Below are 57,671 nucleotides of genomic sequence, written 5' to 3'. Positions count from 1 at the left end.
CCAACGCCGCCGTGCAAAAATATCTCAACGGCAAGAAGGTCCCGCAGCTGCTCGCCTCCACCGGGGCGGCGCGCTTCAACGATCCGCAGAACTATCCCTGGACCATCGCCTATAATCCCAACTACATCTCCGAAGGGCGGATCTACGCGAAATACATTCTCAAGGAACACCCGAACGCCAAGATCGGCGTGCTCTACCAGAACGACGACATGGGCCGCGACTATCTCGCCGGCCTCAAGAGCGGGCTCGGCGACAAGGCCGCCGGCATGATCGTCGGCGAGGTCTCCTACGAGGTCACCGACCCGACGGTGGACTCGCAGGTGGTGAAGCTGAAGTCGATGGGCGCCGATCTGTTCTATGACGCGTCCACGCCAAAGTTCGCGGCGCAGGCGATCAAGAAGCTTGCCGACCTCGGCTGGACGCCGGTGCACATCCTCGACATCAATGCGAGCCCGATCTCGGCGACATTGAAGCCGGCCGGCCTCGATATCTCCAAGGGCATCATCTCGACGCAGTACGGCAAGGAGCCCGGCGATCCCCAGTGGAAGGACGATCCCGGCGTGAAAGCCTTCTTCGCCTTCATGGACAAGTATTTTCCGGAGGGTGACAAGCTCAACACGGTCAATACCTACGGGTATTCGGTGGCCGAGCTGCTGGTGCAGGTCTTGAAGCAATGCGGTGACGACCTGACGCGCGAGAACGTCATGAAGCAGGTCGCCAACATCAAGGATTTCACCCCGAGCTTCGCGCTACCCGGCATCAAGATCAACACCGGGCCGAACGACTACCGGGTCAACAAGCAGATGCAGATGATGAAGTTCAACGGCGAACGCTGGGAGCTGTTCGGACCCATCATCGAGGACTCGGGTCCGGCAGGTTAGTTAACGGCGTAGGGTGGTTTACGCCCCGCATGGCTAACCCACCCTACGAACTGCCAGCGCCCCCCGCCTTGCGTTGCAACAACGGTTCCTTCACACTCGCGCCTAGCGATGGCGTCGGGTGCGCGGCAGTGCCGTCCGGCAAGACCATCTGCAAATAACAAACCGAGGAAATTGCGAATGAGGAACGGACTTTTGCATCTGGTCACGGCGACGGCGCTCACCCTTGCGCTCACGGCCTCTGCGGCCAATGCCCAGAAGAAATATGATCCCGGCGCCAGCGACACCGAAATCAAGATCGGCCAGACCAATCCGTTCAGCGGACCGGCCTCGGCCTATGCCACGATCGGCAAGACGCAGGCCGCCTATATGAAGATGATAAATGATCAGGGCGGCGTGAACGGCCGCAAGATCAACCTGATCCAGTACGACGACGCCTATTCGCCGCCGAAGGCGGTCGAGCAGGTGCGCAAGCTCGTCGAGAGCGACGAGGTGCTGCTCACGTTCCAGCTTCTCGGCACCCCCTCGAACGCGGCGGTGCAGAAATATCTCAACTCCAAGAAGGTGCCACAACTTTTCGCGGCCACCGGCGCCTCCAAGTTCACCGACCCGAAGAACTTCCCGTGGACGATGGGCTTCAATCCGAACTACTTCGTCGAGGGCCGCATCTACGGCCAATACATCATCAAGAACCATCCGAACGCCAAGATCGGCATCCTCTATCAGAACGACGATCTCGGTAAGGACTATCTGAACGGCATCAAGGCCGGCCTCGGCGACAAGGCGGCTGGCATGATCGTCGCGGAAACGTCCTACGAGGTTTCCGATCCCACGGTCGATTCGCAGATCCTCAAGATCAAGGACGCCGGTGCCGACCTGTTCTTCAGCGCGACGACGCCGAAACAGGCCGCGCAGGCGATCAAGAAGATCGCCGAGCTCGGCTGGCACCCGGTGCAGATCCTCGACATCAACGCCACTTCGGTCGGTGCGGTGATGAAGCCCGCAGGGCTCGAGGCGTCCAAGGGGGTGATCAGCGTCAACTACGGCAAGGATCCGCTGGACCCGACCTGGAAGGACGACCCCGGCATGAAGAAGTATTTCGAGTTCATGGCGAAGTACTATCCCGAAGGCGACAAGGACTCGAGCTTCAACAGCTACGGATACTCAACCTCGCAATTGATGATCTACGTGCTTCAGAAGTGCGGTGACAACCTGACCCGCGAGAACGTCATGAAGGTTGCCACCAGCCTGAAGGACGTGCAGCTCGACCTCTCGCTGCCGGGCATCGTTGCCAACACATCGCCGACCGACTATCGCGTCAACAAGCAGCTTCAGATGATGAAGTTCAACGGCGAGCGTTGGGAGCTGTTTGGCCCGATCCTCGAGGACGCGGGCCCGGCGGGCTAGTGATCGAACTTTGGAATGCGATCGGCGGCCCAAGGGCCGCCGATTTTCTTTGCGAGCGTCTATTCCGGTATCTCGCCAAAATTCTTCCCCACCGGCAGCACCGCGTGGCGGATCAGGCGCGAATCCTCCACCGCCGCCTGCCGGTGCTTCACCGCTTCGCGATAGACGGGGTCCCGGATCATCTCGACGAAGGCGGCGACGCTCGGGTATTCCGCGATGAAGCAATGATCCCAGCGTTCGTCCTGCGGGCCGATCAGCATCAGCTCGAACCGGCCTTGCCAGACGATGCGGCCGCCGAGGCGCTCGAACACCGGGCCGCTCTCGCGGCCATAGGCCGCATAGGCCTCAGCGCCGCTGGCCTTGCGGCCGTCGGGGTAGGCGGCCTCTTTGCGTAAGCGCACCAGATTGAGCATGTGGATCGGACCGGGGCGGTCGTTGTCCCGGAATTGCGCGAAGATCTCCTTGGTCGGATCGATGTGGCCCATAGGCGTTTCCTCTTCTTATGCGTTCGATCCTACTGCCCGCGCGCTGGAAGCGGAACTGCGGCGGGCGAATGCCGCACCTCCTAATCACGCGTTAACCTCAGGGTAACCGGGCCTTAAACAGCGACCGCTAGCGTGCGGCGGGGCGGGGTGACCGGGCGTTTTGCGTATGGGGTCGGCAAAGAAAAAGGGTGGGCGGAAGGAGCCGTTGTTCGGCTTGCCCGCGGCGCTCGCCGATCTGCGCCTGACGGCGGCGGATCGCATTCCCGGTGGCGGCGACCACAAGCCGAAGAAATCGGCCAGCAAGCGCAAGGCCGAACCCTCCGACGACGAGCCCCCGCGCGAGCGCAAGGCCCCGGCCAAGAGCAGCGGCGCCAAGCGCCGGTCGCGATCATCCATCAGCGCCGGCCTCGGCCGCCTCGTCTATTGGGGCGCCGTACTCAGCCTGTGGGGCGTCATCGCCGTGATCGGCGTCGTGATCTGGGTCGGCGCCCATCTGCCACCGATCCAGTCGCTGGAGATTCCAAAACGCCCGCCAACGATCCAGATCGTGGGCATCGACGGCACTCTGCTGGCGCAGCGCGGCGAGATGGCCGGCGCCAACGTGTCGCTGAAGGATCTGCCGCCGTACTTGCCGAAGGCATTCATCGCGATCGAGGACCGCCGCTTCTATTCGCATTTCGGCATCGATCCCGTCGGCATCCTGCGCGCGCTCGTCACCAATCTGCTCCATCACGGCGTGTCGCAGGGCGGCTCGACGCTGACGCAGCAGCTCGCCAAGAACCTGTTCCTGACCCAGGAACGCACCATGGCGCGCAAGCTGCAGGAGGCGGAGCTCGCGATCTGGCTGGAGCGCAAGCATTCCAAGAACGAGATCCTGGAGCTCTATCTCAACCGGGTCTATTTCGGCTCCGGCGCCTACGGCGTCGAGGCCGCCGCGCAGAAATATTTCGGCAAGCCGGCCAAGAACGTGACGATCGCGGAAGCCGCGATGCTGGCGGGCCTGGTCAAATCGCCCTCGCGGCTTGCGCCCAACCGCAATCCGGAAGGCGCGGAAGCGCGCGCGCAGGTCGTGCTCGCGGCGATGGCGGATGCCAAGTTCATCACCGAAGCCCAGGCGCAGGCCTCGATCGGCCATCCCTCCTACAATGTGAAGCCGGTCGGCGCCGGCACCGTGAACTACGTCGCCGACTGGATCGGCGAGGTGCTGGATGACCTCGTCGGCCAGATCGACGACAGCATCAAGGTCGAGACCACGATCGATCCGAAGCTCCAGGCGCTGGCGGAAGCCGCCATCATCGACGAGCTCGCGGCCAAGAGCGTGAAGTTCAATGTCAGCCAGGGCGCGCTGGTGGCGATGACGCCTGACGGCGCGGTGCGCGCAATGGTCGGCGGTCGGAACTATTCCGAGAGCCAGTACAACCGCGCGGTGACCGCAAAACGCCAGCCGGGCTCGTCCTTCAAGCCGTTCGTCTATCTGACGGCGATGGAGCAGGGACTGACGCCCGACACCATCCGCCAGGACGCGCCGATCGAGGTCAAGGGCTGGAAGCCCGAGAACTACACCCATGAGTATTTCGGCCCGGTGACGCTGACGCAGGCGCTGGCGATGTCGCTCAACACCGTCGCCATCCGCCTCGGCCTCGAGGTCGGACCGAAGAACGTGGTGCGCACCGCGCACCGGCTCGGCATCTCCTCCAAACTCGAGCCCAACGCCTCGATCGCGCTTGGCACCTCGGAAGTCTCCGTTGTCGAGCTGGTCGGCGCCTATGCGCCGTTCGCCAATGGCGGTTTCGCGGCCACGCCGCATGTGGTGACGCGGATCAAGACGCTCGACGGCAAGCTGCTCTACATGCGCCAGCCCGACGAGCACAACCAGGTGGTCGAGCCGCGCTATGTCGGCATGATGAACAGCATGATGCGGGAGACGTTGATCTCGGGCACCGCGAAGAAGGCCGATATCCCCGGCTGGCAGGCGGCCGGCAAGACCGGCACCAGCCAGGATTATCGCGACGCCTGGTTCATCGGCTACACGTCGAACCTCGTCACCGGCGTCTGGCTCGGCAACGACGACAACTCGCCGACCAAGAAGGCGACCGGCGGCGGCCTGCCCGTGGAGGTCTGGACCCGCTTCATGCGGGCCGCGCACGAGGGCGTGCAGGTTGCGGCCCTGCCGAACCTGCAAGGCAATTGGGGGCCGTCGAACCTGGTGCAGATCTCATCGCAGATATCGCCGCCGACCCAGGCGGCACCCGGAGCTTCACCTGCGCCGGTCAGCAATGGCGGCTATCGCGCCCCGCCGCCGACGCGCGCCAATGTGCGGCCGGAGCCGGCTGCAGGGCTTGACGGCTGGCTGATGGACCGGCTGTTTGGCGGAAATCGGTAGCCGCAAAACCAAGACCGCGAAACAACCCCATGCACAGTAGCCGGCGTGTCGCGGCGTGATGCGAGGTGGATCGGTCGAAGGGGCTGATGCGATGGGGCAAAAATGCGATCGCCCGCTCCAGTGCGCAAATGCGCACAAGGCGGGCGATGACACATTCCAAGATGCTAGTTGCGCAGCCTAATCCTCGACCCCGTACCGGTGCAGGTCGTTGCCGCAGGTGTCGAGCCACTTCTTGGCGCGCTCCATGGACGGGCAGATCTTGCCGCAGACGCGCCAGAACTTCGCCGAATGGTTCATCTCGACGAGATGAGCCACTTCATGCGCGGCGAGATAGTCCAGCACATAGGGCGGCGCGAGGATCAGGCGCCAGGAGAATGACAGCGAGCCGGCCGAGGTGCAGGAGCCCCAGCGGCTGGACTGATCGCGGATCGACAGCCGCTTCACCTTGACGCCGAGCTCGGCGGCGTGGATCTCCGCCGAACGCTGCAGATCCTTGCGCGCCTCGCGCTTGAGGAAGTCGTTGACGCGGCGATCGACATGCTCGTGGCCACCGGCGACACAGAGAATGCGTTCACCGCTATCGCGAATTTCTGCCCACACCGTGCCGCGGCTGCCTGCGCGATGCACGATGCGATGGGGAACGCCGCGGAGCGGTATCACTGTGCCAGGCTGGAACGGCGCAGCCTTCGGCAGACGACCGAGACGTGCCGCGATCCACGCACCATGACGCTGCGCGAAGTCCTTGGCTTCGGCGAGCGTGCCGCGCGGAGGCATCGTGAGGATGGCTTCACGATCACTCGGATGGATTCGAAGCGTGTAGCGACGCGCCCGCCGGTGTCTGCGCAGCCGGATCGCAAAGAATTGCGATCCATGGCTGATGACAAGGGTCTTCGGTTCGTGGGGCCGCCGATAAAGGAGTGCGCGTGTGGCCATGTCTGTCAGTCCGGGGAGCAGGAGATCGCCCGGATTCTGCCATAACCGCCGCCAGGGAAAGCGCTCGGCGCAAAAACAAATCATTTGCCCAATATACAGGGGTCTGACGTCCGGGAGACCCTACAGACTGGGGTTGGAACCCGCTTTTTTCGCCCCCGTTGGACGCATGCGACACCCCCAAGGGGTGAGGGCAGACTCACTCCTATAACGCTACCTAAATACCTCGAATCTGACGGGAACCAGGCCCTCCCGGAAGGTCTGGGAGAGCCCGAAATTTCGACGGGAAAGCCGAAATCCGGGATTATTCGGCTGCAAGCGCCTGCAACGAGCTCGGATTCGCAGCCGAGACCATGAAATCGTGGATACGCGGCACGATTTCCGACTTGAAGCGCGAGCCGTTGAACACGCCGTAATGTCCAACGCCCTTCTGGACGTAATGAACGCGGCGATGATCCGGGATCGAGCTGCACAATGCGTGTGTTGCTTCGGTCTGGCCGAGACCCGAAATGTCGTCGTTCTCGCCTTCGACCGTCATCAACGCAACGCGCGTCACCTTGGAGGGATCGACGCGCGTTCCACGATGGGTCATCTCGCCCTTCGGCAGCGAATGTTTCACGAACACGGTGTCGACCGTTTGCAGGTAATACTCGGCCGAGAGGTCCATCACCGCGAGATATTCGTCATAGAACTCGCGATGCTTGTCGACGAGGTCACCGTCGCCCTTCACCAGATGGGCGAAGAGCTGCTTGTGGGCGTCCATGTGGCGGTCGAGGTTCATGCTGATGAACCCGTTGAGCTGGAGAAAGCCCGGATAGACGTCGCGCATCATGCCCGGATGCGGGAATGGCACCTTGGTGATGACGTGGTTGCGGAACCAGTCGATGCCGCGCTCCTGTGCCAGATTGTTCACGGCGGTCGGATTGCGGCGCGTGTCGATCGGACCGCCCATCAGCGTCATCGAAGTGGGCACGAATGGATCGCGCCGCGCTTCCATGATCGAGACCGCGGCGACGACAGGCACGGAAGGCTGGCACACCGCCATCACATGGGTGTTGCCACCCAGCACATGCAGCATCTCGATGACGTAGTCGATGTAATCGTCGAGGTCGAAGCGGCCTTCGCTGAGCGGCACCATGCGCGCGTCGGCCCAATCGGTGATGTAGACCTCATGCGCCGGCAGCAAGGCCTCGACCGTGCCGCGCAGCAGCGTCGCGTAGTGGCCGGACATCGGCGCCACGATCAGCACACGCGGCTGCGGGCTGCGCAGCGGGCGCGCGAATTTGCGATCGAAGTAAAGCAGGCTGCAGAACGGCTTTTCCCAGACCGAGCGGACCTCGACAGGGACGCGGATGCCGTTGACCTCGGTGTCGTTGAGGCCCCATTCCGGCTTGCCGTAGCGGCGCGTGGTGCGCTCGAACAATTCGCAGGCCGCGGCGACCGACTTGCCGACTTCGGTACGCGCCCAGGGATTCAGCGGATTCTGAAACAGCAGCTTTGTCGCATCGGTGACTGCGCGCGCCGGATTGAGAGAGGCGTGGGCCATCTCGTACATCCAGTACATCGGCGTGGTCAGGACCGGGCTGCCTTCTGCCGCCAGGGGCGGCGCGCCGCCAAACTCACCAATAGGCATGATCAAATTCCTCTTCGCATCGCAGCATACTGCCGAATGCGTAATATTGCGTCAATGCATGGTTCCGTACATCTACGTGGCCAGACCGGCCAAACCAGCCTGAATCCACGAGAAAGTGACGTTATTCGCCGCCCGAGAGCAGCGAGCCGTGCTTTCTGGCGCTGCGCAAAAGGGCAAGGAATGCCCCAAAAGAAGCCAGCAGGAGCCCAGCGTTGATGGCTAACGCTTCCAGCATCAAATCGGTTCGGAAGGTGCTCTCGATCAGGAGTGCGCGCATCCCCTCGAACACGTAAGTCGGCGGCAGCGACCAGGCGATGGCTTGCAGCCAGTGCGGCAAGACACTGACCGGATAATAGACGCAGGCGAGCGGCATGATCCCGAACATCAAGGTCCAGACGATGCTCTCGGCGCCAAGGCCGTTCCGCAGCACCAGCCCCGACACAAAGATGCCGACCGACCAGCTGGTGAAGATCAGGTTGCAGAAGAAGGCGATCAGCGGCAGGCCGAGGCTGTAGACATTGAAGTGAAAGAACGCGATCGCGAGCAGCGTCATCGGGATGACGCCAATCGCAAGCCGGATCAGGCTCATCGCCATCAGCGAGAGCAGAAACTCGATCGGCTTCAGCGGGCTCATCATGAGGTTGCCGAGGTTGCGCGCCCACATCTCCTCCAGAAAGGAGATGGAGAAACCGAGCTGGCCGCGGAACAGGATGTCCCAGAGAATGACAGCGCCGATCAGCGTGCCGCCGGCGCGCGCAAAGAAATTGGCGTTCTGGGCGATGTAGAGCTGAAGAAAGCCCCAGGTGATGATCTGGAGCGCCGGCCAGTACAACAGCTCGAGCAGCCGCGGCCAGGACGACATCAACAAATACCAGTAGCGCAGGATCATCGCGCCGATGCGTTGCACGGAGATGCCGCGGTGGAGGGCGAGCTCGCTCATCGCGCTGCCTCCTGCGCACCATTGACCCGGCCGCGCGCGACGTCCAGGAACACCTCTTCCAGCGTGGTGCGGTTGTAGCGGGCCATGATGGCGTCGGGCGTATCGTCGTCCTCGACGCGGCCGCGCTTCATGATGATGACGCGGTCGCAGAGCCGCTCGACCTCGAGCATGTTGTGCGACGCAAGCAGGATGGTGGCGTTGTTGTCCTTCCGATAGCGCTCCAGATGGCTCCGCACCCAGTCGGCCGTATCAGGGTCGAGCGAGGCGGTCGGCTCGTCCAGCAGCAACAACTCGGGCTGGTTGATCAGCGCCTTCGCCAGCGCAACACGGGTCTTCTGCCCGGCCGAGAGCTTGCCGTTGGCGCGGTCGATGAAATCGTTGAGATCGAGATCGTCGGCCAGTTTTGCGATGCGGTCAGCAAGGTGCCTGACTGCATAGAGCTTGCCGAAAATCGTGAGGTTCTGCCGCACCGTCAGCCGCATCGGCATGTCGACATAGGGGCTTTCGAAATTCATCCGCCCCAGCACCTCGGCACTCTCTTCCGGCATTCGATGACCGAGCACGCGGACACGGCCGGAGGTCGGCAGCACCAGCCCCATGATCATGGCGATGGTGGTGGTCTTGCCGGCGCCGTTGCCGCCGAGCAGCCCGGTGATGCTGCCGCGGGGAAGCGAAAAGGAGATACCGTCGACCGCGCGGGTCTGCTTGTAGACCTTGACGAGACGATCGACCTCGATGGCCGCGGACGAAATGCCCTCCGCGACAGTCGGCCAGCTTGAAGCCTTGGAGTTCTCAGTCATGCTGGAGGCGTTCTCCGCCATTGCGCGGTGGAGCGCAAGACTTGTAACTCGAAGGCTTGTAACGCATTGGACTTGTAACTCGTTGGAATCGTGGGCCAGCGTGTTTGTGATAGGACACGCGCACCGCTAGATTGGCCTGTCATGACCGAGACCGCCGCTTCCGACTTCCGCCCGTCGCAACGACATATCCGCCTGGACACCATCCTGCGGCTGCGCTGGCTTGCGGTGCTGGGCCAGTTAGCTGCGATCTTCATCGTGGCGCAGGGGCTCGAGTTCGATGTCGCCATTGTTCCCTGCGTCAGCATCATCGGCCTGTCGGCCATGCTCAATCTGGTACTCCAGACTGCGGTCAATCCGATGCAGCGGCTGGAGCCGATCCACGCAGCCGCGCTGCTGGCGCTCAACATCGTGGAACTGGCCGGGCTGTTGTTCTTCACCGGCGGATTGCAGAACCCGTTCTCGTTCCTGTTCCTCGCGCCTGTCCTGATTTCGGCCACCGCCTTGCCGGCCCGGCTGACCTTTGGCCTCGGCATCCTCGCCGTCGCCTGCGCCTCGATCCTGTTCTTCGTTCATTTCCCGCTGCCGTGGGACTCGGAAGATCCGGTGGTGCTGCCGCCGATTTATCTCGTCGGCGTCTGGCTTTCGATCGTGCTCGCGATCGGCGTCACCAGCCTCTACTCGTTTCAGGTGACCGAGGAAGCGCGCAAGCTGGCGGACGCGCTCGCCGCGACCGAGCTGGTGCTGACGCGCGAGCAGCATCTGACCCAGCTCGACGGATTGGCCGCCGCCGCAGCGCACGAGCTCGGCACGCCGCTGGCGACCATCTTCCTGATCTCGCGCGAGTTGCAGAAGACGGTGAAGGATCCAGTGTTTGCCGCCGACCTGAAGACCCTGCGCGAGCAGACGCAGCGTTGCCGCGACATCCTGAGCAAGATCACCCAGCTCTCCTCCACCGGCGCGCCGTTCGACCGCATGAAACTGTCCGAGCTGATCGAGGAAGTGGTGGCGCCGCATCGCGATTTCGGCGTCGACATCAAGGTGCGGATTGCCGTGGCCGCAACAGCCGAGCCGGTCGGATCGCGCAATCCGGCGGTGCTCTACGGCGTCGGCAACATCATCGAGAACGCGGTCGATTTCGCCAACTCCGCGGTGGAAGTGAATGCCTGGTGGAACAACGACACGATCGAGATCGTGATCTCCGACGACGGCCCGGGCATTCCGCCCGATCTCATGAACCGCATCGGCGAACCCTATCTGTCGCGGCGGCGCGCCCAGGATTCCGGCGGCGGCCTCGGGCTTGGCGTGTTCATCGCCCGCACGCTGCTCGAACGCACCGGCGCCAAGGTCTCGTTTACCAACCGGACCTTTCCGGAACACGGCGCGGTGGTGCAGATTGCGTGGCCGCGCGAGCGTTTTGAGGCTATCGAGAGCTTCGAGGAAACAATAGGATAGGCCGCGACCTTGCGTCGCATGCGAGGCCCGATCGACTATTGGCGGCCTTGGCACCGCCTGATTGCGACGCCATATGTAGATGTGCAGGAGAGAGGACAAAACCTTGAACGCCATCGCCGAACTGAATGAACAGACCGACCGCTCGCTTCTCATCGTTGAGGACGACAAGCCGTTCCTGGAGCGCCTGTCGCGCGCCATGGAGACACGCGGCTTTGCGGTGACGTCATGTGACACGGTCTCGGATGGTCTTGCACAAATCGGCAAGTCCGCTCCGGCCTTCGCTGTGGTTGATCTCAGGCTCGGGGACGGCAACGGTCTCGACGTCGTCTCCGCGCTGAAGAAGAAGCGTCCCGAAGCCCGCGCCATCGTATTGACCGGCTATGGCAACATCGCCACCGCCGTCACCGCGGTGAAGATGGGCGCGATCGATTATCTCTCGAAGCCCGCGGATGCCGACGACGTCGTCGCCGCGCTGCTCTCGACCAGCGCTGAAAAATCCGAGCTGCCGGCGAACCCGATGTCGGCAGACCGCGTGCGCTGGGAGCACATCCAGCGCATCTACGAGATGTGCAATCGCAACGTCTCGGAAACGGCGCGCCGCCTCAACATGCACCGCCGCACCTTGCAGCGGATCCTGGCCAAGCGCGCGCCGAGGTAATGTTGCCGTAGGGTGGGCAAAGGCGCACAGCGCCGTGCCCACCGCTCCTCTCTGAATTTCATCGATGAATTGGGTGGGCACGCTTTCGCTTTGGCCACCCTACGGCACCCTTATTGGGGCGCCGCTACTCCCAAAAATCCGCGTGCCCCTGCGGATCGAGCAGGCGGTTGATGCGCAAGCCTGCCGCCATGCCAAACCGCACCGTCATCTGCTTGCGCGTGGCGGCGGCGATTTTGTGCTCGGGCGCTTCGCAATGCATGTGCGCGCCATAGGCATCGGCGATGATCAGGCCGGTGTCCTGCGGAAAGATCTCGCAAGGCAGATCCTGCGTGAAGGCAAAGAACAGCCGGTCGCAATGAGCGCGGTATTCGTGCCATTTCTGATCGGCGCGCAGATCCTCGACCGACGATTTGATCTCGACAATCCAGATCTCGCCGCGCTCGTTCAGCGCCACCAGATCGGCGCGCCGGCCCGACGGCAGCGGCAATTCGCTGATGCAGGAAAAGCCGAGCGAACGTAACAGCCGCGCCGTGCCACGCGCGATCGCGAGCGCTGTCTCCGACTGACGGCGGTCAGGCGGTGGAACAAGGGCAATGTTGCGGGCGGGGCTGTCCATGTGGGGCAGATTAGCCGATTCCTCCGTTGTCGTCCTGGCGAAAGCCAGGACCCGTTACCCCCGGGGGGTCGTTGCAGCACGCCGGCTGCAATTACGAGTCTTCGCCAAACTGCGTCTGGGATGATGGGTCCTGGATCTGCGCTTCGCTTGTCCAGGACGACACCTCCAGCGTGGGAACCAGGCCAGCTCAAATCGCTTATCACGCAGCCGCCGACAGTTGCGGACGGAGCGAATGAGGCTGCGCGCGCATGATCGACGATCTCTGGTACAAAAACGGCGTGATCTATTGCCTGTCGGTCGGCACCTATATGGATGCCAACGGCGACGGCATCGGCGACTTCAAGGGCCTGCTGCGCCGGCTCGATTATCTGCACGGGCTCGGCATCACCACGATCTGGCTGATGCCGTTCCAGACCTCGCCCGGCCGCGACGATGGTTACGATGTCGCCGACTATTACAGCGTCGATTCCCGTTACGGCACGCTCGGCGATTTCGTCGAGTTCACCCATGGCTGCAAGCAGCGCGGCATCCGAGTCATCATCGACCTCGTCGTCAACCACACCTCGGACCAGCATCAATGGTTCAAGGAAGCGAGGCGCGACAAGAACTCGCCCTACCGAGACTGGTATGTGTGGTCCGACAAGAAGCCGGCCAACGCCAACACCGGTATGGTGTTTCCCGGTGTCCAGAAGTCGACATGGACCCGCGACAAGGAAGCCGGCGCCTGGTTCTTCCATCGCTTCTACGATTTCCAGCCCGATCTCAACACCTCGAATCCGCATGTGCAGGCCGAGATTTTGAAGATCATGGGCTTCTGGATCCAGCTCGGCGTCTCCGGCTTCCGCATGGACGCCGTGCCCTTCGTGATCGCCACCAAGGGCGCGAAGGTCAGGAAGCCCGTCGAGCAATACGACATGCTGCGCACCTTCCGCGAATTCCTGCAATGGCGGCAGGGCGACGCCATCATCCTCGCCGAAGCCAACGTGAAGCCGGAAACCGACATGGACTATTTCGGCCGCGATGGCGACCGCATGCACATGATGTTCAACTTCCAGGCCAACCAGAACCTGTTCTATGCGCTAGCGTCCGGCGATTCGCGTCCGCTGGCGAAGGCGCTGAAGGCGACCAAGCCGCGGCCGGCCGCGGCGCAATGGGGCCTGTTCCTGCGCAATCACGACGAGCTCGATCTCGGCCGATTGACCAAGGCGCAACGCGACCTGGTCTTCAAGCGCTTTGGTCCGGACAAGGACATGCAGCTCTACGACCGTGGCATCCGCCGCCGGCTCGCGCCGATGCTGGGCGGCGACCGACGGCGGCTCGAGCTCGCCTACAGCCTGATGTGCACACTGCCGGGAACGCCTGTGATCCGCTACGGCGACGAGATCGCCATGGGCGACGATCTCTCGCTGCCGGAGCGCAATTGCGCGCGCACACCGATGCAATGGTCGACCGAGCCGCAGGGCGGCTTCACCAAGAGCGGCAAGCCGGCGAGCCCCGTCATCGATAAGGGGCCCTACGGCTTCGAGCACCTCAATGTCGCAAAACAGCGGCGCGATCCGAATTCGATGCTGAACTGGACCGAGCGTATCGTGCGCATGCGCAAGGAAGTGCCGGAGATCGGCTGGGGCGATTTCGCCATCATCGCGACGCGCGATCCCGCCGTCTTCATCATGCGTTACGACTGGCGCAACAATTCCGTGCTGTTCGTGCACAATCTGGATGAGAAGCCGCGGGAGACCACGTTCTCGGCGGGACTGCCCGGCGATGCCGGTGAGCACCTGATCAATTTGCTGGCGGAAGACCACAGCCACGCCGACAAGCGCGGCCAGCACCGCGTCGTGCTGGAGCCGTATGGCTATCGCTGGTATCGCGTTGGCGGGCTGGACTATCTGTTGAAACGGAGCGATATCGACGAGAGCAACGCTGGGAACAAGCATCCGGGGTAGTGTCACAGCGTCGTCCTGGCGAAAGCCAGGACCCAGCACCCCAAGGGTTCGTCGTCGCCCGAGCTAGTAACCACCGGCCTTCGACAAACTCATCCCTGGGGTAATGGATCCTGGATCTGCGCTTCGCTGTTCCAGGACGACGGCTAGGTATGAGGCGGCGCCACCACGACGCCCTCATTGCCACGCAGATCCAGCACGCCCTCAAGCCTCTCCCCCTCGCGATCCAGGAACGTCGACAGCAATATCTCGCTGCCAAAGCGGATCGAACTGGTGGTCACCGCAATCGGCTCGGGGCCGAGATTGAGCACCACGATGAGCGCCCTGCCCTCGGCCTCACGGCGATAGATCAGCAGGTCGCCTTGCGCGGCGATCGGATGATAGTCGCCGGCGACAAGCGCGGGCGAACTCTTCCGCAGCGCGATCAGACGCTTGTACAGGCTGAGGATCGAGCGCGCGTCGGCTTCGAGATTGACGACGTTCTCATGGATATGGTCGTCGGGCAGCGGCAACCATGGTCTGACGTCCGAGAAGCCGCCGAACTGCGACGAATCCCATTGCATCGGCGTACGGCAGCCGTCGCGACCGACGCCGATGCCGGGCACGTTCTTCTCGAAGGGATCGCGAACGTCCTCCGGCGCGATCGCGAGCTGATGCATGCCGATCTCGTCGCCGTAATAGAGCGTCGGCGTGCCGCGCAGTGTCAGCAGCAGCATGGCGGCGATGCGGGCCTGCTCGGGACCGACACGGCTCGCAACGCGCGGGCGATCGTGATTGCCGAGCACCCAGTTCGGCCAGGCGCCTGTGGGCAGCGCCTTCTCGTAATCCTCGATGATCTTCTCGATCGAGCGCGCGCTCCAGAAGGTCGAGAGCAACGCGAAATTGAACGGCATTTGCGCGCCGGTGAGATCGTTGCCGTAATAGGCCATCAGGCGGTGCAGCGGCAGATAGACCTCGCCGATCAAGACGCGCGCGGAATAGGCATCTGTGACGCGCCGCATCTCGGCGATGACGTCGAACACCTCCGGCTGGTCGGTGGAGTATTGCGTCAGGATCTTCTCGTTCGGCGGCCGGCCCTCGACATAGCGCGGGTTCGGCGGGTTGTCGCGAAACGCGGCATCCTTGATCAGGTGCCAGATCACGTCGACGCGAAAGCCGTCGACGCCTTTCTCGAGCCAGAACCGCATCACGTCGTACATCGCCGCGCGGACATCGGGGTTGCGCCAGTTGAGGTCCGGCTGCTGGGCGAGGAAGGCGTGGTAGTAATATTGGCCGGTGGCCTCGTCGAATTGCCATGCGCTGCCGCCGAACTCGGACAGCCAGTTGTTCGGGACGCCGCCATCGGGCGCCGGATCGCGCCAGATGTACCAGTCGCGCCTGGGGTTATCGCGCGAGGCGCGGCTCTCGACGAACCAGGGATGCTGGTCGGAGGTGTGGTTCGGGACGAGATCGAGGATCAGCTTCAATCCGTTGTCGTGCGCGGCGGCGAGCAGCGCGTCGAAATCCGTCATGGTGCCGAACAGCGGATCAATACCCGTATAGTCGGAGATGTCGTAGCCGAAATCGGCCATCGGCGAGGGGAAGATCGGCGACAGCCAGATCGCATCGACGCCGAGCGATTTCACATAAGGCAGTCGTCGCAAAATGCCGGCGAGATCGCCGACGCCGTCACCGTCCGAGTCCTGAAAGGAGCGCGGATAGATCTGATAGAAGATGCCGTCGCGCCACCAAAAGTCGCCGCCCTGTGCCATCTCGGACATCCGCCTGGAAATCTGCTTCGCGCGAGAGAACGCGGAAGCAACGCCCCCGGTTCAAACAGCCACACCAATTGGGACGACCGTGTGACATCAGCCTGTTCCGCAGGCCGACCACGACTATTTTGCTTGGCGGCGCAGCAAAAATCGGCATTGTGAGGCCATGAGCGAGCAAACCGACACCCAACAAGCCAAAGCCGGCGCGATCATCGTGCCCGTGACGCTGTTCGAGCAGAACTGCACCATCATCTGGGACGAGCCTTCCAAGAAGGCCGTGGTGATCGATCCCGGCGGGGACGTGCCGAAGATCCTGGACGCGATCAAGCAGACCGGCGTCACCGTGGAGAAGATCTGGCTGACCCACGGCCATATCGACCATGTCGGCGGCGCGGCCGACTTGCGCGATGCACTGAAAGTGCCGATCGAGGGCCCGCATGTCGCGGACAAATATCTGCTCGACAACGTGGTCGAGAGCGGCGCGCGCTTCGGCATGACTGATGTGCGCAATTTCGAGCCGGACCGCTGGCTCGACGAAGGCGACAGCGTATCGATCGGCGACTTGACGTTCGACATCCTGCACTGCCCCGGTCACTCACCGGGCAGCGTGGTGTTCTTCAACGGGGATTTGCGCTTTGCCCATGTCGGCGACGTCTTGTTCGCCGGCTCGGTCGGGCGCACCGATTTGCCCGGCGGCAGCCACGCCACGCTGATCAACTCGATCATGACGAAGCTGCTGCCGCTCGGCGACGACGTCGGCTTCATCTGCGGCCACGGCGCCGGCTCGAGCATCGGCCAGGAGCGGATGACCAATCCGTTCATCACCGGCGAGATGTGAGCGCGCCGCGCGCTACTTCATCAATCCCGCCGCCGTCAGGGCGCGGGTGATGATCTGGCCGAGATCGAAGCGGCTAGCCTGCTCGCGCTTCGGCTCGGCCTTCTCCTCGGCCACCTTCACACGGATCGTGCGGGCGAGATGCGGCGCCGGCGAACGCACGGGGGCTGCCTTTGCCGGAGCGACGGGCTTCGCCTCATCCTTCTTCGCCTCCTGAATCCAGCCGGTGAGGCCGAAGAATTTTGCGATGTGATAAGACGAGGAAATGCCGGCCTCGATCAGGAACGCGCCTTCGACGCCGTAGCGCTGATCGTTGTCGGCAAGCCCGAGCGGCGTGCCGTGCGCCATGCCTGTGATGGCGTAGGACTCGACCAGCGTTTCGCCGTCCCTGTTCCACCAGGCCTGACGCGGATAGCCGTCGACGACGGTCTCGGCCATCGGGATCATCGGCAGGTCGTGCAGATCGAGCCACTGCTTGACGATTTCGTTGGCATTGCCGGGATTGACGGTGCGGTCGGCGCTGCCGTGCCACACCGACACTTTCGGCCAGGATCCGCGATGGTTGGACGCCCGCCGCACGAAATCGCCGAGCTCGCGCTCGGGCCGCTCAGGCGAGTGAAACATGCCGTCGAGCGCTTCGCGCAAGTTCGACGCGATGCCGTAGGGAAGACCCGCGATGATCGCGCCGGCCGCGAACACCTCCGGATAGGTCGCAAGCATCACCGAGGTCATGCCGCCGCCGGCGGAAAGACCGGTGATGTAGATGCGCCTGGGATCGACGCGATGCGCCCCGACCATATGCGCGATCATCTCGCGGATCGAACGCGCCTCGCCAGAGTCGCGCGCGGTGTCGTCAGGGTTGAACCAGTTGAAGCAGGTGTTGCCATTGTTGATGCGCTGCTGCTCGGGCATGACGAGCGCAAAGCCATAGTGACGCGCGAGCGTCGACCAGCCCGCACCGAGGTCGTAAGCCGCGGCCGTCTGGCCGCAGCCGTGCAGCACGACGACGAGCGCGCGCGGCTTCTGCAACTGCGCCGGCACGAAGGCGAACATGCGCAAGGCGCCGGGATTGTCGCCAAAGCCGGTGACCTCCTGCAGCGGGCTGGACGAGTCAGCGCTTGCGCCGAAGTCGGGCAGGCGCAGACCGTCCATCCTTGGCAAACGTCTCAACAGATCGACATTTCGGGCTAACGACACGGCAAGTTCCTGGTGGGCGACTCTCAACGTTTACCCAGACCAGATAGTTGCTGCAGTGCAAAATGAAAAGGCCGTGTGCTGCCGATCCCTGCGGAATCACGCCAAATCCCGGGAAAAACCGCATGTATTAACCGCAATGCCTCAACTTCGTGCAGATGCGCGGCGCATCCACGTCAGGAATGCGGCTGACATCATGATTAATGTCACAAACAGCGCGAGCGAGACGAGAAAACCTGCGCGCGCTGATTGCAACGATTCGATTGCGAAGAACACCGCGCCGATCGCGGCCACTCCGGCCGCATTTCCGATCTGCGCTGTCGTGCCGTACATGCCCGACGCCGAGCCCGCCGCGACAGGCTTGACGGTCGAGAGCACGGCGCCCGACAGCGGCGCCATGACCAGGCCCTGGCCGTAGCCGAAGATGAGCATGACGAGCGCGAGCGCGACCGGCGTCGGCGCGTCGAGCGCGTCTACGACAAGCGCGAGCGCGGCGAGGCCGGCGATCTGCAACGCGCAGCCTTCGAGCAAAACCCTGGTCCCCCGATGCCTTGCCCGCGCGCCGCTATGGCGCGAGGCGACGACGAAGGCCAGCGCGAGCGGAATAAAGGCGAGGCCGGCCGCGAGCGGCGGGATCTTCAGGCCGCGCTGCATGAACAGCGTCATCACCAGATAGAACGAGAGATTGGCGGCAAAGAAAAAGAAGGCGGCGCCAAGCCCGCGCAGGAACGCGGCATCCGCCAGCAGCGCCAGATCGATCAGCGGCATGCCGGCGCGCGCGACCGCGTGTTCGAGCTTGACGAATGCAAAGAGGATCATGCCGCCGCCTGCCATCACCGCCCACAACCACGGCGCCCAGCCGACATCGTGGCCGAACAGCAACGGGCCGATCAGGCACAACAGCCCAGCGAACAACACCACGCTGCCCTTGATGTCGAGCCTTGTGCCCGCTCGCCGCGGCACCGTCGGCATGATCAGCCAGGCAGCAGCGGCGATGACGAGGCCGCAAGGCACGTTGACGAAGAACACCGAGCGCCAGCCGGTATGGGCAATGTCGATCGTGACCAGCAGACCACCAAGCAGAAAGCCGGCGGCACCCGCGAGCCCAAGCACGATGCCATAGATGCCGAATGCGCGGCTGCGCGACTCGTCCGTGAACAGCAGATGCAGGGTCGCCAGCACCTGCGGCACCATCAGTGCTGCGGTGGCACCCTGCGCCAGCCGGGCGATGATCAGCTCCATGCCTGAATGTGCGAGCCCGCACCACAGCGACGTCGCGGTGAAGCCGAGCACGCCGACGAGAAACACATTCCTGGTGCCGTGGATATCGCCGAGCCGGCCGCCGGTGACGACCAGCGTCGCATAGGCGATCAGATAGATCGCGATGACGGATTCGATCTGCGCCGGGCTCGCGTGCAGATCGACCGCGATGGTGGGGATGGCGACGTTCACGATGAAGGCGTCGACGCCGAACATGAATTGCGCGGCGACGACGATCGCCAGCACCCACCAGCGCCGGGTCGAATCGACGGGCTTTGTGACGGTTTGATGCATCGGCGCGGGCCCCTTCGAACTGCCGGACTGATGATTTCAGCCCTCAGGTCTCTCCGCCATTACCTCGGAGGTCAGATTTGCGGGCCCCTTGCCTTCTCCCCGCAAGCGGGGAGAGGGAGATGATGAGCGCATGCCTGCATTCCGCGGCGCGGGACATCGCGTGATTGCGTTCGTGCCGTCGGACACGTAGCCTCTCGCCACCAACAAACAAAAAACTCAGCCGGAGAGAACGCCATGGCGCGCTTGAAGTTTGGAGCCTTTCTTGCCCCGCATCACCCGATCGGGGAGCATCCGATGCTCCAGTTTCGGCGCGATCTCGATCTGGTCGAGCAGCTCGACGCGCTCGGCTATGACGAGTTCTGGTGCGGCGAGCACCACTCCTCCGGCTGGGAGATGATCGCCTCGCCCGAGATGTTCCTGGCCGCGGCCGGCGAGCGCACCAAGCGGATCAGGCTCGGCACCGGCGTGATCTCGCTGCCCTATCACCACCCCTTCAACGTCGCCCAGCGCATGGTGCAGCTCGACCACATGACCGGCGGCCGCGCCATCTTCGGCTCCGGCCCCGGCGCGCTGGCCTCGGACGCACATACGCTCGGCATCGACCCGATGACGCAGCGCGATCGCCAGGATGAGGCGATCGACGTGATCCGTCGCCTCTTCAATGGCGAGCGTGTCACCGCCAAGACCGAGTGGTTCACCATGAACGACGCCGCGCTCCAGCTTCTGCCGTTGCAGGAGGAGATGCCGTTTGTCGTCGCCTCGCAGATCTCGCCGTCGGGCATGACCCTCGCCGGCAAATATGGCATCGGCATCATCTCGCTGGGCTCGATGACGACGCAGGGGCTGATGTCGCTGCAACAGCAATGGCAATTCGCCGAGGATGCCGCCAAGAAGCACGGCACGAAGGTCGACCGCGCCGACTGGCGCGTGCTGCTGACCTTCCACATCGCCGAAAGCCGCGAACAGGCCCGCAAGGAGGCCGGCGCCGGGCTGATGCGCTGGCACAACGAATATAATGTCGGCACGCTGCAGCGGCCGGGCCTCACCGCCTTCTCCTCGCCTGACGAGGCCGTGGACAAGACCGCCTTCGTCGAAGGTGCCGCGTCCACCATCGGCACGCCCGACGATCTCGTCAAAACCATCAAGAACGTGATGGAGGTATCAGGCGGCGTCGGTGCCATCATCGGCTTCGTGCACGATTGGGCCAATCCGGAAGCCACGCGCCGGAGCTGGGACATGGTGGCGCGCTATGTCGTGCCGGAAATCAACGGCTATATCGACGGCCTGCGCAGGTCGCAAAAATTCGTGATCGAGAACCGCGCGATTTTCGAGCGCGCCGGTCAGGCCGTGATGGCCAAGATCATGCAGAACGAGAAGGCCGCCGAGGCATTGAAGGTCACCGGCCCCGGCCGGGTCGCGATTCCCGCCGTCAACGCGCCGGATTTGCAGAAGGAAGCGGCGAAGCGGTAGGGGACATTCGTCGTCCCGGCGAAGGTGTGTGTTGACTTGCGCGCCAAACAACCCTCGCGTCACCGTGCCGGTTTTGTGCTATGTCGTCGGGGTCAGCCATCCGGAGCAATCGTCATGTCGATGCAGAATGTGGCCACATCCGCGCTTCAGTACACCGCGCCGAAACGCAATGAGCTGACGCACATCCCCGGCGACGAAGGCTGGCCGGTCATCGGCAAGACGTTTCAGGTGCTCGCCGATCCCAAGGGGCATATCGAGCGAAACGGCGCGAAATACGGCCCGGTCTACCGCACCCATATTTTCGGCGAGACCAACATCGTGCTGCTCGGCCCCGAGGCCAACGAGCTCGTGCTGTTCGACCAGCAAAAGCTGTTCTCGTCGACCCATGGCTGGAACAACGTGCTTGGCCTGTTGTTTCCGCGCGGGCTGATGCTGCTCGATTTCGACGAGCACAGGCTGCATCGCAAGGCGTTGTCGGTCGCGTTCAAGTCCGGGCCGATGAAGTCCTATCTCAGCGATCTCGACCGCGGCATCTCCGCGCGCGTCGCGCAATGGAAGGCCAAGCCGGGCGAGATGCGGCTTTATCCGGCGATGAAGCAGCTCACGCTCGATCTCGCCGCGACGTCCTTTCTCGGCGCCGACATCGGACCGGAGGTCGACGAGATCAACCGCGCCTTCGTCGACATGGTGGCGGCTGCGGTCGCCCCGATCCGCCGTCCCCTTCCCGGCACGCAGATGGCGGCAGGCGTGAGGGGGCGCAAGCGCATCATCGCCTATTTCCGCGAGCAGATTCCGCTGCGACGTGGCAATCACGGCGGCGATGATCTGTTCTCGCATCTCTGCCGCGCCACCCATGAGGATGGCGCGCTGCTGTCCGACCAGGACATCATCGACCATATGAGCTTCCTGATGATGGCCGCGCACGACACGCTGACCTCGTCGCTGACGTCTTTCATCGGTGAGCTCGCCGCCAATCCCGACTGGCAGAGCCGGCTGCGCAGCGAAGTTCTCGCGCTGGGGCTCGCGCCGCATGCAGCCAGCAGCTTCGATGATCTCGAAAAAATGCCGCTGTCGGAAATGGCCTTCAAGGAAGCGCTGCGGATCAAGCCGCCGGTGCCCTCGATGCCGCGGCGCGCGATGCGCGATTTCACCTTCAAGGGCTATGCGATTCCCGCCGGAACCGCTGTCGGCGTCAATCCACTCTACACGCACCACATGAAGGATATCTGGCCGGAGCCTGATCGCTTCGATCCCTTGCGCTTTACCGAGGAAGCCCAGCGCAATCGCCATCGCTTCGCCTGGATTCCGTTCGGCGGCGGCGCCCATATGTGCCTCGGCCTGCACTTCGCCTACATGCAGGCGAAATGCTTCGCGCGGCACTTCCTGCAGAACATCGAGGTGTCGCTGGAGCCTGGCTACAAGCCGGAGTGGCAGATGTGGCCGATTCCGAAGCCGCGGGATGGATTGAGGGTGAGGATGAAGGCGGTGTAGCCGCCGCTCTCGTAGCGTGGGCAAAGGCACAGAGCGCCGAGCCCACCATTTCTCAATGAGAGGAAGTTGGTGGGCACGGCGCGCGAGGGGCGCGCCTTTGCCCACCCGACGGCACCTCGCGCGCCGCTACACTCCCCGATCAAACGCCTTACGCACAGCACCGCCTCGCTCTCCGGTAGACGCCGGCCCGCGATCACAATTTTGGCACCTTCGGCAACCAAGACTTGCGCGGTACTTAATCCGATCCCGCTCGTCGCACCCGTGATCACCGTAACCACGCCGTCAAGCCAGGCCCTGGAATGGGCCTGTTTTCGAATGATTTGATGCCAAATGGCGGACACCGATCGATGACATCGCTGCGACATCAAGCGCCGCAACCATCGCTGTTCCAGCCTGATAGCGACAAGGCAAGCTTTGCTTGCGCATCCGAGATGCGTAACATCGTGGCCCGCCTCTCGATTTTCGGACGGAGATCGCAACCGGGCCGCGCATGGGGAAGCTAATCGACGAATTCCGCAAGGGCTGGCGGGGCGTGGCAACGCCGTCGCTGGGCCTGAGCCTTGCGTTCGCGCTGGCCTGCCTGCTGCTTTCGACTTTGGCGCGCTGGGGACTCGCGCATGTGCGCCCCGACGTCTATTTCACGCCGTACTTCCCCGCCGTGTTCTTTGCAGCGGCCTTCGGAGGATTTCGGGTCGGTATCGTGACCGCGCTGGTCGGCGGCGTGCTCGGTGTCGTCCTGAATTTCGACGATGTGTCTGCCGATCGTGCGCGCTTCGCGCTGTTGACGCTCTATTGGGGCGTCTGCGCCCTGACCATCTGGGGCGTCGAGCACTATCGAACGATGCTTGCCGAGCAGCGCCGGATCTCCAGGCGGCTGATCGAAGAGGAAGAGTATCGCAAGCTGCTGGTCGACGAGCTGCAGCACCGGCTGAAGAACAAGCTGTCGACCGTGCACGCCGTGCTGCATCAGGTGCTGCACGACCAGCCGCAGGTCTGGGCCCGGATCGACCCGCGGCTGCGTTCGCTGGCCGCGACCGACGATCTGATCTCGCGGATCGACAAGGGCGGTTGCGACATCCGCGATCTCCTGATCTCCGAGCTCGGCCCGTACGGCCATGTCCGCTTCACCCTCAACGGAGAGCGGCTGTTCCTGCCGCCGAAGCTCGCGGTGACACTGTCATTGATGTTTCACGAGCTTGCCACCAACGCCGGCAAATACGGCGCGTTCTCCGCACCGCGCGGATTGTTGCAGGTGTCATGGACCCTCAATGACGATCGTCTGACCATCACGTGGGACGAAACCGAGGGGCCGACCGTTGGCGAAATCTCCACGCCGGGCTTCGGTACCAAGCTCTTGAAGTCCGCGCTGTCAGCCTTCGACGGCAAGACCGAGATCTCATATTTGAAGACTGGGCTGCACTGCATCATGCAGTGTCGCATTCCCAAGAGCGAATAGAGCTTGGTCACCTCTCCCCGGCGGGGAGAGGTGGACCGCCCCCGGAGCTCACATCGGATTCAATCAGCGCTCGTGACGCCTCTCACCTCGCCGCAAACGAAAGACAAGCGCGCGCTTCGCCCGCGCTTTCGCAAGTGCCGTTGACGTTCTGTTAATGACGATCGACGGCGCGCCTCGCGGCACGACCTTTCTCCCCGGAACACCCCCGTATTTCAGCGGACTCCTTAACCAAACCTAAGAGGGAACTGCGCATGATCGCGCTCATTGCAAAGGCGCTGAAACAACAAGATTCATGACTTCTATGAACGACAATACACACAACGGCGCCAACGAAGCCGAACTCGGATTTCTCAAGGAAATCGTTAGAATGCTGCCTGCCGGCCTCACCGTGCAGGACGCGCAAGGCAAGCTTCTCCTGGTTAACGATGTCGCCGCCGCCCAGCTCGGCATGGACGGCAGCCGTCCGTCGCCGGATCTCGCGCAGCGTCGCGAGGCCTGTGAGCGCGCGCTCCGGGCCGGGCAGCCTGTCGTCTCCGAAGAAGCGCTTCAGGACGGTCCTGCGCGCCAGGTGTTGTTGACCACCCACCGACCGGTGCAGCTCGCCGGCCGCGAACTCTTGATCTCGGCGTCCGCCGACATCACCGAGCAGAAAAATTTCGAGGACCAGCTGTTTCGCTCGGCCTATTTCGACGAGTTGACCGGACTGCCCTCGCGGCGCGTCATCGAGCATCGCGCCAACAGCCTGCTCGGCCGCGATCGCAGCGGCGAGCGCTTCGCGCTGGCCTTTCTCGACGTCGACAATTTCAAGCACATCAACGACTATTACGGCCACGCCGTCGGCGACGCGCTGCTGGTCGAGCTTTCGAAACGGCTCGGGCGCGACTTGCGCGAGTCCGATATGCTGTCGCGCATCTCCGGCGACGAATTCCTGCTGCTGCTCTCGCCTATCCGGAGCCAGGAGGAAGTCGCCGAATTCATGACCTCGACATTGGAGCGGCTGACGGCTCCCTTCTTCATCGACAATTCGGAAGTGTTCGCCTCGACCTCGGTCGGTATCAGCCTGTATCCCGACCATGGAAGCAGCTTCGAGACGCTGCGCCAGAACGCCGACATCGCGATGTACCGCATCAAGAACAACGGCAAGGGATCCGCCGCCTTCTTCGATACCGGCATGGAGCGCGAGGCGCTGGCGCGGATGAAGATCGAGCAGTCGCTGCGGATGGCCATCCTCGAGAAGCGCTTCTGCTGCGCCTTCCAGTCCAAGGTCGACATCCGCACGCAAGCCGTGAAAGGCATCGAAGCGCTGGTGCGCCTGCGCGACGACGAGGGCGTCATCCAGGCACCGGGCTCCTTCATCAATCTCGCCGGCGAGCTCGGTCTGATCGACGAGCTCACTCATCTCGTGCTCGCCGAGATCGTCAAGTCGATCGACCTGATCAACGAGACCTTTGGCGCGGAAGCGACCATCAGCATCAATGTCGCCGCCAAGCAGGCCGGCAACCCCGAATTCATGCGCAATTTCGCCCAGGCGCTCGATGACACCGGCTTTCCCCGGCGATTCATGATCGAGGTGACGGAAGATGCCTTCGTCGCCAAGAACCACTTCCAGGCCGAGATCCTGCCGATGTTCCGCAAGCTCGGCGTCGGCATCTCCATCGACGATTTCGGCACCGGCTATTCGTCGCTGTCGGCGCTCGCCGACATCACCGCCGACGAGATCAAGATCGACCGCTCCTTCATCACCGACATCCATAAGCGGCCGCGCAGCCAGGGCATTTTGCGCGCGATCGAATCCTTGAGCGAAGCGCTCGGCATGACGGTCATTGCCGAAGGCATCGAATCCTATGAGGAGCTCGCCTATCTCCAGGCCGCGACCAAGATCCGCTACGCGCAGGGCTATTATTTCGCGCGGCCCATCTTCCTGGAGGAGCTGAAGCTCGCCACCCCCGCGTCCAGCGAATCGCGCGGCAGCGTCTCCGCCCGCCCGATGCAGCAGAACCGCCAGGGCTATTCGCGGGCGAGCGGGTATCGGCGGTAGGGGCGCAAGACTGATCCGTCATCCTGAGGTGCGAGCCGTGCGGCGCAACGCGGCGCATGGGGAGCCTCGAAGGATGTAAGGCCGAACTGCCAGCCGGGCCGTCGCCCTTCGAGGCCGCTGAAGAAGCGGCCACCTCAGGGTGACGGTGGACAGACTTTGCGAGCTGGCTAGACCCCGTTTTCGCTCTTTGAAATTACAGCCTTTTTGGTAATACACAGGCAGACCTCCCCGAGGTACGCCATGTCTGGTCCCTCTTCCGTCGTCAGTGACCCCGCCTATATCCGCGCCCGCGCGATGGAGACGCTGTTCGAGCGGCTGGAGCATCTGTGCGAGGGCGCCATCGCGATCGATCGCAGCGGGCGCGTGGTCTATGTCAATGAGAAATACGTGACCGCGATCGGCCTCTCACATGAATCCGAGGCGCTTGGCCGTCCGATCGAGGAGGTCATCCCCAACAGCCTGATGCGCAGGGTCGTGGAGACGGGCGAGCCGATCATCCTCGACATCATGGAGCTTGGGGGAGAGCAGCTCGTCGTCACCCGCATGCCGATCGAGGACGAGAAGGGCAACATCATCGGTGCAATCGGCTTCGTGCTCTACGATCGCCTCGAAGGCCTGAAGCCGCTGCTCGGTCGCGTCGCCCAGCTCGAGAACGACCTGCGGCTGGCGCGACGACAATTGTCGCACGCGCGCGCCGCACGCTTCACCTTCGAGGACTATGTCGGCAGCACCGCAGGCATCGCGCAGGCCAAGAAGCTCGCAGGCCGTGCAGCGCGCCAAAGCGTCACCGTCCTGCTCACGGGCGAGACCGGCACCGGCAAGGAAATGCTGGCGCAGGCAATCCACAATGCGTCCGCGCGCGCCGAAAAGCCTTTCGTGAGCGTCAACGTCGCGGCGATCCCGGATACGCTGATCGAATCGGAGTTCTTCGGGGCGGCGCCGGGCGCCTACACCGGTGCGGACCGCAAGGGCCGCGACGGCAAATTCCGGGTCGCCGACGGCGGTACGCTGTTTCTCGACGAGATCGGCGAGATGCCGCTGCAATTGCAGGCCAAGCTGCTGCGCGTTCTGCAGGAGCGGGAGATCGAACCGCTCGGCTCCGACAAGGTCACCAAGGTCGATGTGCGCGTGATTGCTGCCACCAATGTCGACCTGCACAAGCGGGTCAGCGAGGGCACATTTCGCGCCGATCTCTACTACCGGCTCAACGTGCTCTCGATCGTGCTGCCGCCGCTGCGTCATTGCCTGGACGACTTGCCGGAGATCTGCGGCCGGCTGCTGGAAGACATCAGTGCATCCGGCGACTATCTCAATGCCAGGATCACGCCGAGCGGTCTGACTGCGCTGGCGCGGTACGGCTGGCCCGGCAATGTCCGCGAGCTGCGCAACATCCTGGAACGCGCGTTGATCCTGAGCGATTCGGGACGCCTCACCAGCGACGATTTCGATCGCATTCTCCCCGTGAGCGCGGAGATGATACAAGCGGCACCAATGCGGCCGACCGGTCTCGTCCTGCCCTATGCGGAAGCCGAAGCCGAGTTCGAGAAGCACACGCTGGAACAGGCGCTTGCCGCCAGCAACGGCCAGATCTCGGAAGCGGCCAAGATGCTCCAGATCTCGCGCGCGACCTTCTACAAGAAGCTCGCGAAGTTCGGCCTCGCCTCGGGCGCCGCCCCGATCTGAGATTCGAGACACTGCGCGTCCGGAGTCTCGGATTCCGGACACGGCGCGTTGCGCCTCTTTCCCGACGCTTGCACTGAATCTGCTGGACTTTCCGCCATTTTGCGTAAAGCGACAGCATCTGGCGCGGACCTTGCTCTTCGCTTTGCACAATGACGCATGCTGCACATGCGCATTTGCAACCAGGGAGGACGCCAGATGAGTGAAGCGATCTCAGTCCGTCAGCTTCAGACCAGACAGCCGTCGCACGTCACGGTCGCCACTGCGAGCCTGATCGGCACGGCCATCGAATGGTACGACTTCTTCCTCTACGGCACCGCCGCGGCGCTGATCTTCAACAAGCTGTTCTTTCCGACCTTCGATCCGATGATCGGGACGCTGCTGGCGTTCGCGACCTATGCGCTCGGCTTCATCGCGCGTCCGCTCGGCGGGGTCGTGTTCGGTCACTACGGCGACAAGATCGGCCGCAAAACCATGCTCTATCTCACCCTGCTGATCATGGGTGCGGCCACCGCGGCGATTGGATTCCTTCCGACCTACGAGACCGCCGGCGTCTGGGCCGCGGTGCTGCTCGTCACCTGCCGTCTGGTTCAGGGTTTTGGTCTTGGCGGCGAATGGGGCGGCGCGGTGCTGATGGCGGTCGAGCATGCGCCTGCGGACAAGAAGGGCTTTTACGGCAGCTGGCCACAACTCGGCGCGCCGCTCGGCCTCGTGCTCGGCACGCTGGTGTTCACGGTGGTGTCCTCGACGCTATCAGACGCGCAGCTCTATGCCTGGGGCTGGCGCATCCCGTTCCTGTTCTCGATCGCGCTGGTGCTGGTCGGCCTCTGGATCCGCTTCACCATCGCGGAATCGCCGGAGTTCCAGAAGGTAAAGGACACCAAGCAGGAAGTGAAGATGCCGATCCTCGAGGCGATCAGGATGTATCCCAAGAACATCCTGCTGGCGATGGGCGCGCGCTTCGCGGAGAACGGCTTCTTCTACATCTACGCTACTTTCGTGCTCGCCTATGCGACGCAATCGCTCGGCATGAACAAGCAGGACATGCTGAACGGCGTGCTGATCGCGGCCGCCATCGAGACCTTCACCATTCCGGCGTTCGGTGCGCTCTCCGACAAGGTTGGGCGCCGGCCGATCTATATTTTCGGCGCGGTGTTCTCGGCACTGATGTCGTTCCCGCTGTTCATGCTGCTGGCGACCAAGAACCCGCACCTTGCCTGGATCGCGATCGCGCTCGGCCTCGCGATCGGGCATGCCGCAATGTACGGGCCGCAGGCTAGCTTCCTGTCGGAGCTGTTCGGCACCAAGGTGCGCTACAGCGGCGTCTCGCTCGGCTACAACCTCGCCTCGATCTTCGCTGGCGCGCTGTCACCGCTGATCGCGACCGGGCTGATGACGGCTTACGCGCCGGCGACCTGGCCAATCTCGCTCTACATGGTCGCGCTCGCGATCATCACGGTGGTCTCGGTCTATTTCGCCACTGAAACGCGCAAGGTCGGCTAGCCCTGAATGCTTACGGCACGGGAGCGGCGCGCCGCTCCCGTGATGCAGATCAAACAAGCAAGAAGAGCGGACCATAGGATCCGCAAAAAACATGGGAGGGAATGCGATGAGCCAGCATCCTGCCTTGGCTTACCTGCCCAATTCCGAGAAGGGCAAGATCGTCACGGCCGCTGAAGCCGTCATGCTGATCCGTGACGGCGACACGGTCGCCACCGGCGGCTTCGTCGGCATCGGCTTTGCCGAGGAGATCGCGATCGCGCTGGAGGAGCTTTATCTGGCGAACGAGGACGATGCGCCCTACACGCAAGGCAAGCCGCGCAACCTCACGCTGGTCTATGCCGCGGGCCAGGGCGACGGCAAGCATCGCGGCCTCAACCACTTCGCGCATGAGGGCCTGGTCCGCCGCGTCATCGGCGGGCACTGGGGCCTTGCGCCAAAGCTCCAGCAGCTCGCGATCGCAAACCAGATCGAGGCTTATAATCTGCCGCAGGGCGTGATCACGCACCTGTTTCGCGACATCGCCGCGCATCGCCCGGCTCACATCACCCGCGTCGGCATCGGCACTTTCGTCGACCCCAGGCATGGCGGCGGCAAGCTGAATGCGCGCACCACCGAGGACATGGTGGAGCTGATCACGCTGCGCGGCGAGGAATGCCTGCTGTATCGGACGTTCCCGATCAATATCGGGATCATCCGCGCCACCACCGGCGATCCCGACGGCAACCTCACCATGGAGAAGGAGGCGCTGACACTGGAAGCGCTGGCGATTGCCATGGCCGCGCACAATTCCGGCGGCATCGTCATCGCCCAAGTGGAACGCGTCGCCGAGAGCGGCAGCCTCAATCCGCGTCAGGTCAAGATCCCCGGCGTGCTGGTCGATTGCGTGGTCGTGGCCAAGCCCGAACATCACTGGCAGACGTTTGGCACGCAATACAATCCCGCCTTCTCGAGCGAGATCAAGGTGCGCACGACCTCGCTGCCCGAGATGCCGATGAGCGAGCGCAAGATCATCGCCCGCCGCGCGGCCTTCGAGCTGAAGGCCAACAGCGTCGTCAATCTCGGCATCGGCATGCCCGAGGGCATAGCCTCCGTCGCCAATGAAGAGCGCATCATCGACTTGATCACGCTGACCGCAGAGCCCGGCGTGATCGGCGGCATCCCCGCAAGCGGCATCGATTTCGGCGCGGCGATCAATACCCAGGCGGTGATCGACCAGCCCTATCAGTTCGACTTCTATGATGGCGGCGGGCTGGACGCCGCCTTCCTCGGGCTTGCGCAGGTCGATCGCACCGGCAATCTCAACGTCAGCAAGTTCGGGCCGAAGCTGGCCGGCGTCGGCGGCTTCATCAACATCAGCCAGAATGCCAAGGAGGTCGTGTTCGTCGGCACTTTTGCCGCCGGCAGGCAACGCATCGCGGTCAACGACGGCAAGCTCGCCGTCGTCGAGGAAGCGAAATCCCGCAAATTCGTCGATCACGTCGAGCACGTGACGTTCAGCGGCCCCTTCGCCGCGACGCGCGGGCAGCGCGTGCTCTACGTCACCGAGCGCTGCGTCTTCGCGCTGCGGCCGGACGGGTTAGAGCTCACCGAGGTCGCGCCTGGCATCGACATCGAACGCGACATCCTGCGCCTGATGGACTTCAAGCCGTTGATCCCGCGCGAGCCAACCCTGATGGATGCGCGCATCTTCCGCGACGGTCCCATGGATCTGCGCGAGCGGCTGCTCACCATTCCGCTCGACCAGCGCTTTGCGCTGGACGAGCAGCAGAACCTGTTCTTCATCAACCTGGAGCGCTATCCGCTACGCAGCAAGGCCGATATCGACGCGATCGCGCGCATCGTCGAAGCCAGGCTCACACCGCTCGGCCGCAAGGTCTACGCCATCGTCAATTATGACAACTTCTCGATTCTGCCGGAGCTGCTGGACGATTACTCGGCCATGGTGCGCAGCCTGGTCGATCGCTTCTATACCGGCGTGTCGCGCTACACGACTTCGGGCTTCCTGCGCATCAAGCTCGGCGAAGCGCTCGAAAAGCGCGGCGTCGCGCCGCACATCTTCGAGAGCGCCGAAGAGGCGCGGACGGACTGGCAGATCGAGGCCGGCGGCGCGAATGGCGGCACGCGGCTCGCGGCACGACAAGGCTAAAAATAATGCAGAGCAGCCTCAGCCGTAACGTCGAATTGCAATGTCCATCAGGCTATGCAAATCGCTATTGCCCAACACATTAAGTCAGGAGGGACCATCGTGCGTCGATCACTCATCATAACAACAACTATTCTCAGTCTCGCCGCGGTCGCCTCCGCGCACGCCGACGACCTCAAGGTCGCGCTGATCTACGGCAAGACCGGCCCGCTCGAAGCCTATGCCAAGCAGACCGAGACCGGCCTGCAGATGGGCTTCGAATACGCCACCAAGGGCACCATGACGCTCGACGGCCGCAAGATCGTCATCATCACCAAGGACGACCAGGGCAAGCCGGACCTCTCGAAGGCCGCGCTCGCCGAAGCCTATCAGGACGACAAGGCGGATATCGCAATCGGCACCACCTCCTCGGCCGCCGCGCTCGCCATTCTCCCCGTTGCGGAAGAGAACAAGAAGATTCTGATCGTCGAGCCCGCGGTCGCGGATCAGATTACCGGCGAGAAATGGAACCGCTACATCTTCCGCACTGCGCGCAATTCGTCGCAGGACGCGATCTCGAACGCGGTCGCGATCGGCAAGCAAGGCGTCACTGTCGCGACGCTGGCGCAGGACTACGCCTTCGGCCGCGACGGCGTCGCCGCCTTCAAGGAAGCGCTGGCCAAGACCGGCGCGACGCTCGGAGCTGAAGAATATGCTCCGACCAGCACCACCGACTTCACCGCCGTCGGCCAGCGCCTGTTCGATGCGCTGAAGGATAAGCCCGGCCGCAAGGTGATCTGGGTGATCTGGGCCGGCGCCGGCAATCCGCTGGCAAAGCTCCAGGACATGGATCCGAAGCGCTACGGCATCGAGCTCTCCACCGGCGGCAACATCCTGCCAGCGCTCGCCGCCTATAAGAGCCTGCCCGGCATGGAAGGCGCGACCTATTATTACTACGACATCCCAAAGAACCCGGTGAACGACTGGCTGGTCGCCGAGCACCAGAAGCGCTTCAACTCGCCGCCGGACTTCTTCACCGCGGGCGGCTTTGCCGCCGCGATGTCGGTCGTGACTGCCGTCACCAAGGCGAAGTCGACCGACACCGAGAAGCTGATCACGGCGATGGAAGGCATGGAGTTCGACACGCCGAAGGGCAAGATGGTGTTCCGCAAGGAGGATCATCAGGCGCTGCAGAGCATGTATCACTTCAAAGTCAAGGTCGATCCGAACGTCGCCTGGGCCGTGCTCGAGCCGGTGCGCGAGCTGAAGATCGAGGACATGGACGTTCCGATCAAGAACAAGCGCTGAGCTTTCTTGCTTCACCTCTCCCGCTTGCGGGAGAGGTGTCACAACCGGCGACGAATTTGGCTTCAATGTCCCTCTCTCTCGAAACCCGCGACCTCACCATCCGCTTCGGCGGGCATGTCGCCGTCAACAACGTCAGCTGCGCGTTCCGCCCGGGCGAGCTCACCGCCATCGTCGGGCCGAACGGTGCCGGCAAGACCACCTATTTCAACCTCATCTCGGGCCAGCTGCGCGCCTCCAGCGGCAGCATCCTGTTCGACGGTGCCGACATCACCCATCACTCCGCACCGCTGCGGACCCGTGCGGGACTGGGGCGCGCCTTCCAGCTCACCAATCTTTTTCCGAACCTGACGGTCGAAGAGAACGTCCGCCTCGCGGTGCAGGCAACCAACGGCACCCATTACGACATGCTGCGGCCCTGGATGGTCCGCCGCGATCTGATCGCGCGCGCTGACGCCATCCTCGACCAGGTCGCGCTCGGCAATCGCCGCAGCGTCGCCGCGACCGTGCTGTCGCATGGCGACCAGCGCAAGCTCGAAGTCGCGCTGATGATCGCACTGGAGCCAAAGGTGTTCATGTTCGATGAGCCGACGGCCGGCATGAGCATCGACGAGGTGCCGGTCGTGCTGAACCTGATCGCGCAGCTCAAGCAGGACAAGAGCAAGATCATCCTGCTGGTCGAGCACAAGATGGACGTGGTGCGTTCGCTCGCCGACCGCATCATCGTGCTGCATAACGGCCAGCTCGTCGCCGACGGCCTACCGGCCGAAGTGATCGCCTCGCCAATCGTGCAGGAAGCCTATCTCGGCGTTGCTCCCAAGAACGCTGCAGGGAGTGCCGCATGACCGACCTCCTGAAACTCTCCGGCGTGCACACCCATATCAGCCGCTACCACATCCTCCAGGGCATCGACCTCGCCGTCCCGCAAGGGCAGGTCACGATGCTGCTCGGCCGCAATGGCGCCGGCAAGACCACGACGCTGCGCACTATCATGGGCCTGTGGCAGGCCTCCTCCGGCGAGATTACGCTCAGTGGCGAACGCATCGAGCGCCTCGCCACGCCCGACATCGCGCGGCTCGGCGTCGGCTATGTGCCCGAGAGCATGGCGGTGTTCTCCGATCTCACGGTGAAGGACAATCTCGTTCTGGCGGCTCGCGATGCGGCGATGGACGACAGACAGCTGGAGTGGATATTCGGCTTCTTCCCGGCGCTGCGCCGGTTCTGGCTGTCGCGCGCCGGGAGCCTCTCGGGCGGACAGAAGCAGATGTTGTCGATCGCGCGCGCCATCATCGAGCCGCGCAAGCTGCTCTTGATCGACGAGCCGACCAAGGGTCTGGCGCCCGCCATCGTGATGGCGCTGATCGAATGCCTGAAGGAGATCAAGCGCAAGGGCGCGACCATTCTCCTCGTCGAGCAGAATTTCTTTGCAGCCCGCGAACTCGGCGACAGCGTGCTGGTGATGGACAACGGCACCATCGTCCATCGCGGTGAGATGGCGGCGCTGGCCGCCGACGTGCCGCTGCAGGAACGGTTGCTCGGCCTGAGCCTGGAGGCACATCAGTGACAGACCTTGCCGCGTCGGATCCGCTGCCGAAGCCGAAGCGCGACCTTGCGCCGATCCTGCTGCCGATCGCGCTCGCGCTGATCATGATTCCGCTGGTCGGCTCGCCCTCGACCTGGCTGACGCTGACGGCGGCAAGCCTCGCCATGGGCATGATGATCTTCATCATGGCCTCGGGCCTGACGCTGGTGTTCGGCCTGATGGACGTGCTCAATTTCGGCCATGGCGCCTTCATCGCGGTCGGCGCCTATGTCGCAACCCTGGTGTTCGCGCCGTTCGCGGCCTCCGTGCAGGCGGATTCGCTCTGGGTCAACCTCGCAGTGCTGGCCCCGGCGGCGCTGCTGTCGATGGCGGTATCAGGTGCGCTCGGCCTGGTCGTCGAGCGCGTGTTGATCCTTCCTGTGTACGGTCAGCATCTGAAGCAGATCCTGATGACGACGGGCGGCCTCATCGTTGCCGAGCAGACGCTTTATGCGCTGTGGGGACCGCAGATCATTCCGATGCCGCTGCCGGCCTCTTTGCGCGGATCCTTCATCCTCGGCGACGTTGCGATCGCCAAATACCGCGTGCTGGCGATGCTGATTGGCCTGGCCGTCTTCATCGCGATCCAGCTCGTGCTCAACCGCACCAAGCTCGGGCTCCTGATCCGCGCCGGCGTCGAGAACCGCGAGATGGTCGAGGCGCTCGGCTATCGCATCCGCCGCCTGTTCCTCGGCGTGTTCATGACGGGATCGGCGCTCGCCGGCCTCGGCGGCGTGATGTGGGCGCTCTATCGCGAGCAGGTCCATGCCTCGATGAGCGACGAGCTCACCGTCCTGATTTTCGTCGTCGTCATCATCGGCGGCCTCGGCTCGATCGGCGGCTGCTTCATCGGCGCGCTCCTGGTGGCGATGGTCGCCAACTACGGCGGCTTCCTGGTGCCAAAACTCGCCCTCGTCTCCAACATCCTGCTGATGGTCGCCGTTCTGATGTGGCGGCCGCGCGGCCTCTATGCGGTGACCAGCCGATGATGCTTCTCTCGGGCGATCCGCCGCGGAGCCGCGTGCTCACGCTCATTCTCGTCGTCATCATCCTGGCGCTGGCGGCGACGCCGTTCCTGTTTCCGGGAGCAAAGGCGCTGAACGTCGCGGCCAAGATCTGCGTCTTTGCCGCCTTGGTGGCGTCCTATGACTTGCTGCTTGGCTACACCGGCACGGTGTCGTTCGCGCACACCATGTTCTACGGCATCGGCAGCTACGCGATCGCGATCGCGCTGTATGGCATGGGTCCGAACTGGGCTGCGGTTGCAACCGGCATAGTCGTCGGACTGCCGCTGGCCGCGCTGCTTGCGCTTGCGATCGGCCTGTTCTCGTTGCGGGTGGCCGCGATTTTCTTTGCGATGATCACACTCGCTGTCGCCTCCGCCTTCCAGGTCCTGGCCTCGCAATTGTCATGGCTCACGGGCGGTGAGGACGGGCGCAGCTTCCAGCTGCCGGAGCTGCTGCGCCCCGGCACGGTGCTGATCTCCAAAAACCTGTTCGGCTTCGAGGTCAACGGCCGCATCCTGACCTTCTATCTGGTGTTCGCGATCTCGGCCCTGATGATCCTCGCTTTGCTGCGCGTGGTGAACTCACCGTTCGGACGCGTGCTGCAGGCGATCCGCGAGAACCGATTCCGCGCCGAGGCGCTGGGCTTCCGCACCGTCTTCCATCTGACCTACGCCAACTGCCTTGCGGCCCTCGTCGCCGCCAGCGCCGGCATCCTGAACGCGCTATGGCTGCGCTATGCCGGCCCGGACACCTCGCTCAGTTTCTCCATCATGCTGGACATTCTCCTGATGGTGGTGATCGGCGGCATGGGCACGATCTACGGCGCGATCATCGGCGCCACGATCTTCATCCTCGCCCAGAATTATCTGCAATCCCTCATGGGCGTCGCCTCCAAGGCCGCGGGCGAAGCCGGCCTGCCACTGCTGCCGGGGCTGCTGCACCCGGACCGCTGGCTGCTCTGGCTCGGGCTGCTCTTCATTGCCAGCGTGTATTTCTTCCCGACCGGCGTGGTCGGACGGCTGCGTAACGGCCGTGGCGAGAAGAATGCGGGCGCCTCGCATTAGGCTTCTGGTAACGATGCGGCGCAGCGTCCTTCGCAGACGCGGCGCAACAGGGGCAACGCCAAGCGGTTCGCCTCTGCTGGATATCCGTAGAAATCCGCAACCGGTTTAAGCCATGGGTAACCGGCTTTCCTAAGTATTGCGCCATCTGTCGATGGTATTTCTGCTCCTCCAGGGGAGAGGGATGCGCCAGTTTTTGTCAGGGATGGCAGCTGCAATGTTCCGGGCCGCGAAAGGCGGCTGGGACGCCGCGATGCGGCGCGGCCCCGTGCTGTGGTTGACACTCTCAGGCATGCTGCTGGTCGCCGGCATCTTCGCCGTGACCGCGATGGCCGTCGGCGAGTTTCGCGAGCGCACGCTGGCCAACCGCGAGCGCGAGCTGGAAAACACCGTGCAGCTGATTGCGCGGCACTTCGATCAGCAGTTTGAAGATTCCGACGTCGTCGCGGCCGATTTGATCGGGCAGATGCACCTGCCTGAGATCACGTCGCCGCAGATGTTCCGCGAGCGCATGTCCGGACCCGAAGCGAACAGGATGCTGCGGAGCAAGATTGGCGCCGTCTCCTATCTCGGCGACATCGCGATCTACGACGCTGACGGAGAGATCATCTCCTGGTCACGTGCGCAGCCGCTGCCCAAGATCAACATCTCCTCGCGCGCCTACTTCCAGACCTTCAAGACCAATCCGATGTCGGAGCCGGTGCTGCTGGAATCCGTGCGCAGCTTTCTGATCGGCAAATGGACGACGGTCGTGGCGCGGCGGCTGAGCCTGCCGGACGGCACTTTCGTCGGCGCGCTGGTGAGGCGGATCGATCCCGACAGCTATCAACGCTATTTCGCCTCGGTCGCGCTGGCCGAGGGCGCCGCCATCTCGCTGTTCGACCGCGAAGGCGTGATGCTGGCGCGCTACCCCAACGTCGAATCGATGATCGGCAGAAGCTACAAGAGCGCGCCTCTGATGCAGAAGGTGCTGACCTTCGGCGGTCAGCACACACTTCGCGTCAAGAGCCCGGTCGACGGCACCGATAAACTCGGTTCCGCGGCATCGCTGACCCATTTTCCGCTTGTCATCGTCGCCACCAACACGATGTCGTCCGCGCTGGCCGACTGGCGACAGCAGACCGGCTTCATGGTCACCACCGCGACGCTGTCGGCGGCGGTGATCGCGCTGATCCTGTTCATGATCATCCGCCAGATCATCAGGCAGAACCGCGAGGCTCAGAAGCGGCTGGAAGCGGAACGGCTGCGGCTCGACACCGCCCTCAACAACATGTCGCAAGGGCTGATCCTGTACGACGCTGACGGCTATATCGTCACCTGCAATCGCCGCTATGCCGACATGTTCGGTCTCTCCCACGACGTCATCAAGCCCGGCTGCCACATCCACCAGGCGATGTACCACCGCAAGGAGCGCAACGCGTTCAGCGGCAACGTCGAAGAGTTCTGCGCCGAGGTCTTCAGGGGCGTCGCCGAAGGCAAGGTCGCCACCAAACAGCATCAATTGCCCAACGGGCGCGCTTTCCAGGTCATCAACACGCCGCTCGCGCAAGGCGGATGGGTTGCCACGATCGAGGAGATCACCGAGCGTCGCAATCTGGAGCAGGAGCGCGACCGCAACTACACCTTTCTCCGCGAGATCATCGACCACATTCCCTCGCAGATCACGGTGAAAGACGCCCACACGCGGCGCTACCTCCTGGTCAACCGGATAGCCGAGGACATTTTCGGGGAAGGCGGCAAGACGATCGTCGGCAAGACGGCGGCCGATATTTTGCCCGAAGCGGACGCCGACGTCGTCACGCGCGACGATGACGCCGTGCTGCAATCACCGGAACGGCTGCTGCAAAGAGAGCAGAGCTGGAAAACTCCGACCGACGGCCAGCGCCATACCATTTCGAAGCGCATCGGCATCTGCGACAAGGCCGGTGACCCGCGCTACATCATCAACGTCATCGAGGATGTCACCGAACAGCGCAACGCCGCCGAGAAGATCGCGCATATGGCGCATTATGACGCGCTGACCGGCCTGCCCAACCGCGCGCTGTTCCGCGAGCAGATCGAGCGCGAGCTGGAGAAGGTCGCCGGCGGCGCCCAGTTCGCGCTGCTCTATATCGACGTCGACGAATTCAAGGGCATCAACGATTCGCTCGGCCACCATGTCGGCGACGAGCTGTTGATGGCGATCGCGGGCCGCATCCGCGCCTGTCTGAGGCCAGGCGATCTGATCGCGCGGCTCGGGGGCGACGAGTTCGCCGTGATCCAGACGGGTATCGAATCCTCTACCGACGTACTGGCCTTCGTGACTGAGATCCACGAAGCGATCCGCCGCCCCTATCATTGCCTCGGCCACCAGCTCTCCACGGACGCCAGCATCGGCATCGCGCTGGCACCGCAGGACGGTGCCGATCTCGACCAGCTCATCAAGAACGCGGACCTTGCGATGTATGGCGCCAAGGCGGAAGGGCGGCGCACTTACCGCTTCTTCGTGCCGGAGATGGATGCGAGCGCCAAGGCCCGCCTCTCGCTGGAGCAGGATCTGCGGCAGGCGCTGGTCAATGGCGGCTTCGAGATCCACTACCAGCCGCTGGTCAATCTGCACTCGGGCAAGGTCTCCGGCTGCGAGGCGCTGCTGCGTTGGCGCCATCCCGAACGCGGCATGGTCTCGCCCGCCGAATTCATTCCGATCGCCGAGGATACCGGCCTGATCAACGAGCTGGGCGACTGGGTGCTGCGCACGGCCTGCAACGAGGCCGCGACCTGGCCCGCCCATATCCGCCTCGCCGTCAACGTCTCGCCCGTGCAGCTCAAATGCGATACGCTGGCGCTGCGGATTGCCGGCGCACTTGCCGCCTCCGGGCTGGAGCCGCGCCGGCTGGAGCTCGAGATCACCGAGGCTGTGCTGATCCGCGACGACGAGGCGGCGCTCTCGATCCTTCATCAGCTCCGCTCGATCGGCGTGCGCATCGCGCTCGACGATTTCGGCACGGGCTATTCCTCGCTGAGCTATCTGAAGCGATTCCCGTTCGACAAGATCAAGATCGACCGCTGCTTCGTCGCCGACATCGCCGACGCCGGCGGCGCGCCTGTTATCGTGCAGGCGGTGGTGAACATCGCCTCCGCCAGCGACATGACCACGGTCGCCGAAGGCGTCGAGACCGAGGCCCAGCGTGAGATGCTGCGTGCCCTCGGCTGCACGGAGATGCAGGGCTATTTGTTCAGCAGACCGAAGCCGGCGGCCGAGGTCCGCGAGCTGTTCGGCCCTGGCGATGCCATTCCTGTAGCGGCGGTGGCCTGAGATGGCAAAGCTCGGCAATACTCCCGCGAAGACCGTCGATGTCGCCGATTCCTACGCAGTGCGGCTGATGCAGCATCTGGTGGTGCCGACCTTCGTGATCGATCCGAAACGACGCGTCGTGATCTGGAACAAGGCCTGCGAACGGCTGACCGGCGTTGCCGCCTCCGAGGTGATCGGCACCAACAAGCATTGGCAGGCCTTCTACGAGGCCAAGCGCCCTTGCCTTGCCGATCTGGTTGCGCTCGACCAGCCCGAGCAGCTGCCGGAGTTCTATTCGGAATATGCCGCGCGCGGCCATAACGGGCTTGGCTTTTCCGCGGAAAACTGGTGCGTGATGCCGAAGCTCGGTAGCCAGCTCTATCTCGCGATCGACGCCGGTCCGATCCATGACGAGGCGGGCAATCTGATCGCCGTGGTGGAGACGCTGCGCGACCTCACCGACCAGAAGCGCGCCGAAATGGCGCTGAAGGAGCTCGCCACCAAGGACGGGCTGACGGGCCTGTCGAACCGTCGCTCGTTCGACCAGATGCTGATGAGCGAATGGGCGCGCGCGCAGCGGACGCAGAAGCCGCTGGCGCTGCTGTTCGTCGACGTCGATCATTTCAAGCTGTTCAATGACGAGCACGGCCACCAGACCGGCGACGAGTGCCTGCGCGCGATCGCGCGCGTGGTCAGCCGCCACGCGGTGCGTCCGCTCGACCTCGCCGGCCGGTACGGTGGCGAGGAATTTGCGCTGATCCTGCCGGAAATGAGCCGCGACGATGCCTGCGCCATCGCCGAGGAGATCCGCCGGGCCGTGATGGCCTTGCAGATCGCCCATGGCGCCCATGGCGCCGGCGACCATGTGACCCTCAGTGTCGGCGTCGCCTGCCATATCCCCGGCGAGGCCGATGACGCCCCCAACGGCCTGCTCGGTGCAGCCGATCAAGCCCTCTATGCCGCCAAGCGACTCGGCCGCAACCGTGTGGTCTGCTCCGAGCGGGTGCTGGCCGAATTTGCGGCTCTCGGCAGCGATAATGGGCCAGTTAGCGGTCAAGTTCCTGCCGCCGCTCCACGCAAATCGGCCTAAAGCGCTGATATTGCCGCAGTGGACCGGTTGCCCGCCCCTCGCCATTAGGCTAAATGAGGCCTCGCTGCACCCGTAGCTCAGCTGGATAGAGCGTTGCCCTCCGAAGGCAAAGGTCACACGTTCGAATCGTGTCGGGTGCGCCATCTCGGTGGAAGACCGTCTACTCCAGAACCCGCCGCCTTGCGCCAGATGCGGTAGCCAGAATGCGCGCGAACGGGGCTTCTGCCGCCCGGCGGGCGCCTACAGCTTGTCCCGTTGTCCGATGTAGCGCACGAACTCGACGTGGCCATAGGGATAGCCCGGCGGATCGGGTGGCGTCAGACGCGTCAGCTTGAAACGATCGATTTGCGCAAGGATCTGAAAATGCTCGGCAGCTCTCACGCGTTTGAGATTCTCGACCGCGTAGGCCCCGCCCAGTTGCAGCGCAGGAAAGAAGCCGTAGACCTCGCCCGGTTCGAGGGCGCCGTACCGGGCGGCGGCAGCGGCAAGGAGTTCGAGGTCGTCCCGATCAGATTCCGATTTCCTGGTGCTCGCAAAAGCGGACACGCTGTAGTCCTCGGAGAACGGCTGACCTGTGACACGGTCGTGCCACGAACTCGCTGGCGGGTTGAACACTGAGGAGAGCAGGAGTGAAACACTCATCTGGCGCCGACGCCGGTGCCATACTTTCAGATAACCAAATGCCGTATAGGCAATCACCGTCATATCCGACGGGTTGAACTCGTCATCATTCCTGAAGATGAGGTCGAGCACGGCGTCGAACGGCGCGGGATCGCAGAGCCAGTACAATCCGTCAAAATAGGCCCCACGCCCATGCTCGCGCCAGAAGCGGATCAAGGCCTGCGGCACGCGATCCGCATAGCGCGCGGCCTCCTCGGGGCTGATCCTGCTTGCGTGCTCCGGCTCTCCAAGCTTCTGGACCATCGACGCCAGTAGATCCACCTCCCCCGGAGCTTTCGGCGGATCCTGAGCCAATACCGGCCGCGAGAATGTCAGCATAGCGGCGGATGCCGCCCAGCCAAGCACGGCGCGACGTGAGGCAAAATGCCTCGTGCCTTCGATCTCGCCGGCTGAGCCGCTAAAGGTCATCCCGTGCCGTTCTGGCTGACGCCAACTCAGTCAAAACATCGCGGCGGCGCATTTATTCCGACTGCAACACCCGCGCGGGACTTGATCTCACGACGTTCCGTTCCGCTGATTTCAGCGTCTGGCCTTTCGGCCGTGATACGCCAATGGCCGACAAGGCCGCACGCATCCGCGGCCCCCGGCCTTCAATACCGCCGTTTTGCGGTGACGTCTTTACGGCCGGTTAATTGCGTCGCTTCAATCTGACATTGGCGACATCGGGCACTCCATGTTCGCGCGGTGCAAGTAAGTATTACTTAAACAGCCAGCCTTCAAAGTTCCCCCTGCCGAGAGACAGGCGGAGGCTTTTCGATCCGCCCGCTTCCGGCAAGCGATACCTGAACTGACGGGGAATTGCCTGTGCCGTGGTTAACGGCGATTAGGATGAAGGTCATGCTGCGCGCCTCGCTTTGTCGTTTTATCAGGGATCGCAAGGCCAACGTTGCCGTCATATTCGCGATCCTGCTGTTCCCGACCGTCTATCTACTGGGCATGACGCTCGATTACACGCAGGCCCAGCGCCGGCAATCGCAGCTGGACGCCGCAGCCGATGCCGCCGCGATCGCGGCGGTGACGCCGTCGATGATGGCGCAGAGCACGACGGTCGCGCAGACGACCGCCACGAACATCTTCAATGCGACGGCAAACGCGATCGCCGGCGGCCTGTCAGGGAGTCCCGCGCTGACGGTCAATGTCGGCAATACCGGCCTGGTGCGCACCGCGACCGTCACTTACACCGCAAACTCCAGCAACGCCTTCCCGACCCTGCTCGGCGCCCCCGTGTGGCCGATCAAGGGCTCAGCGACGGCCAGCGCTTCGGGCGCGCCCAACATCAACTTCTATCTTCTGCTGGACGACTCGCCGTCGATGGGCATCGCAGCGACGTCGACCGATATTACCAACATGATCACCGCGACCGCTAGCCAGCCCTCCGGCTCGAGGAGCTGCGCGTTCGCCTGTCACGAGTCGCATCCCGAGAAGGACTCCGGCGCGAACGCGTCGACCAAGGACAACCTCAGCATCGCACGCACCAAGAACATCACGCTGCGTATCGACCTCGTGGCCCAGGCGACCGCAAGCCTGATGACCACGGCGCAACAGACCGAGGCGACGCAGAACAACACCTACAAGGCCGCGATCTACACGTTCGACTACGGCTTCAACACGATCTATGCGCCGTCGGGGCTGCCATCCTCCGACCTGTCGACGGCCGCGACCCAGGCCGCCAACAATATTTCGCTTGTCACCGTCGACCATCAGAACTGCGTGGTCTCGGGATGCGCCATCAGCACCGACTATGGCACCGACATCGAGAACGCGCTCTCAAGCGTCAATGCGATCATGCCCGCACCCGGCGGGGGATCCAACCAGACCGGAGACACGCCTCAGGAAGTGGTGTTCCTCGTGACCGACGGCGTTGACGACAAGATCGTATCGATGAGCTCGTCCTGTAGCGGAACGCCGATTGCCACCGGCTCCAATTTTCGATGCCAGCAACCGGTCAACACCACGAATTGCACGACGATCAAGAACCGGGGAATTCGTATCGCGGTGCTCTATACCGAGTACCTGCCGCTCACGAGCAATGGCTGGTACAATTCCTATATCGCGACATTCAATAATCCTTCCTCGTCGGCCGGACAGATCGCGCAGAACCTGAAATCCTGCGCATCGCCCGGCTTGTTCTACGACGTACAGTCGGGCGGCGACATTTCCGCGGCGCTCAGGCAATTGTTCCTGTTGGTCGTGGAAACGGCCCCTCACCTGACCAACTGAGCGAGCGTCATGCCCGAGCTGCGAGCGGTATCCGGAAAGCGACGCCTTCACAAGACGCTCGCGGCGTTCCGCAACGACGAGAACGGCGCGAACGCCGTCGAGTTCGCCTTGGTCGCGCCGATATTCATCGCGTTGCTGGTCGGAATTATCCAGATCTTCCTGGTTTTCTTCGGCCAGCAATTGCTTCAGCAGGTCGTGCAGCAGTCCGCCCGGCAGGTCATGACCGGACAAGTGCAGACGGCCGGGATGACGCAGACGCAGTTTTCGACGCTGGTCTGCTCGCAGGTCCGCATCATCTTCAACTGCAGCAATCTGATGATCAGCCTCCAGTCCGGGAGCAGCTGGTCGGCGATGAGCGCGGCTTCACCGACATTGACGTTCAATGCCGACGGCACTGTCTCCAACAACTGGCCCTACAGTCCGGGCGGTCCTTCAGACAAGGTCGTCCTGGAGGTAATCTACCAATGGCCGGTCTTCGGGGGGCCGCTCGGCTTCACCCTGGCAAACCTGCCGAACGGCAATCGTCAGATCACGGCGACCGCCGCTTTCCAGAATGAGCCCTATCAATGACCCGCTTGCCCGTGCGCCTGAGGCGGTTTCGAGCCAACGAAGATGCCGTGGCAGCCATCGAGTTTGCCATCGTGCTGCCGTTCATGCTGCTGCTGTGCATGGGCGGCGTCGAACTCGGCAACGCCCTCTCGATCAACGTCAAGGTCACGGCCACAGTACACACCATTGCCGACATCCTGTCGCAGAATAAGTGCGTGACCACCAGCGATGTCACCGGCATTCTCAGCGCCTCGTCGAAAGTCCTCTCCCCGTACGACATCACCAAGGCGGTCGTGACCCTCACGGAGGTGCAGCCGACCGGCGACCACGTTACGGCCAAAGTGATCTGGAGCCAGTCGCTTAACGGCACCGCAAGAACCGCCGGGACCACCGTCAACCTGCCGACATCCCTGACCGGAGTGCCGACCAACAGCGGGCTCATCCTCGGTGAGGCAACTTATGCCTACACGCCGAATCTCGGCTACACGATCAGCGGCACCGTCATGCTCAGCGACAGCTACTATCTGTACCCGCGCCAGACGAACTTCGTCCCGACCATCACGAGCGGGTCGACGCCGCCCGTCCCGGCAGCGTCCTGTCCGACGTCGTGATGACGGCGACCGGATCTATCAGCGATAAATCATACGCCTGATCCAACCACCCGTCTCCAACCACCCTTCGGCACCGCGAAGGGTGGCTGCTTGTGTGTCCCGTGTCAGTGCCTCACATGCTCGAACACGACGATCACGCCGGTCGGCTCGGGCTCGTGCGCCATCAGCCGCGTCAGATCGGCATCGCTCCAGTCGGCGAGGCTGACGACTTCACCTGTCTGTCGTTCCGCATTGAGCGACGGCGTCGGCTCGAGGACCTTCAAGCCCATCTCGTCGACGAAGAACGTGTGTTCGCCGAACATGCTGTTGAGCTGGGGCATGGCGGGATGCTCGTCGGGCAGCACCTGGGCGCCGAGCTGGTTGATGGTCTGCTTCACCTGTTCGGACGTGAGCTTCATGAGCTGCTCCGTTCTATCGTTCGAGTTTCGTGGCTTGAACCAGGTTTTGGCCGGAGCGCGTGTTCCCGTGTATCGCCTGGCTCAAGCTTCCGAACGGGTGCTGCGCACAAATGTTCCTGCACGATGCATTTCGTGATCGCGCGTTGCATCTGCCGCACCAATGGCGCGGGATCGCCACACGGTGTCCACGGTTCGAGGCGGCAGGACGCCAACCGCCTGCTACTCGCTTCTATTCTCGCCGACCGAAAGCGCGCAGATGCGCGACAGATGGGTGTAGGGCAGGCCCGTCTCCTCCGCCCAGGCATTGAACTGCGCCTGCACCTTGGCGAGATCACCCTTGGACTTGACCTCTTCGGCGATGTCGAGGCCGGCATCGCGCAGGCAGGCGACCACGTCCTTCGATGTGACGAAACCGTCCCAGCCGACGAAGCGCAGCAGCATCTGGCCGGTGTTGCCGCCTAACCGGCTGCCGCGCTTGGCCAGGAGATCGAGCAAGCCGATCTCGTTGGACGGCGGCCATTTCGCCAGAAACTTGCCGAAGCTGCCGTGCTCCTTGGCAATCTCCTGGACGAAAGCGGCATTGTCGCGCACCGACATGATCTTGGCGCCGTTGCGCACGATCCGCGCATCACGCAGCAGGCCTTCCCAATAATCTTCCGGCTGAAAGCTGAGCTTGGCCGGCTGGAAGCGCAGAAAGGCGTCTTCAAAGCCCTCCCATTTCGCGTCGATCACGCTCCAGGCAAAGCCTGCGCAGAACACCCGCTTCGTCATCTCGGCGAGGATGCGGTCGTCGCCGAGTTTTGCCAGACCTTTCAAGTCCGGCTTGTCGGGCATCAGCTTTTCGAGCGCCTTGGGCCCACCTTTGCGCTTCTCGGCGCGGGCGCGAATGGTCTTGAAGGAGGGCATGCGATCACCCGGGGTTGAAGGCACGCCACGACAGCAGAATTCCGCGATCCGGTCCAGACCTGCAAGGCAACCTGAGCCTGCGCGCCGCTGGCCGTCGCAGCATGCTGCCTGCTTGCTTGCCGGATCGGCGACAGCGATGCTGGTCTGCTTCTTGCTTCACAAGATTTTGGAATTCGCGGATATTTTCATTCTCTTACCGACGGACTCTCAATGCGCTGCCTGGTCGTGGCCGATCTGCACTACTCGCTGCCGCAGCTCGACTGGCTGGTCAGCGCCGCGCCGCAATTCGATCTGGTGATCTTCGCGGGCGATGCGCTGGACATCGGCTCGATGGTGGATTTCCGCGCGCAGATCGTGGTGGTGAAGAAGTACCTCGCACTGATCGCGGCGCAGACCCGCGTGATCCTTTGCTCCGGCAATCACGATCTCGACGAGCGCAATGCGGAGGGCGAGAAGATCTCGCGCTGGATCTCTGAGGTGCGCGAACTTGGCATCGCTTGCGACGGCGACAATCTGACCATCGGCGACACGCTCTTCACAGTGTGCCCATGGTGGGACGGGCCGCTGGTCAAGCAGCGCATCGCCGACCAGCTGCGCGACGCCTCGCTCAACCATCCACGACGCTGGATCTGGGCGCATCACGCGCCGCCGGCCAATTCGCCGACAAGCTGGGGCGGCAAGCGCTTCTTCGGTGATGTCGAGTTGGTGCAGTGGGTCATGCAGTATCAGCCATCGATGGTCATTTCCGGCCATGTGCATCAATCGCCCTTCATCAGGGACGGCTCCTGGTTCGATCGGCTGGGCCAGACCTGGGTGTTCAACGCAGGAAAACAACCGGGACGACCGCCGACGCATATCGTGCTGGATCTCGATGCCGACAAGGCGTTCTGGCTGGCGGCAGGTGAGACGCAATGGATCGATCTCGACGCGCCGCTGAAACGGCCCGCGTCTTACATCGAGGAGCCGCCGGACTGGCTCACATCCTTGGGTCGGATTGCCGATCCGAGCCTGGCGAGACCTCGAGCGGCGGCAGGTTGATCATGCTCTGGAGCACCTCACCGACCATGGCGAGATGCGTGCCGTGGCCGGCATATTGCCGCTTGAGATCGGCGAGATAAGTGTTGGCGACGTTGAGCCGCTGCGCCAGCGTGCGCGCGAGCATCAGCGCCACCTCCGGCCGCTGGACGAGGAACGACGCTGCATCTTCGAACTCGTAAATCACCGAATCCGAGCTGGCGCGCACCGTTGCCGTATGTGGCAACCCGAGCAGCACGGACATCTCGCCGAACACCGCGCCGGGCTCGGCGATGGTGGCGACCACCATGTCGCTCTTGAGCACATCGAGCCTGCCCTGCATCAAGACGTAAAGGTGACCGCTGCTGGCGCCGCCCTCGCTGATGACAGTCGTGCCGGCCGGAACCTGCCGCTCGGTGCCGCCGGTGCAATGATCCAGAACTGCGCGCATCGCCAAAAGCTCCCATTGCTGGGGATGTCAGGCGATACTAGAGCACGATCCGTGCCACCCGGCAACGCGCGGAAGGCTATCGCGCCAGGCGCTTGGCGAGGTGGACCGACTGCCAGTCGCCGAGCCCGGTATCCTCGAAGCCGGCCTTTTTTGCGAGGCCGCGCATCTCGGCGTTCGCCCGCGCAGTCTCCGCCGCAATCATCTCGTGACCGCGATCGCTCGCATGCCGTTCCATCGCATTCATCATTTGCAGGCCGACGCCTTTGCGCTGAAACACGTCGGCAACGGAGATGGCGAAATCACCGTACCGCGCACCCGCATCGTAGGCGTATCGCGTTTCGCCGATGATCGTGCTCTGGCCCTCCTCCTGCCTGAGTTCGGCGAGCAGGATGAAGTGATCGGGATGGCTGACCTTGGCGACGCATTCAGCCGCAAGCAATGCGACGTCGGCTCGCGCGCCCATGAAGCGCTTGTTACGGCTTGTCGTGGAAAGACCCGTGAAATAGATCGAGAGACTTTCCACGTCACACGCATTGGCGGCTCTGATGCAGACAGTGCCCTTCGTTTGGTTCGACCCGACAACGGTATCTGAAAATAGCTGTGACATGCGCGAGGCCTCGGCAGGTTGCAATGACCGAACACTTAACCGAGGCCGCGCTCCTGCCGCTTGGACACGACCGCCAATCTTGCGGTCGGAAACGAACTGCCGTTGCCCTGTGCCAGGCGTCACACACGGGCCGCTGTCATGCGACCTAGCCAGCCTTACGCCCGCGAGAGCGACGGCACCTCCTCGGGCATGATGGCCTGGAGGCCACCGAAGCGGCGTTCGCGGCCGTGGAAGGAGGCCAACGCCGCGGCGAGATCGCCCGCGTCGAATTCGGGCCACATCCGCTCTGTGAAATGCAGCTCGGCATAGGCGCCCTCCCAGAGCAGGAAGTCCGACAACCGCTTTTCGCCAGAGGTGCGGATGATGAGATCGACGTCGCGCAAGCCGGCCTCGCCGGTGACGAGTTGCGAGAAGGCTTCGCGGGTGAGGCTGGTCAGCGCGGCCGCCTTGGCCGCGGCGTTGAGGATGGCCTCGCGCGCCGAATAGTCGACCGCGATCCGCAGATGCAGCGTGCTGCCGTTTGCGGTGGCGTCCTCAGCGCGCGCGATGGCGCTGGCGATACCATCAGGCAGGCGATCGCGACGGCCGATCACGTTGAGCCGCACGCCGTTTTTCACCAGGCTCTGCACTTCATTGGCGAGATAGAAGCGCAGCAGCGTCATCAGTGCTGCGACCTCGGCCTTGGGCCGGCGCCAATTGTCGGTCGAGAACGCATAGAGCGTCAGCGTGCCGATGCCCTGCTTGGGCGCGGCCTCGACGATGCGGCGGATCGTCTCGACGCCGGCCTCGTGGCCGCGGACGCGCGACAGGCCGCGCCGGGTCGCCCATCGCCCGTTGCCGTCCATGATGATGCCGACATGAAGCTTCTCGTTGTGGGACGTGACGTCACTTTGCATCGCAAAGTCTCCAGTCAAAAAAGGGGGACGATCAGGTCGGGAGAATGCCGAGACGGCCGAGCGGCGGCGCCTCGCGGCCGGCGGCCTTGGCGGCGTCGCGCACGAGGCGTTCGAGCACGGCGAGATAATCGAGGAAGCGCCGGCGGCCGCTCTTGGTCAGACGGCAGGTCGTGTGCGGGCGATTGCCTTCATAACCCTTGGTCACCTCGACGAGGCCGGCGTCCTGGAGCACGGCGAGGTGCCGGCTGAGATTGCCGTCGGTGAGACCGCAGAGCTGCTTCAGATCGGCGAACGCAAGTCCCTTCGGGTGAGCCATCAGCGACGTCAGCAGCCCGAGTCTCGCCTTCTCGTGGATCACACGGTCGAGGCCTTCGTAAGAAAAAGGCGCGCTGTCAGTCTTCGACATCATTGTCTCCGGACGCGAAATACAGAATGGCCGCCATCACCGACTGGCCGATCACGAAAGGCAGCCCCATCGTCCAGGGCGACAACATGTGAGTCCGGCTCGCCAGCACGACCACGGCGAAGCCGGACATGAAGTACCAGGCTCCGGCGAACGCCACGCTGCGCGGCAGCGAGCGAACGGAGGCGAAAATGCCGAGCGACACCAGGATCTGCCACAGCCCCGGCAGCAGCCACAGCGCCTCGGAAGCGAACTTCCACATCACGACCGCAAGCAGGACGCCGGCGACGCCCGCAGGCAGGAACTGCTCGATCGCCTGATGAATCATCGCGTCGGCGAGGCCGGAATGATGACGACGCGAACGCGCACGCATCTCGGTCCAGATCATCAGGCCGGACAGCGTCGCCGCCGCGAACCAGCCGAGAAAGAAGCCGAGCGGCTCGCTCGTGGGATCGCCGATCAACCAGAATTGCAGGATGGCGGTGACAAGCGCGACGGCGCCGGTCGCAGCCATCGTCGCCGGGCCGTAACCGCGGAACGCCGTACCGGCCGCAATCTGGCTGCGGATCGCCACGATGTCGGCCAGTGCCTTGTCGAGATCGCGCATCGGCAATGCCAAAACTCCGCTCCACCCACGCTCACGGACCGGCTTGCCCAGTCACTTTGTATTGCAAAGTATACCGCGTTACAAAGTAAAGGCAAGCCGGAAGTCGACCGCCCGGGGCGTGGCGCCCGCGGACAACTGCCGGTTGCGTCTCGGCCGTCGGCCCAGCTAAGATGCCGCCAAGGTGCCCTGGGGGAAGTCATGAGGTTAAGGTCGTTCGTCGCTGCAGCTCTGCTGCAGGTGTGTCTTGTTGGGACAGCGCACGCGAAGGGACCATTTGGCACCGCCAATGTCGGCGGCTGGGTCGGCGGCGCCTTCAGCAACGACGAGACGGGCGCCTTCTCCCATTGTGCCGCGACGGCGCCTTACGCGAACGGCGTCATCCTCGTCGTGAGCCAGAATGCCGCCGGCATATGGTCGCTCGCCTTTGCAAGTCCCAGCTATCACTTCAACAAGGGCGAGAACGCCGCAATCGACGTGACCTTTGACGGTAAGGACCAAGCCAGGCTGTTCGCCACGGCGTACCGGCCCGACATGCTCACGGCCGTCATGCCGCTCAACGTCGCGCGTACATTTCAGAAGGCGAGCTTGATGGTGGCGACGGCCGGCCACGCTGTTCTGAACTTCGACCTAAGGTCGACCGGGCCGGTGATCGCCGCATTGGCCAATTGCGTGACCAGGGTGAAAGCCGATGGGCTCGACAAGGCCGGTGACTTCACCAAAGGCGCGGCGAAGCCGGCAGCCACGGCAGAGAAGCAAGGTCAGCCGCCAGCCAGCAAATCGGGCAAAGGGACCAGGACTAGCGGCGGCTTTGGCACCGGCTTTGTGGTGAGCGCCAGCGGGCACATCGTCACCAACAACCACGTGATCGACGGTTGCACAGAGCTCAAGGGCAATCTCACCGGTGAAGCCGCGATGGTGTTGCGCGTCGTGTCTGCCGATGCGAACAACGATCTGGCTTTGTTGCAGCCCACGTCAACGGCGACATTCAAGGACTTTGCCCGGATTCGCGATCGCTCCTTCCACTCCGGCGATTCCGTCGTGGCCATCGGCTTTCCCTATCATGGCCTGCTGACGTCGGACTTCACCGTGACGACCGGGATCGTGGGCTCGCTCAGCGGCATGCGCAACGACACGCGTTTCCTGCAAATCAGCGCTCCGGTGCAGCCCGGCAACAGCGGCGGCCCGTTGTTCGACACCAGCGGCCAGATCGTGGGCGTTGTCACCGGGAAGATCCCCGGATTGCGCATTGCAGCGCTGACCGGCGATATTCCTGAGAACATCAACTTCGCCATCAAGACCGGCGCGCTGCGCGACTTCCTCGATAATTCGGTGGTGCCGTACCAGACGGCCGAACCGAAGGGCGAGCTCAAGACCCCCGAGATCGCCGGCAACGCGCGGGCTTACACGATGTTGATCTCGTGCAAAGGTGCGGAAGAGGCCGACGCGAAGAAGTAGCTAGGACGGATTGAAGCACACCGCCACGCCGCCCTTCGCTGTCATTCCCCGCGAAAGCGGGGAATCCAGTACGCCGCGGCTTCTCGTTTTCAGTCACTCCCGTCTCGGTGTACTGGATCGCCCGGTCGAGCCGGGCGATGACACCTTTGGTGTAGACCGAATAGCCCCCTCACCCGTGACAGCACGCGCCTTTCGCCTGCGGCTCATACTGGTCGCGCAAACGCACCCAGTCCATCGGATAGGGCAGGCCTTCCTCGTGACGCCCGAGCGGAGTGAGGTCGAGATATTGGTAAGCCGCGTTCATCATGTCGAGGCCGCGGGCAAAGCAGGAATAGGTGTGAAAGATCTCGCCGGCCTCGTTGCGAAAGAACACGCTGATGCCGGGCAGCTCCGGGCCATAGAACGGCGTGGTGCCGAAATTGTATTTCGGCACGCCCTGGTCGATCTGCTCGCGCGTGAACGAGACCTCGTAATCGTAATTGAAGTCGCTGTTGCCTGATGAGACCCAGTCGAAGGTCCAGCCCATGCGCTTCTTGAAGGCCTCGAGTTTTGCGCTAGGTGCCAGCGAGATAGCGACCATGGTGGTGTCGCGCGCCACCAAATGCGGCACCATGCGCTCGAAGCCATCCACCCAGAACGAACAGCTCTTGCAAGCGGCCTCCCAATCCGGCGCAAACATCACGTGCTGGACCACGAGCTGCGGACGCCCCTTGAAGAGATCGCCAAGCGTCACCTTGCCGTTCGGCCCGTCGAATACATAACTCTTGTCGACCTTCACCCAGGGCAAGGCCCGGCGCTCCTCGGCCAGACGTTCGCGGGCCTGCGAAAATTCCTTCTCATGCGTCAGATGGGCTTTGCGGGCTGCGACCCATTGCTCGCGCGAGACGATCTGATGTTGCTGCATAATATCCTCCTCTGACAGGGATCAGGCGACGAAGCTATCGAGCTTATTAAAGAATGAACTCCAGCCGCGCTGGTGGTTGTCGCGCGCGGCCTCGTCGAAGAACTGGGCATGATGGAAGATCATCAACGTGCCGATGTTGTCGGGCTTCAACGTGATCGTCACCAGCGATTCGCGCTCCGGCGTCGAGTGCCAGGCCCAGGTGAAAACCAGCCGCTCATGCGGCACGACCTCGCGATAGATCCCCCCGGCTTCGAAATATTCACCGTCGTCGCGGGTGAACGAGATGCGGTAGCGACCGCCGGCGCGAACGTCGAGCTCGGCGTTCAGCGTCGCCGGCTTCATGTTCGGCGGCCCGAACCATTGAACTAGTTGTTCGGCTTGCGTCCAGGCGGCGAAGACTTTTTCCGGCCGCGCGCGGAGCCGGCGCGTGAGCGTGAGGCTTGGACCTTCATCTGCCCGTTCGGCTGCATTGGCGACTGCGTTGACCATGGTTTGTCCTCCACAAAGGCGGCAAGTCGGTCGAAGCTCTCGGACCAGAACTGTGCGTAGCGATTGAGCCAGTTCATCGCCTGCTCCATCGGCTGCGCGGTGAGCCGGCAGGACACGGTGCGCCCGGTCTTTTCGCGCACGATCAGGCCCGCGTCGGTGAGCACGTCGAGATGCTTCATGATCGCCGGCAGCGAGACCGGAAACGGCGCCGCCAGCTCGCTTACCGACAGATTTTCGTTCTCGACAAGCCGCGCCAGCAACGCCCGCCGCGTCGGATCGGACAGCGCCGCAAAGGTGCGATCGAGTGCCTCGTCTTTATACTTAACCATAAGGTTTAGTATAGGCGCGGAGGCCCTCCTGTCAATCGGGAACCACGCGAGAAAAAAGCCCCGCCTTTCGGCGGGGCTTCATTCGTGGTGTCGATCACGAGACTGCTACTCGACCTTGAGGCCGGCGAACTCGACGACCTTTTTCCACTTGGCGGTCTCGGCCTCGATGTCCTTGCCGAACGCCTCTGGCGCCTCCACCAGCGGATCGCCGCCGAGCTCGACCAGGCGCTTGGTCATCTCGGGCTCCTTCATGAGCGTGTTGACCTCGTTGTTGAGCTTGGCGATCAGGTCCTTGGGCATGTTCTTCGGTGCGCCCATGCCGAACAGCGCGCTCGCCTCGTAGTCCTTCACGGTCTCGCCGATCGCAGGCACATCAGGCAGTTGCGGCGAGCGCTGCGCCGTGGTCACGCCGAGCGCCCGCAGCGAGCCGGAGCGGATATGCTGGATGATCGAGGGCATGTTGTCGAAGATCACCTGCACCTGGCCGCCGAGCATGTCGGTGATCGCGGGCGCGGCGCCGCGATAGGGCACGTGCTGCATCTTGCAGCCGGTCATCGCCATGAACATCTCGCCCGACAGATGCACCGAGGTGCCATTGCCTGACGAAGCCATGTTCACCTTGCCGGGATTAGCCTTCACATACTCGATGAACTCGGCAACGGTTTTGGCCGGCACATCCTTGTTGACGGTCATCACGTTCGGCACGCGCTGGAACGCGGCGATCGGCGCGATGTCACGAATGAAGTTGAATTTGAGATTGGCGTAGAGCGTCGCGTTGATGTAATTCGCCGGATTGACCAGCAGCACCGTGTAGCCGTCGGGTTCGGCGTTCACGACGGATTCGGTTCCGATATTGTTGCCGGCACCCGGCTTGTTCTCGACCACGAATTGCTGGCCGAGCCGCTCCGACAGGCGCTGGCCGATCAGCCGCGCCAAAATGTCGGTGGCGCCGCCGGGCGGATAACCCACCACGAACTTCACCGGTCGGGACGGATAATCCGCTGCAAGAGCCTTCGACAGCGGGCTGGCCGCAAGCGGAGTCGCGGCGAGCAGGCCCAACGCGGTACGGCGAGTGATCATCTCAAGGGTTCTCTCAGTGTTGTTCTTGAAGCCTGATATCTTGAAAGCTGCGTCGGCGGCGTTGTAACAAAGCCCATCTGCTGCGGAAAGTCCGCAAGGTCCTCGGTGACGAAAGGATAAGGCATGCCGGTGAAGGTTCAGGCCCTCGATCACCTCGTCATCAACGTTGTCGACGTCGCTGCGACCGCCGAGTGGTATCGCAAGATCCTCGGGATGGAAGTCAAGGTATTCGACCCCGGTGGCGGCAAAGCGCCGCGGACCTCGCTTCAATTTGGCCAGCAGAAGATCAACGTGCGGCCGCGTGACGCCGACAAGGTGGAGTGGTTCACGGCCGACCACCAGACTGCCGGCAGCGAGGACCTATGCTTTCTCACCTCCTCAACGCCCGACGAGGTGGTGGCGCATCTAAAGGCCCACGGCGTCGCAATCGAGGAAGGCCCCGTTCCAAGGCAGGGCGCCCGCGGCACGCTGCGCTCGGTCTATTGCCGGGATCCGGATGGCAGCCTGATCGAAATTTCGTCGTACGAGGATTGACGCCTCCATTTGCGCCCCGCGCCGTCCAATGGCAGGAAGACGCAATAATCCATAAGCGGCCGCCATCAGGATGCAGGCTGCACGGGAGGACACATGGCTATCCAACAAACCGCAGCCGGTATCGTGGGCCCGTTCGACGGGCTCGACGTACCCTGGCTGCTGAGGATGCGCGCCGAAGTGCGGCGTGACCACCCGTTCCTGATCTGGGCGCCGTTCGATGCGCCGGCGCGACACTGGAGCTATGGCGAGTTTCACGAGCGGGTCGGCGCACTCGCCGCGGGGCTCGCGAGGCGGGGCGTAAAGCCGGGCGAGTACGTGCTCATTCACCTGGACAATTGCATCGAAGCGCTGCTGGCCTGGTTTGCCTGCGTTGAACTCGGGGCCATCGCCGTTACCACCAACACGCGTTCGGCGCCGGCGGAGATGGAGTATTTCTCCGATCATTGCGGCGCGGTCGCCGCGATCACGCAGCCGGCCTATGCGGAAGTCGTCGCGCAGAACTGCCGCAACCTCAGCTGGATGGCGGTGATTTCGCACGATGCGGGCGCCGCGCCGGCACAGGTCGTCTCGCGCGGCGACAGTTTCAAGTCACTTTTCGCGGACAGCGCCGATCGGCCGAAGCGCGAGACCGATCCGCTCGCGCCATGCAGCGTGCAGTACACCTCCGGCACGACGTCGCGGCCGAAGGCCGTGCTGTGGACCCACGCCAACGCGCTGTGGGGCGCCAAGATAAATGCTGCGCATGAGGACCTTCACGCAAGCGACGTGCACCAGACCTATCTGCCGCTGTTCCACACCAATGCGCTGGCCTATTCCATGCTGGCGACGCTGTGGGTCGGGGCGACCTGCGTGATCCAGCCGCGCTTCTCCGCAAGCCGGTTCTGGAACGTTGCGGGCGAGCACGGCTCGACCTGGACCTCGACCATTCCGTTCTGCATGAAGGCGCTGCTCGAGCAGGAGATCCCGCGGGATCACAAATTCCGCCTGTGGGGCACGGCGGTGAACGAGCCCCCGCCGTTTGCCGCATTCGGCGTCAAGATCATCGGCTGGTGGGGCATGACCGAGACCATCACCCACGGCATCATCGGCGAGGTCGATCAGCCCAACATCCCGATGTCGATCGGCCGTGCCGCGCCCGAGTATCAGATCCGCGTCACCGACGATGACGGCCGGCGGACCGCGGTCGGCGACACCGGCAATCTCGCGATCAAGGGAATCCCGGGCCTGTCGCTGTTCGCCGAATATCTTCACAACGAGAAGGCGACGCGCGAGAGCTTTGACGAGCACGGCTTCTTCCTCACCGGCGATCGCGTCACGCGGCTGGACAACGGCTTCATCAAGTTCGGCGACCGCGCCAAGGACATGCTGAAGGTCGGCGGCGAGAACGTCGCGGCCTCCGAGATCGAGCAGGTCATCGCAATTGTATCGGGCGTGCGCGAGGCCGCGGTGGTGGCGAAGAAGCATCCGATGCTGGATGAGGTGCCCGTCGTCTTCATCATCCCGCATGGCGGCGTCGCGGGTGCGCCGCCTGATCTGCAGGACCGCGTGATGGCGGCCTGCCGCAAGGGCCTTGCCGACTTCAAGGTGCCGCGCGAGATCAGGCTCGTCGACGACATGCCGCGCTCGACCCTGGAGAAGGTGGCGAAGGCGGAGCTGCGGAAGATGGTGGAGTGACGCGGCGGACCGCCGCCTCAGAACGATCCCAGCGCCACCGGGCGGAACGCCTGCAGCAGTTGCTGGTCGAGCTTGCCGCCCATGCCTTCCATCATCGTGAAGGCGCGGGAGTGGGTGAACGGCATGCGGTAGGCGCGCTTCTCGACGAGCGCGGCATAGATGTCGACGATCGTCGTCAGGCGCACGATGTCGCTGATCTGGTTCGACGACAGGCCATTCGGATATCCGCTTCCGTCGAGGAATTCGTGGTGATGCAGCACGACGTCAAGCATCTCCGGTGGGAAGCCGCCTTGCGCCGCGAGCGCGTCATAGCCGCGGCGGGGATGCTGGCGGACTTCGGCCATTTCCTCGTCGGTGAGCTTGCCCGCCTTGTCGAGCAGCGCGGACGGAACGAAGGCCTTGCCGACATCGTGCAGCAGCGCCGCGCGTGTCAGGCGACGCTGGTCGTCCTCGCGCATGCCGAGATGCTGGGCGAAGGACACCGCAAAGCCGGTGACGAACAGGCAGTGCCTGTAGCTGCCGACATGGTGGCAGCCGACGGTGGTGAGCCACTCGCGCAGTGAGGAATGCTTGATCGCCTTCAGGATCTTGTTCTCGGCGGCGATGATGTCGTCGAAGGTCAAGGGAATGCCGAGCGGCAGCTTCTCGAACATCTTCTTCAGCACCGCGTGCGCCGCCTCGACGCCGCGGTTGAGCGTCTTGCCGCGATCGGTCGCGTCATAGACGGCTGTGTCCGGGAAGGCGGCGCGGATGCGCTGCAGGATCGCCTCGGCCTGCAGCGGCCGCGAGATGGTGTCGGTGGCGCCGAGCGCCCAGGCCTGCATGGTGCCGTGATGCAGCGCATCGGCCAGCACGAACAGCCGCGGCATCGAACGGTAGGCCTCGCCGCGCAGCTTGTTGCGCACGCGCTGCACGCTTTCGGGCGAACGGAGGTTGATGTCGACGACGAGGCCGGAGAGATCACGCGAGGGCTGCTCGGGAATCTCCTGCGTGGTCACCGTCGAGACCTCACCAACCGCCTTCAGGATGCTGGCGAGCTCGGTGCTCGCATCGCTCCGGTCGGAGGCAAGCAGAAGCCGGCGTTTGTTGGCGGATTTGGCTGGCGCGTTCATGGCTTCCCCAAAAGCACGGGAGTGTATTTGGCATCAGCCTAAGCCGGATCAGGTTCTCCGGCTCTTAAGAGGCGTGCTCAACGGAACCTGCCAAAATTGCACGCAATTTTACGGATCGGGTTCCCACGAGGGCGAAAACGACCCCATGCACCGTAGAACGGCCATTGAAAACACTGGCTTTTTGGCAAAGAAAAATCCGCCGGAGGTGGCCCT

General features: G+C 63.4%; 49 protein-coding genes, 1 tRNA gene and 2 pseudogenes (1 of these 52 only partly in view). 29 read left to right on the top strand and 23 right to left on the bottom strand.

All coding sequences use genetic code 11. The annotated features are described in order from the left end of the window. On the top strand, positions 1-881 hold the 3' portion of the coding sequence (locus tag XI06_RS39120; protein WP_237860442.1) for an ABC transporter substrate-binding protein. 346 nt of this gene lie to the left of the window's left edge; the window shows 881 of its 1,227 coding nt (coding positions 347-1,227); its start codon lies off the left edge, out of view; it ends in the stop codon at positions 879-881. A 177-nt stretch (positions 882-1,058) separates the two neighbouring features. Then, positions 1,059-2,285 carry an ABC transporter substrate-binding protein gene (locus tag XI06_RS39115; RefSeq protein ID WP_271607752.1) on the top strand — a complete coding sequence of 409 codons (1,227 nt, stop codon included), beginning with the start codon at positions 1,059-1,061 and terminating at the stop codon, positions 2,283-2,285. Positions 2,286-2,344: 59 nt separating this feature from the next. Here XI06_RS39115 and XI06_RS39110 read toward each other — a convergent pair whose 3' ends face one another. Further along, positions 2,345-2,770, bottom strand: a complete 426-nt coding sequence (locus XI06_RS39110; protein WP_060737395.1) for a DUF1330 domain-containing protein — start codon at positions 2,768-2,770, stop codon at positions 2,345-2,347. A 166-nt stretch (positions 2,771-2,936) separates the two neighbouring features. On the opposite strand from XI06_RS39110, the gene XI06_RS39105 reads away from it, so the two are divergent. Continuing rightward, positions 2,937-5,153 (top strand): transglycosylase domain-containing protein, encoded by a 2,217-nt coding sequence (locus XI06_RS39105; RefSeq protein WP_271607751.1) that lies wholly within the window; start codon positions 2,937-2,939, stop codon positions 5,151-5,153. Positions 5,154-5,330: 177 nt separating this feature from the next. Here the strand turns inward: XI06_RS39105 and XI06_RS39100 are convergent, their stop codons facing one another. The 4 genes from XI06_RS39100 to XI06_RS39085 form a co-directional block, all read right to left on the bottom strand. Next, entirely contained in the window at positions 5,331-6,170 is an 840-nt protein-coding gene (locus tag XI06_RS39100) for a M48 family metallopeptidase (protein WP_237860449.1), read from the bottom strand. 217 nt (positions 6,171-6,387) lie between these two features. After that, positions 6,388-7,716, bottom strand: coding sequence for a polyhydroxyalkanoate depolymerase (locus tag XI06_RS39095; RefSeq protein WP_237860452.1), 1,329 nt, complete (start codon positions 7,714-7,716; stop codon positions 6,388-6,390). 121 nt (positions 7,717-7,837) lie between these two features. Beyond that, entirely contained in the window at positions 7,838-8,656 is an 819-nt protein-coding gene (locus XI06_RS39090) for an ABC transporter permease (protein WP_237860454.1), read from the bottom strand. Further along, a complete protein-coding gene (locus XI06_RS39085) occupies positions 8,653-9,456 on the bottom strand; it encodes an ABC transporter ATP-binding protein (protein ID WP_237860456.1) in 804 nt (267 codons plus the stop codon). Before XI06_RS39085 ends, XI06_RS39090 begins: the two co-directional genes overlap by 4 nt. A gap of 141 nt (positions 9,457-9,597) precedes the next feature. On the opposite strand from XI06_RS39085, the gene XI06_RS39080 reads away from it, so the two are divergent. Both XI06_RS39080 and XI06_RS39075 read left to right on the top strand, forming a co-directional pair. Next, positions 9,598-10,908, top strand: a complete 1,311-nt coding sequence (locus XI06_RS39080) for an ActS/PrrB/RegB family redox-sensitive histidine kinase (protein WP_237860460.1) — start codon at positions 9,598-9,600, stop codon at positions 10,906-10,908. Positions 10,909-11,011: 103 nt separating this feature from the next. Beyond that, a complete protein-coding gene (locus XI06_RS39075) occupies positions 11,012-11,566 on the top strand; it encodes an ActR/PrrA/RegA family redox response regulator transcription factor (protein ID WP_271607750.1) in 555 nt (184 codons plus the stop codon). Between the two features lie 124 nt (positions 11,567-11,690). On the opposite strand, the gene XI06_RS39070 is transcribed toward XI06_RS39075, so the two are convergent. After that, on the bottom strand, positions 11,691-12,182 hold the full coding sequence (locus XI06_RS39070) for an MmcB family DNA repair protein (RefSeq protein WP_237860462.1): 492 nt from the start codon (positions 12,180-12,182) through the stop codon (positions 11,691-11,693). 248 nt (positions 12,183-12,430) lie between these two features. Here XI06_RS39070 and XI06_RS39065 point away from each other — a divergent pair, with 248 nt between their 5' ends. Next, a complete protein-coding gene (locus XI06_RS39065; protein ID WP_271607749.1) occupies positions 12,431-14,128 on the top strand; it encodes an alpha-amylase family protein in 1,698 nt (565 codons plus the stop codon). Positions 14,129-14,271: 143 nt separating this feature from the next. Here XI06_RS39065 and XI06_RS39060 read toward each other — a convergent pair whose 3' ends face one another. Further along, positions 14,272-15,876: an alpha-amylase family glycosyl hydrolase gene (locus XI06_RS39060; protein WP_237871955.1), complete on the bottom strand. Its 1,605-nt coding sequence runs from the start codon at positions 15,874-15,876 to the stop codon at positions 14,272-14,274. A gap of 166 nt (positions 15,877-16,042) precedes the next feature. Here XI06_RS39060 and XI06_RS39055 point away from each other — a divergent pair, with 166 nt between their 5' ends. Continuing rightward, positions 16,043-16,714, top strand: coding sequence for an MBL fold metallo-hydrolase (locus XI06_RS39055; protein ID WP_237860466.1), 672 nt, complete (start codon positions 16,043-16,045; stop codon positions 16,712-16,714). Positions 16,715-16,726: 12 nt separating this feature from the next. Here the strand turns inward: XI06_RS39055 and XI06_RS39050 are convergent, their stop codons facing one another. Then, entirely contained in the window at positions 16,727-17,908 is a 1,182-nt protein-coding gene (locus XI06_RS39050; RefSeq protein WP_237871751.1) for an extracellular catalytic domain type 1 short-chain-length polyhydroxyalkanoate depolymerase, read from the bottom strand. A 141-nt stretch (positions 17,909-18,049) separates the two neighbouring features. Next, the gene (locus tag XI06_RS39045; RefSeq protein WP_237871753.1) at positions 18,050-19,459 is read right to left on the bottom strand and encodes an MFS transporter; all 1,410 of its coding nucleotides are present in this window, start codon (positions 19,457-19,459) and stop codon (positions 18,050-18,052) included. 234 nt (positions 19,460-19,693) lie between these two features. Between XI06_RS39045 and XI06_RS39040 the strand changes: the two genes are divergently transcribed. Both XI06_RS39040 and XI06_RS39035 read left to right on the top strand, forming a co-directional pair. Beyond that, positions 19,694-20,929 (top strand): LLM class flavin-dependent oxidoreductase, encoded by a 1,236-nt coding sequence (locus tag XI06_RS39040; protein WP_237860474.1) that lies wholly within the window; start codon positions 19,694-19,696, stop codon positions 20,927-20,929. A 114-nt stretch (positions 20,930-21,043) separates the two neighbouring features. After that, the gene (locus tag XI06_RS39035; RefSeq protein WP_271607748.1) at positions 21,044-22,420 is read left to right on the top strand and encodes a cytochrome P450; all 1,377 of its coding nucleotides are present in this window, start codon (positions 21,044-21,046) and stop codon (positions 22,418-22,420) included. Between the two features lie 131 nt (positions 22,421-22,551). Here the strand turns inward: XI06_RS39035 and XI06_RS39030 are convergent. Further along, positions 22,552-22,737: pseudogene (locus XI06_RS39030) on the bottom strand (SDR family NAD(P)-dependent oxidoreductase); the annotation flags it as partial. A gap of 173 nt (positions 22,738-22,910) precedes the next feature. On the opposite strand from XI06_RS39030, the gene XI06_RS39025 reads away from it, so the two are divergent. From XI06_RS39025 to XI06_RS38965, 13 genes are all read left to right on the top strand, one after another. After that, positions 22,911-23,876 carry a sensor histidine kinase gene (locus XI06_RS39025; protein ID WP_237871757.1) on the top strand — a complete coding sequence of 322 codons (966 nt, stop codon included), beginning with the start codon at positions 22,911-22,913 and terminating at the stop codon, positions 23,874-23,876. Positions 23,877-24,177: 301 nt separating this feature from the next. Next, positions 24,178-25,914 carry a putative bifunctional diguanylate cyclase/phosphodiesterase gene (locus tag XI06_RS39020; RefSeq protein ID WP_237871759.1) on the top strand — a complete coding sequence of 579 codons (1,737 nt, stop codon included), beginning with the start codon at positions 24,178-24,180 and terminating at the stop codon, positions 25,912-25,914. Positions 25,915-26,154: 240 nt separating this feature from the next. After that, positions 26,155-27,597, top strand: a complete 1,443-nt coding sequence (locus XI06_RS39015) for a sigma-54 interaction domain-containing protein (RefSeq protein ID WP_271607747.1) — start codon at positions 26,155-26,157, stop codon at positions 27,595-27,597. A 195-nt stretch (positions 27,598-27,792) separates the two neighbouring features. Continuing rightward, complete coding sequence (locus tag XI06_RS39010) at positions 27,793-29,097, top strand: MFS transporter (protein WP_237860484.1); 1,305 nt, start codon at positions 27,793-27,795, stop codon at positions 29,095-29,097. 106 nt (positions 29,098-29,203) lie between these two features. Then, positions 29,204-31,243 (top strand): acyl CoA:acetate/3-ketoacid CoA transferase, encoded by a 2,040-nt coding sequence (locus tag XI06_RS39005; RefSeq protein WP_271607746.1) that lies wholly within the window; start codon positions 29,204-29,206, stop codon positions 31,241-31,243. A 99-nt stretch (positions 31,244-31,342) separates the two neighbouring features. Then, positions 31,343-32,527, top strand: coding sequence for a substrate-binding domain-containing protein (locus XI06_RS39000; protein ID WP_237891439.1), 1,185 nt, complete (start codon positions 31,343-31,345; stop codon positions 32,525-32,527). 65 nt (positions 32,528-32,592) lie between these two features. Then, positions 32,593-33,369 (top strand): ABC transporter ATP-binding protein, encoded by a 777-nt coding sequence (locus XI06_RS38995; RefSeq protein ID WP_271607745.1) that lies wholly within the window; start codon positions 32,593-32,595, stop codon positions 33,367-33,369. Then, complete coding sequence (locus XI06_RS38990) at positions 33,366-34,088, top strand: ABC transporter ATP-binding protein (RefSeq protein ID WP_237860494.1); 723 nt, start codon at positions 33,366-33,368, stop codon at positions 34,086-34,088. Before XI06_RS38995 ends, XI06_RS38990 begins: the two co-directional genes overlap by 4 nt. Continuing rightward, a complete protein-coding gene (locus XI06_RS38985) occupies positions 34,085-35,095 on the top strand; it encodes a branched-chain amino acid ABC transporter permease (protein WP_237860496.1) in 1,011 nt (336 codons plus the stop codon). The genes XI06_RS38990 and XI06_RS38985 overlap by 4 nt, the downstream gene beginning before the upstream one ends. Continuing rightward, positions 35,092-36,177, top strand: coding sequence for a branched-chain amino acid ABC transporter permease (locus XI06_RS38980; protein WP_237860498.1), 1,086 nt, complete (start codon positions 35,092-35,094; stop codon positions 36,175-36,177). Before XI06_RS38985 ends, XI06_RS38980 begins: the two co-directional genes overlap by 4 nt. Positions 36,178-36,391: 214 nt before the next feature. Next, entirely contained in the window at positions 36,392-39,469 is a 3,078-nt protein-coding gene (locus XI06_RS38975) for a bifunctional diguanylate cyclase/phosphodiesterase (protein ID WP_237861305.1), read from the top strand. A 1-nt stretch (position 39,470) separates the two neighbouring features. Continuing rightward, on the top strand, positions 39,471-40,538 hold the full coding sequence (locus XI06_RS38970; protein WP_237860500.1) for a sensor domain-containing diguanylate cyclase: 1,068 nt from the start codon (positions 39,471-39,473) through the stop codon (positions 40,536-40,538). A gap of 66 nt (positions 40,539-40,604) precedes the next feature. Further along, a tRNA-Arg gene (locus XI06_RS38965) sits at positions 40,605-40,681 on the top strand. A 97-nt stretch (positions 40,682-40,778) separates the two neighbouring features. On the opposite strand, the gene XI06_RS38960 is transcribed toward XI06_RS38965, so the two are convergent. Then, entirely contained in the window at positions 40,779-41,537 is a 759-nt protein-coding gene (locus XI06_RS38960; protein WP_271607744.1) for a GAD-like domain-containing protein, read from the bottom strand. 519 nt (positions 41,538-42,056) lie between these two features. Between XI06_RS38960 and XI06_RS38955 the strand changes: the two genes are divergently transcribed. Genes XI06_RS38955 through XI06_RS38945 form a run of 3 tightly spaced genes read left to right on the top strand, consistent with a single transcriptional unit; the run spans position 42,057 to position 44,599 of the window. Then, complete coding sequence (locus XI06_RS38955) at positions 42,057-43,439, top strand: TadE/TadG family type IV pilus assembly protein (protein ID WP_237861306.1); 1,383 nt, start codon at positions 42,057-42,059, stop codon at positions 43,437-43,439. Positions 43,440-43,448: 9 nt separating this feature from the next. Continuing rightward, positions 43,449-44,009: a TadE/TadG family type IV pilus assembly protein gene (locus XI06_RS38950; RefSeq protein WP_237860504.1), complete on the top strand. Its 561-nt coding sequence runs from the start codon at positions 43,449-43,451 to the stop codon at positions 44,007-44,009. After that, positions 44,006-44,599 carry a TadE/TadG family type IV pilus assembly protein gene (locus XI06_RS38945; RefSeq protein WP_237860505.1) on the top strand — a complete coding sequence of 198 codons (594 nt, stop codon included), beginning with the start codon at positions 44,006-44,008 and terminating at the stop codon, positions 44,597-44,599. Before XI06_RS38950 ends, XI06_RS38945 begins: the two co-directional genes overlap by 4 nt. Positions 44,600-44,703: 104 nt before the next feature. Here XI06_RS38945 and XI06_RS38940 read toward each other — a convergent pair whose 3' ends face one another. Together XI06_RS38940 and XI06_RS38935 are read right to left on the bottom strand one after the other, a co-directional pair. Then, complete coding sequence (locus XI06_RS38940; RefSeq protein WP_237860509.1) at positions 44,704-44,997, bottom strand: hypothetical protein; 294 nt, start codon at positions 44,995-44,997, stop codon at positions 44,704-44,706. A gap of 219 nt (positions 44,998-45,216) precedes the next feature. Further along, positions 45,217-45,903: a DNA-3-methyladenine glycosylase I gene (locus XI06_RS38935; RefSeq protein WP_237891441.1), complete on the bottom strand. Its 687-nt coding sequence runs from the start codon at positions 45,901-45,903 to the stop codon at positions 45,217-45,219. Between the two features lie 210 nt (positions 45,904-46,113). Between XI06_RS38935 and XI06_RS38930 the strand changes: the two genes are divergently transcribed. Continuing rightward, the gene (locus tag XI06_RS38930) at positions 46,114-46,941 is read left to right on the top strand and encodes a metallophosphoesterase family protein (protein ID WP_237860511.1); all 828 of its coding nucleotides are present in this window, start codon (positions 46,114-46,116) and stop codon (positions 46,939-46,941) included. On the opposite strand, the gene XI06_RS38925 is transcribed toward XI06_RS38930, so the two are convergent. From XI06_RS38925 to XI06_RS38905, 5 genes are all read right to left on the bottom strand, one after another. Then, complete coding sequence (locus tag XI06_RS38925) at positions 46,880-47,368, bottom strand: Crp/Fnr family transcriptional regulator (RefSeq protein WP_237860513.1); 489 nt, start codon at positions 47,366-47,368, stop codon at positions 46,880-46,882. The genes XI06_RS38930 and XI06_RS38925 overlap by 62 nt on opposite strands. A gap of 76 nt (positions 47,369-47,444) precedes the next feature. Next, on the bottom strand, positions 47,445-47,975 hold the full coding sequence (locus XI06_RS38920; RefSeq protein WP_271607743.1) for a GNAT family N-acetyltransferase: 531 nt from the start codon (positions 47,973-47,975) through the stop codon (positions 47,445-47,447). Positions 47,976-48,130: 155 nt separating this feature from the next. Further along, complete coding sequence (locus tag XI06_RS38915; RefSeq protein WP_237871777.1) at positions 48,131-48,871, bottom strand: di-trans,poly-cis-decaprenylcistransferase; 741 nt, start codon at positions 48,869-48,871, stop codon at positions 48,131-48,133. Between the two features lie 31 nt (positions 48,872-48,902). Then, positions 48,903-49,277, bottom strand: coding sequence for a transcriptional regulator (locus tag XI06_RS38910; protein ID WP_237860520.1), 375 nt, complete (start codon positions 49,275-49,277; stop codon positions 48,903-48,905). After that, positions 49,264-49,881 carry a hypothetical protein gene (locus tag XI06_RS38905; RefSeq protein ID WP_237861307.1) on the bottom strand — a complete coding sequence of 206 codons (618 nt, stop codon included), beginning with the start codon at positions 49,879-49,881 and terminating at the stop codon, positions 49,264-49,266. Before XI06_RS38905 ends, XI06_RS38910 begins: the two co-directional genes overlap by 14 nt. Before the next feature lie 198 nt (positions 49,882-50,079). On the opposite strand from XI06_RS38905, the gene XI06_RS38900 reads away from it, so the two are divergent. After that, a complete protein-coding gene (locus tag XI06_RS38900; RefSeq protein WP_271607742.1) occupies positions 50,080-51,336 on the top strand; it encodes a S1C family serine protease in 1,257 nt (418 codons plus the stop codon). 169 nt (positions 51,337-51,505) lie between these two features. Here the strand turns inward: XI06_RS38900 and XI06_RS38895 are convergent, their stop codons facing one another. The 4 genes and pseudogenes from XI06_RS38895 to XI06_RS38880 all read right to left on the bottom strand — a co-directional run bounded on the left by XI06_RS38895 (position 51,506) and on the right by XI06_RS38880 (position 54,138). Beyond that, positions 51,506-52,240, bottom strand: coding sequence for a DUF899 domain-containing protein (locus XI06_RS38895; RefSeq protein WP_237860525.1), 735 nt, complete (start codon positions 52,238-52,240; stop codon positions 51,506-51,508). A 21-nt stretch (positions 52,241-52,261) separates the two neighbouring features. After that, positions 52,262-52,594: pseudogene (locus XI06_RS38890) on the bottom strand (SRPBCC family protein); the annotation flags it as partial. A gap of 11 nt (positions 52,595-52,605) precedes the next feature. Then, the gene (locus XI06_RS38885) at positions 52,606-53,058 is read right to left on the bottom strand and encodes an ArsR/SmtB family transcription factor (RefSeq protein ID WP_237860527.1); all 453 of its coding nucleotides are present in this window, start codon (positions 53,056-53,058) and stop codon (positions 52,606-52,608) included. A 105-nt stretch (positions 53,059-53,163) separates the two neighbouring features. Beyond that, a complete protein-coding gene (locus XI06_RS38880) occupies positions 53,164-54,138 on the bottom strand; it encodes a Bug family tripartite tricarboxylate transporter substrate binding protein (protein ID WP_237871781.1) in 975 nt (324 codons plus the stop codon). Between the two features lie 123 nt (positions 54,139-54,261). Between XI06_RS38880 and XI06_RS38875 the strand changes: the two genes are divergently transcribed. Together XI06_RS38875 and XI06_RS38870 are read left to right on the top strand one after the other, a co-directional pair. Next, positions 54,262-54,672: a VOC family protein gene (locus XI06_RS38875; RefSeq protein ID WP_237860532.1), complete on the top strand. Its 411-nt coding sequence runs from the start codon at positions 54,262-54,264 to the stop codon at positions 54,670-54,672. A gap of 93 nt (positions 54,673-54,765) precedes the next feature. Continuing rightward, on the top strand, positions 54,766-56,346 hold the full coding sequence (locus tag XI06_RS38870; RefSeq protein WP_271607741.1) for an AMP-binding protein: 1,581 nt from the start codon (positions 54,766-54,768) through the stop codon (positions 56,344-56,346). A 17-nt stretch (positions 56,347-56,363) separates the two neighbouring features. On the opposite strand, the gene XI06_RS38865 is transcribed toward XI06_RS38870, so the two are convergent. After that, positions 56,364-57,458, bottom strand: coding sequence for an HD-GYP domain-containing protein (locus XI06_RS38865; RefSeq protein ID WP_237860536.1), 1,095 nt, complete (start codon positions 57,456-57,458; stop codon positions 56,364-56,366). Positions 57,459-57,671: the final 213 nt, after the last annotated feature.

It is taken from the genome of Bradyrhizobium sp. CCBAU 11434 (assembly GCF_028128895.1).
Classification (GTDB): Bacteria; Pseudomonadota; Alphaproteobacteria; order Rhizobiales; family Xanthobacteraceae; genus Bradyrhizobium; species Bradyrhizobium zhengyangense.
Note: the sequence above shows the minus strand (reverse complement) of the source record. Positions and strands in the feature narration are given on the sequence as shown.

Excerpts from the sequence above, each read along its gene's own strand:
- XI06_RS38905 (WP_237861307.1), bottom strand. The coding sequence starts at position 49,881 with ATGCGCGATCTCGACAAGGCACTGGCCGACATCGTGGCGATCCGCAGC.
- XI06_RS39020 (WP_237871759.1), top strand. The coding sequence starts at position 24,178 with ATGAACGACAATACACACAACGGCGCCAACGAAGCCGAACTCGGATTT.
- XI06_RS38880 (WP_237871781.1), bottom strand. The coding sequence starts at position 54,138 with ATGATCACTCGCCGTACCGCGTTGGGCCTGCTCGCCGCGACTCCGCTT.
- XI06_RS39090 (WP_237860454.1), bottom strand. The coding sequence starts at position 8,656 with ATGAGCGAGCTCGCCCTCCACCGCGGCATCTCCGTGCAACGCATCGGC.
- XI06_RS39055 (WP_237860466.1), top strand. The coding sequence starts at position 16,043 with ATGAGCGAGCAAACCGACACCCAACAAGCCAAAGCCGGCGCGATCATC.
- XI06_RS38945 (WP_237860505.1), top strand. The coding sequence starts at position 44,006 with ATGACCCGCTTGCCCGTGCGCCTGAGGCGGTTTCGAGCCAACGAAGAT.
- XI06_RS38935 (WP_237891441.1), bottom strand. The coding sequence starts at position 45,903 with ATGCCCTCCTTCAAGACCATTCGCGCCCGCGCCGAGAAGCGCAAAGGT.
- XI06_RS38870 (WP_271607741.1), top strand. The coding sequence starts at position 54,766 with ATGGCTATCCAACAAACCGCAGCCGGTATCGTGGGCCCGTTCGACGGG.
- XI06_RS38940 (WP_237860509.1), bottom strand. The coding sequence starts at position 44,997 with ATGAAGCTCACGTCCGAACAGGTGAAGCAGACCATCAACCAGCTCGGC.
- XI06_RS39040 (WP_237860474.1), top strand. The coding sequence starts at position 19,694 with ATGGCGCGCTTGAAGTTTGGAGCCTTTCTTGCCCCGCATCACCCGATC.
- XI06_RS39080 (WP_237860460.1), top strand. The coding sequence starts at position 9,598 with ATGACCGAGACCGCCGCTTCCGACTTCCGCCCGTCGCAACGACATATC.
- XI06_RS39015 (WP_271607747.1), top strand. The coding sequence starts at position 26,155 with ATGTCTGGTCCCTCTTCCGTCGTCAGTGACCCCGCCTATATCCGCGCC.
- XI06_RS38920 (WP_271607743.1), bottom strand. The coding sequence starts at position 47,975 with ATGTCACAGCTATTTTCAGATACCGTTGTCGGGTCGAACCAAACGAAG.
- XI06_RS39060 (WP_237871955.1), bottom strand. The coding sequence starts at position 15,876 with ATGGCACAGGGCGGCGACTTTTGGTGGCGCGACGGCATCTTCTATCAG.
- XI06_RS38955 (WP_237861306.1), top strand. The coding sequence starts at position 42,057 with ATGCTGCGCGCCTCGCTTTGTCGTTTTATCAGGGATCGCAAGGCCAAC.
- XI06_RS39010 (WP_237860484.1), top strand. The coding sequence starts at position 27,793 with ATGAGTGAAGCGATCTCAGTCCGTCAGCTTCAGACCAGACAGCCGTCG.
- XI06_RS38975 (WP_237861305.1), top strand. The coding sequence starts at position 36,392 with ATGTTCCGGGCCGCGAAAGGCGGCTGGGACGCCGCGATGCGGCGCGGC.
- XI06_RS38995 (WP_271607745.1), top strand. The coding sequence starts at position 32,593 with ATGTCCCTCTCTCTCGAAACCCGCGACCTCACCATCCGCTTCGGCGGG.
- XI06_RS38875 (WP_237860532.1), top strand. The coding sequence starts at position 54,262 with ATGCCGGTGAAGGTTCAGGCCCTCGATCACCTCGTCATCAACGTTGTC.
- XI06_RS38970 (WP_237860500.1), top strand. The coding sequence starts at position 39,471 with ATGGCAAAGCTCGGCAATACTCCCGCGAAGACCGTCGATGTCGCCGAT.
- XI06_RS38895 (WP_237860525.1), bottom strand. The coding sequence starts at position 52,240 with ATGCAGCAACATCAGATCGTCTCGCGCGAGCAATGGGTCGCAGCCCGC.
- XI06_RS39005 (WP_271607746.1), top strand. The coding sequence starts at position 29,204 with ATGAGCCAGCATCCTGCCTTGGCTTACCTGCCCAATTCCGAGAAGGGC.
- XI06_RS38990 (WP_237860494.1), top strand. The coding sequence starts at position 33,366 with ATGACCGACCTCCTGAAACTCTCCGGCGTGCACACCCATATCAGCCGC.
- XI06_RS38950 (WP_237860504.1), top strand. The coding sequence starts at position 43,449 with ATGCCCGAGCTGCGAGCGGTATCCGGAAAGCGACGCCTTCACAAGACG.
- XI06_RS38900 (WP_271607742.1), top strand. The coding sequence starts at position 50,080 with ATGAGGTTAAGGTCGTTCGTCGCTGCAGCTCTGCTGCAGGTGTGTCTT.
- XI06_RS38910 (WP_237860520.1), bottom strand. The coding sequence starts at position 49,277 with ATGTCGAAGACTGACAGCGCGCCTTTTTCTTACGAAGGCCTCGACCGT.
- XI06_RS39045 (WP_237871753.1), bottom strand. The coding sequence starts at position 19,459 with ATGCATCAAACCGTCACAAAGCCCGTCGATTCGACCCGGCGCTGGTGG.
- XI06_RS39085 (WP_237860456.1), bottom strand. The coding sequence starts at position 9,456 with ATGACTGAGAACTCCAAGGCTTCAAGCTGGCCGACTGTCGCGGAGGGC.
- XI06_RS39065 (WP_271607749.1), top strand. The coding sequence starts at position 12,431 with ATGATCGACGATCTCTGGTACAAAAACGGCGTGATCTATTGCCTGTCG.
- XI06_RS39095 (WP_237860452.1), bottom strand. The coding sequence starts at position 7,716 with ATGCCTATTGGTGAGTTTGGCGGCGCGCCGCCCCTGGCGGCAGAAGGC.
- XI06_RS39110 (WP_060737395.1), bottom strand. The coding sequence starts at position 2,770 with ATGGGCCACATCGATCCGACCAAGGAGATCTTCGCGCAATTCCGGGAC.
- XI06_RS38980 (WP_237860498.1), top strand. The coding sequence starts at position 35,092 with ATGATGCTTCTCTCGGGCGATCCGCCGCGGAGCCGCGTGCTCACGCTC.
- XI06_RS38960 (WP_271607744.1), bottom strand. The coding sequence starts at position 41,537 with ATGCTGACATTCTCGCGGCCGGTATTGGCTCAGGATCCGCCGAAAGCT.
- XI06_RS39105 (WP_271607751.1), top strand. The coding sequence starts at position 2,937 with ATGGGGTCGGCAAAGAAAAAGGGTGGGCGGAAGGAGCCGTTGTTCGGC.
- XI06_RS38930 (WP_237860511.1), top strand. The coding sequence starts at position 46,114 with ATGCGCTGCCTGGTCGTGGCCGATCTGCACTACTCGCTGCCGCAGCTC.
- XI06_RS39115 (WP_271607752.1), top strand. The coding sequence starts at position 1,059 with ATGAGGAACGGACTTTTGCATCTGGTCACGGCGACGGCGCTCACCCTT.
- XI06_RS38925 (WP_237860513.1), bottom strand. The coding sequence starts at position 47,368 with ATGCGCGCAGTTCTGGATCATTGCACCGGCGGCACCGAGCGGCAGGTT.
- XI06_RS38915 (WP_237871777.1), bottom strand. The coding sequence starts at position 48,871 with ATGCAAAGTGACGTCACGTCCCACAACGAGAAGCTTCATGTCGGCATC.
- XI06_RS39100 (WP_237860449.1), bottom strand. The coding sequence starts at position 6,170 with ATGATTTGTTTTTGCGCCGAGCGCTTTCCCTGGCGGCGGTTATGGCAG.
- XI06_RS38865 (WP_237860536.1), bottom strand. The coding sequence starts at position 57,458 with ATGAACGCGCCAGCCAAATCCGCCAACAAACGCCGGCTTCTGCTTGCC.
- XI06_RS39025 (WP_237871757.1), top strand. The coding sequence starts at position 22,911 with ATGGGGAAGCTAATCGACGAATTCCGCAAGGGCTGGCGGGGCGTGGCA.
- XI06_RS38885 (WP_237860527.1), bottom strand. The coding sequence starts at position 53,058 with ATGGTTAAGTATAAAGACGAGGCACTCGATCGCACCTTTGCGGCGCTG.
- XI06_RS39070 (WP_237860462.1), bottom strand. The coding sequence starts at position 12,182 with ATGGACAGCCCCGCCCGCAACATTGCCCTTGTTCCACCGCCTGACCGC.
- XI06_RS39035 (WP_271607748.1), top strand. The coding sequence starts at position 21,044 with ATGTCGATGCAGAATGTGGCCACATCCGCGCTTCAGTACACCGCGCCG.